Source organism: Salmonella sp. 3C (genome assembly GCF_025426275.1).
In the GTDB taxonomy this organism is placed as follows: domain Bacteria; phylum Pseudomonadota; class Gammaproteobacteria; order Enterobacterales; family Enterobacteriaceae; genus Salmonella; species Salmonella enterica.
Genome location: NZ_CP104858.1, coordinates 1,902,779 through 1,959,912 on the forward strand (window position 1 = coordinate 1,902,779; position 57,134 = coordinate 1,959,912).

55 protein-coding genes and 1 pseudogene (1 of these 56 cut by a window edge) are annotated in these 57,134 nt (G+C 51.9%); 19 read left to right on the forward strand and 37 right to left on the reverse strand.

From position 1 onward, the window contains the following. The first annotated feature begins 108 nt into the window (after positions 1 to 108). Both yihI and hemN read left to right on the forward strand, forming a co-directional pair. A complete protein-coding gene (gene yihI / locus N7E69_RS09070; protein WP_000743292.1) occupies positions 109 to 624 on the forward strand; it encodes a Der GTPase-activating protein YihI in 516 nt (171 codons plus the stop codon). Positions 625 to 812: 188 nt separating this feature from the next. Then, positions 813 to 2,186: an oxygen-independent coproporphyrinogen III oxidase gene (hemN, locus tag N7E69_RS09075; RefSeq protein ID WP_000003527.1), complete on the forward strand. Its 1,374-nt coding sequence runs from the start codon at positions 813 to 815 to the stop codon at positions 2,184 to 2,186. A gap of 89 nt (positions 2,187 to 2,275) precedes the next feature. Here hemN and N7E69_RS09080 read toward each other — a convergent pair whose 3' ends face one another. The 4 genes from N7E69_RS09080 to glnA form a co-directional block, all read right to left on the reverse strand. After that, positions 2,276 to 2,386: a YshB family small membrane protein gene (locus N7E69_RS09080; protein WP_001578131.1), complete on the reverse strand. Its 111-nt coding sequence runs from the start codon at positions 2,384 to 2,386 to the stop codon at positions 2,276 to 2,278. A gap of 112 nt (positions 2,387 to 2,498) precedes the next feature. Continuing rightward, the gene (gene glnG / locus N7E69_RS09085) at positions 2,499 to 3,908 is read right to left on the reverse strand and encodes a nitrogen regulation protein NR(I) (RefSeq protein ID WP_001188783.1); all 1,410 of its coding nucleotides are present in this window, start codon (positions 3,906 to 3,908) and stop codon (positions 2,499 to 2,501) included. An 8-nt stretch (positions 3,909 to 3,916) separates the two neighbouring features. Further along, on the reverse strand, positions 3,917 to 4,966 hold the full coding sequence (gene glnL / locus N7E69_RS09090; protein ID WP_000146192.1) for a nitrogen regulation protein NR(II): 1,050 nt from the start codon (positions 4,964 to 4,966) through the stop codon (positions 3,917 to 3,919). A 274-nt stretch (positions 4,967 to 5,240) separates the two neighbouring features. Further along, positions 5,241 to 6,650 (reverse strand): glutamate--ammonia ligase, encoded by a 1,410-nt coding sequence (gene glnA, locus N7E69_RS09095; protein ID WP_001271699.1) that lies wholly within the window; start codon positions 6,648 to 6,650, stop codon positions 5,241 to 5,243. Between the two features lie 375 nt (positions 6,651 to 7,025). Between glnA and typA the strand changes: the two genes are divergently transcribed. Next, positions 7,026 to 8,849, forward strand: a complete 1,824-nt coding sequence (gene typA, locus N7E69_RS09100) for a ribosome-dependent GTPase TypA (RefSeq protein WP_000572064.1) — start codon at positions 7,026 to 7,028, stop codon at positions 8,847 to 8,849. A 54-nt stretch (positions 8,850 to 8,903) separates the two neighbouring features. On the opposite strand, the gene N7E69_RS09105 is transcribed toward typA, so the two are convergent. From N7E69_RS09105 to yihU, 14 genes and pseudogenes are all read right to left on the reverse strand, one after another. After that, positions 8,904 to 9,638 (reverse strand): Cof-type HAD-IIB family hydrolase, encoded by a 735-nt coding sequence (locus N7E69_RS09105; protein ID WP_001270585.1) that lies wholly within the window; start codon positions 9,636 to 9,638, stop codon positions 8,904 to 8,906. Further along, positions 9,623 to 10,501: an STM4011 family radical SAM protein gene (locus N7E69_RS09110; RefSeq protein WP_001575207.1), complete on the reverse strand. Its 879-nt coding sequence runs from the start codon at positions 10,499 to 10,501 to the stop codon at positions 9,623 to 9,625. Before N7E69_RS09110 ends, N7E69_RS09105 begins: the two co-directional genes overlap by 16 nt. Next, a pseudogene (locus N7E69_RS09115) lies at positions 10,498 to 11,738 on the reverse strand (STM4012 family radical SAM protein). The gene N7E69_RS09110 and the pseudogene N7E69_RS09115 overlap by 4 nt, the downstream one beginning before the upstream one ends. A gap of 1 nt (position 11,739) precedes the next feature. Then, positions 11,740 to 12,615: an STM4013/SEN3800 family hydrolase gene (locus tag N7E69_RS09120; RefSeq protein ID WP_000282799.1), complete on the reverse strand. Its 876-nt coding sequence runs from the start codon at positions 12,613 to 12,615 to the stop codon at positions 11,740 to 11,742. After that, entirely contained in the window at positions 12,608 to 13,633 is a 1,026-nt protein-coding gene (locus N7E69_RS09125) for an STM4014 family protein (RefSeq protein WP_001751728.1), read from the reverse strand. Before N7E69_RS09125 ends, N7E69_RS09120 begins: the two co-directional genes overlap by 8 nt. Positions 13,634 to 13,645: 12 nt before the next feature. After that, positions 13,646 to 14,494, reverse strand: coding sequence for an STM4015 family protein (locus N7E69_RS09130; protein WP_001042089.1), 849 nt, complete (start codon positions 14,492 to 14,494; stop codon positions 13,646 to 13,648). A 156-nt stretch (positions 14,495 to 14,650) separates the two neighbouring features. After that, positions 14,651 to 15,343, reverse strand: a complete 693-nt coding sequence (gene ompL, locus N7E69_RS09135; RefSeq protein ID WP_000838828.1) for a porin OmpL — start codon at positions 15,341 to 15,343, stop codon at positions 14,651 to 14,653. Positions 15,344 to 15,410: 67 nt separating this feature from the next. Next, the gene (locus tag N7E69_RS09140; RefSeq protein ID WP_000064899.1) at positions 15,411 to 16,832 is read right to left on the reverse strand and encodes an MFS transporter; all 1,422 of its coding nucleotides are present in this window, start codon (positions 16,830 to 16,832) and stop codon (positions 15,411 to 15,413) included. A 45-nt stretch (positions 16,833 to 16,877) separates the two neighbouring features. Further along, the gene (locus N7E69_RS09145) at positions 16,878 to 18,260 is read right to left on the reverse strand and encodes an MFS transporter (protein ID WP_000084251.1); all 1,383 of its coding nucleotides are present in this window, start codon (positions 18,258 to 18,260) and stop codon (positions 16,878 to 16,880) included. A 45-nt stretch (positions 18,261 to 18,305) separates the two neighbouring features. Next, positions 18,306 to 20,342 carry an alpha-glucosidase gene (locus N7E69_RS09150; RefSeq protein ID WP_001087038.1) on the reverse strand — a complete coding sequence of 679 codons (2,037 nt, stop codon included), beginning with the start codon at positions 20,340 to 20,342 and terminating at the stop codon, positions 18,306 to 18,308. A 43-nt stretch (positions 20,343 to 20,385) separates the two neighbouring features. After that, the gene (locus N7E69_RS09155) at positions 20,386 to 21,243 is read right to left on the reverse strand and encodes an aldose-1-epimerase (protein ID WP_001675468.1); all 858 of its coding nucleotides are present in this window, start codon (positions 21,241 to 21,243) and stop codon (positions 20,386 to 20,388) included. Positions 21,244 to 21,246: 3 nt separating this feature from the next. Continuing rightward, a complete protein-coding gene (gene yihS / locus N7E69_RS09160; protein ID WP_000870945.1) occupies positions 21,247 to 22,488 on the reverse strand; it encodes a sulfoquinovose isomerase in 1,242 nt (413 codons plus the stop codon). A 15-nt stretch (positions 22,489 to 22,503) separates the two neighbouring features. Beyond that, a complete protein-coding gene (gene yihT / locus N7E69_RS09165) occupies positions 22,504 to 23,382 on the reverse strand; it encodes a sulfofructosephosphate aldolase (RefSeq protein WP_001067413.1) in 879 nt (292 codons plus the stop codon). Positions 23,383 to 23,404: 22 nt separating this feature from the next. Further along, positions 23,405 to 24,301, reverse strand: coding sequence for a sulfolactaldehyde 3-reductase (gene yihU, locus N7E69_RS09170; RefSeq protein WP_000268248.1), 897 nt, complete (start codon positions 24,299 to 24,301; stop codon positions 23,405 to 23,407). A 164-nt stretch (positions 24,302 to 24,465) separates the two neighbouring features. On the opposite strand from yihU, the gene N7E69_RS09175 reads away from it, so the two are divergent. From N7E69_RS09175 to fabY, 6 genes are all read left to right on the forward strand, one after another. Continuing rightward, entirely contained in the window at positions 24,466 to 25,362 is an 897-nt protein-coding gene (locus N7E69_RS09175; RefSeq protein WP_001575213.1) for a sugar kinase, read from the forward strand. 33 nt (positions 25,363 to 25,395) lie between these two features. Then, entirely contained in the window at positions 25,396 to 26,199 is an 804-nt protein-coding gene (locus N7E69_RS09180; protein ID WP_000059693.1) for a DeoR/GlpR family DNA-binding transcription regulator, read from the forward strand. Between the two features lie 190 nt (positions 26,200 to 26,389). Beyond that, positions 26,390 to 26,989: a glucose-1-phosphatase gene (gene yihX, locus N7E69_RS09185; RefSeq protein WP_000965695.1), complete on the forward strand. Its 600-nt coding sequence runs from the start codon at positions 26,390 to 26,392 to the stop codon at positions 26,987 to 26,989. Next, on the forward strand, positions 26,983 to 27,855 hold the full coding sequence (locus N7E69_RS09190) for a virulence factor BrkB family protein (protein WP_000921423.1): 873 nt from the start codon (positions 26,983 to 26,985) through the stop codon (positions 27,853 to 27,855). Before yihX ends, N7E69_RS09190 begins: the two co-directional genes overlap by 7 nt. Then, the gene (dtd, locus tag N7E69_RS09195; protein WP_000560969.1) at positions 27,852 to 28,289 is read left to right on the forward strand and encodes a D-aminoacyl-tRNA deacylase; all 438 of its coding nucleotides are present in this window, start codon (positions 27,852 to 27,854) and stop codon (positions 28,287 to 28,289) included. The genes N7E69_RS09190 and dtd overlap by 4 nt, the downstream gene beginning before the upstream one ends. Positions 28,290 to 28,333: 44 nt before the next feature. Then, on the forward strand, positions 28,334 to 29,275 hold the full coding sequence (gene fabY / locus N7E69_RS09200) for a fatty acid biosynthesis protein FabY (RefSeq protein ID WP_001518251.1): 942 nt from the start codon (positions 28,334 to 28,336) through the stop codon (positions 29,273 to 29,275). A 14-nt stretch (positions 29,276 to 29,289) separates the two neighbouring features. Here the strand turns inward: fabY and N7E69_RS09205 are convergent, their stop codons facing one another. From N7E69_RS09205 to N7E69_RS09215, 3 genes are all read right to left on the reverse strand, one after another. Continuing rightward, on the reverse strand, positions 29,290 to 29,736 hold the full coding sequence (locus tag N7E69_RS09205; RefSeq protein WP_001259012.1) for a type II toxin-antitoxin system HigA family antitoxin: 447 nt from the start codon (positions 29,734 to 29,736) through the stop codon (positions 29,290 to 29,292). After that, complete coding sequence (locus N7E69_RS09210; protein WP_000558169.1) at positions 29,733 to 30,044, reverse strand: type II toxin-antitoxin system HigB family toxin; 312 nt, start codon at positions 30,042 to 30,044, stop codon at positions 29,733 to 29,735. Before N7E69_RS09210 ends, N7E69_RS09205 begins: the two co-directional genes overlap by 4 nt. 85 nt (positions 30,045 to 30,129) lie before the next feature. Continuing rightward, the gene (locus N7E69_RS09215) at positions 30,130 to 31,059 is read right to left on the reverse strand and encodes an alpha/beta hydrolase (protein WP_001127708.1); all 930 of its coding nucleotides are present in this window, start codon (positions 31,057 to 31,059) and stop codon (positions 30,130 to 30,132) included. Positions 31,060 to 31,276: 217 nt separating this feature from the next. Here N7E69_RS09215 and N7E69_RS09220 point away from each other — a divergent pair, with 217 nt between their 5' ends. Together N7E69_RS09220 and N7E69_RS09225 are read left to right on the forward strand one after the other, a co-directional pair. Then, positions 31,277 to 31,588, forward strand: coding sequence for a cytotoxic translational repressor of toxin-antitoxin stability system (locus N7E69_RS09220; protein WP_001159635.1), 312 nt, complete (start codon positions 31,277 to 31,279; stop codon positions 31,586 to 31,588). Beyond that, entirely contained in the window at positions 31,589 to 31,879 is a 291-nt protein-coding gene (locus N7E69_RS09225; protein ID WP_000362050.1) for a helix-turn-helix domain-containing protein, read from the forward strand. It abuts the gene before it with no gap. A 46-nt stretch (positions 31,880 to 31,925) separates the two neighbouring features. Here N7E69_RS09225 and fdhE read toward each other — a convergent pair whose 3' ends face one another. The 4 genes from fdhE to fdnG are packed head-to-tail and all read right to left on the reverse strand — an operon-like array spanning position 31,926 to position 37,449. Beyond that, positions 31,926 to 32,855, reverse strand: coding sequence for a formate dehydrogenase accessory protein FdhE (fdhE, locus tag N7E69_RS09230; protein ID WP_000027737.1), 930 nt, complete (start codon positions 32,853 to 32,855; stop codon positions 31,926 to 31,928). Continuing rightward, positions 32,852 to 33,487: a formate dehydrogenase cytochrome b556 subunit gene (gene fdoI / locus N7E69_RS09235; protein ID WP_000829025.1), complete on the reverse strand. Its 636-nt coding sequence runs from the start codon at positions 33,485 to 33,487 to the stop codon at positions 32,852 to 32,854. The genes fdhE and fdoI overlap by 4 nt, the downstream gene beginning before the upstream one ends. After that, positions 33,484 to 34,386, reverse strand: coding sequence for a formate dehydrogenase subunit beta (gene fdxH / locus N7E69_RS09240; protein ID WP_000331367.1), 903 nt, complete (start codon positions 34,384 to 34,386; stop codon positions 33,484 to 33,486). The genes fdoI and fdxH overlap by 4 nt, the downstream gene beginning before the upstream one ends. Before the next feature lie 12 nt (positions 34,387 to 34,398). Then, positions 34,399 to 37,449 carry a formate dehydrogenase-N subunit alpha gene (gene fdnG, locus N7E69_RS09245; protein WP_001575215.1) on the reverse strand — a complete coding sequence of 1,017 codons (3,051 nt, stop codon included), beginning with the start codon at positions 37,447 to 37,449 and terminating at the stop codon, positions 34,399 to 34,401. A gap of 194 nt (positions 37,450 to 37,643) precedes the next feature. On the opposite strand from fdnG, the gene fdhD reads away from it, so the two are divergent. Then, the gene (fdhD, locus tag N7E69_RS09250) at positions 37,644 to 38,480 is read left to right on the forward strand and encodes a formate dehydrogenase accessory sulfurtransferase FdhD (RefSeq protein WP_001059743.1); all 837 of its coding nucleotides are present in this window, start codon (positions 37,644 to 37,646) and stop codon (positions 38,478 to 38,480) included. A gap of 267 nt (positions 38,481 to 38,747) precedes the next feature. Here the strand turns inward: fdhD and N7E69_RS09255 are convergent, their stop codons facing one another. Next, positions 38,748 to 39,779 (reverse strand): YiiG family protein, encoded by a 1,032-nt coding sequence (locus tag N7E69_RS09255; RefSeq protein ID WP_000710971.1) that lies wholly within the window; start codon positions 39,777 to 39,779, stop codon positions 38,748 to 38,750. 182 nt (positions 39,780 to 39,961) lie between these two features. Here N7E69_RS09255 and N7E69_RS09260 point away from each other — a divergent pair, with 182 nt between their 5' ends. After that, complete coding sequence (locus tag N7E69_RS09260; protein ID WP_000828038.1) at positions 39,962 to 41,062, forward strand: YiiG family protein; 1,101 nt, start codon at positions 39,962 to 39,964, stop codon at positions 41,060 to 41,062. Between the two features lie 355 nt (positions 41,063 to 41,417). Here N7E69_RS09260 and N7E69_RS09265 read toward each other — a convergent pair whose 3' ends face one another. Then, positions 41,418 to 41,741 (reverse strand): AzlD domain-containing protein, encoded by a 324-nt coding sequence (locus tag N7E69_RS09265; protein ID WP_000527677.1) that lies wholly within the window; start codon positions 41,739 to 41,741, stop codon positions 41,418 to 41,420. Further along, entirely contained in the window at positions 41,741 to 42,400 is a 660-nt protein-coding gene (locus tag N7E69_RS09270) for an AzlC family ABC transporter permease (RefSeq protein ID WP_000683594.1), read from the reverse strand. Before N7E69_RS09270 ends, N7E69_RS09265 begins: the two co-directional genes overlap by 1 nt. A gap of 100 nt (positions 42,401 to 42,500) precedes the next feature. On the opposite strand from N7E69_RS09270, the gene N7E69_RS09275 reads away from it, so the two are divergent. Continuing rightward, positions 42,501 to 43,049, forward strand: coding sequence for a helix-turn-helix domain-containing protein (locus N7E69_RS09275; protein WP_001517951.1), 549 nt, complete (start codon positions 42,501 to 42,503; stop codon positions 43,047 to 43,049). 88 nt (positions 43,050 to 43,137) lie between these two features. On the opposite strand, the gene rhaM is transcribed toward N7E69_RS09275, so the two are convergent. From rhaM to rhaB, 5 genes are all read right to left on the reverse strand, one after another. Continuing rightward, complete coding sequence (gene rhaM / locus N7E69_RS09280; protein WP_000619475.1) at positions 43,138 to 43,452, reverse strand: L-rhamnose mutarotase; 315 nt, start codon at positions 43,450 to 43,452, stop codon at positions 43,138 to 43,140. Then, the gene (gene fucO, locus N7E69_RS09285; protein ID WP_000009254.1) at positions 43,449 to 44,597 is read right to left on the reverse strand and encodes a lactaldehyde reductase; all 1,149 of its coding nucleotides are present in this window, start codon (positions 44,595 to 44,597) and stop codon (positions 43,449 to 43,451) included. The genes rhaM and fucO overlap by 4 nt, the downstream gene beginning before the upstream one ends. A gap of 126 nt (positions 44,598 to 44,723) precedes the next feature. After that, a complete protein-coding gene (gene rhaD / locus N7E69_RS09290; protein WP_001179690.1) occupies positions 44,724 to 45,551 on the reverse strand; it encodes a rhamnulose-1-phosphate aldolase in 828 nt (275 codons plus the stop codon). Between the two features lie 143 nt (positions 45,552 to 45,694). After that, the gene (gene rhaA / locus N7E69_RS09295; RefSeq protein WP_000211465.1) at positions 45,695 to 46,954 is read right to left on the reverse strand and encodes an L-rhamnose isomerase; all 1,260 of its coding nucleotides are present in this window, start codon (positions 46,952 to 46,954) and stop codon (positions 45,695 to 45,697) included. After that, positions 46,951 to 48,420 carry a rhamnulokinase gene (rhaB, locus tag N7E69_RS09300; protein ID WP_024139181.1) on the reverse strand — a complete coding sequence of 490 codons (1,470 nt, stop codon included), beginning with the start codon at positions 48,418 to 48,420 and terminating at the stop codon, positions 46,951 to 46,953. Before rhaB ends, rhaA begins: the two co-directional genes overlap by 4 nt. Before the next feature lie 287 nt (positions 48,421 to 48,707). Between rhaB and rhaS the strand changes: the two genes are divergently transcribed. Both rhaS and rhaR read left to right on the forward strand, forming a co-directional pair. Further along, a complete protein-coding gene (rhaS, locus tag N7E69_RS09305) occupies positions 48,708 to 49,544 on the forward strand; it encodes an HTH-type transcriptional activator RhaS (RefSeq protein WP_000217118.1) in 837 nt (278 codons plus the stop codon). A 152-nt stretch (positions 49,545 to 49,696) separates the two neighbouring features. Further along, entirely contained in the window at positions 49,697 to 50,545 is an 849-nt protein-coding gene (gene rhaR, locus N7E69_RS09310; RefSeq protein WP_000013293.1) for an HTH-type transcriptional activator RhaR, read from the forward strand. On the opposite strand, the gene rhaT is transcribed toward rhaR, so the two are convergent. Beyond that, the gene (gene rhaT, locus N7E69_RS09315; protein ID WP_000063533.1) at positions 50,542 to 51,576 is read right to left on the reverse strand and encodes an L-rhamnose/proton symporter RhaT; all 1,035 of its coding nucleotides are present in this window, start codon (positions 51,574 to 51,576) and stop codon (positions 50,542 to 50,544) included. The genes rhaR and rhaT overlap by 4 nt on opposite strands. A gap of 618 nt (positions 51,577 to 52,194) precedes the next feature. Between rhaT and N7E69_RS09320 the strand changes: the two genes are divergently transcribed. Continuing rightward, positions 52,195 to 52,878 carry an oligogalacturonate-specific porin KdgM family protein gene (locus tag N7E69_RS09320; RefSeq protein ID WP_000378721.1) on the forward strand — a complete coding sequence of 228 codons (684 nt, stop codon included), beginning with the start codon at positions 52,195 to 52,197 and terminating at the stop codon, positions 52,876 to 52,878. A 157-nt stretch (positions 52,879 to 53,035) separates the two neighbouring features. Here N7E69_RS09320 and N7E69_RS09325 read toward each other — a convergent pair whose 3' ends face one another. Genes N7E69_RS09325 through N7E69_RS09335 form a run of 3 tightly spaced genes read right to left on the reverse strand, consistent with a single transcriptional unit; the run spans position 53,036 to position 55,853 of the window. After that, positions 53,036 to 54,343: a TRAP transporter large permease gene (locus tag N7E69_RS09325; RefSeq protein WP_000566800.1), complete on the reverse strand. Its 1,308-nt coding sequence runs from the start codon at positions 54,341 to 54,343 to the stop codon at positions 53,036 to 53,038. Then, entirely contained in the window at positions 54,336 to 54,851 is a 516-nt protein-coding gene (locus N7E69_RS09330; RefSeq protein ID WP_001091412.1) for a TRAP transporter small permease, read from the reverse strand. Before N7E69_RS09330 ends, N7E69_RS09325 begins: the two co-directional genes overlap by 8 nt. Positions 54,852 to 54,869: 18 nt before the next feature. Next, positions 54,870 to 55,853: a TRAP transporter substrate-binding protein gene (locus N7E69_RS09335; RefSeq protein WP_000812820.1), complete on the reverse strand. Its 984-nt coding sequence runs from the start codon at positions 55,851 to 55,853 to the stop codon at positions 54,870 to 54,872. 328 nt (positions 55,854 to 56,181) lie between these two features. Between N7E69_RS09335 and sodA the strand changes: the two genes are divergently transcribed. Together sodA and yiiM are read left to right on the forward strand one after the other, a co-directional pair. Then, positions 56,182 to 56,802, forward strand: coding sequence for a superoxide dismutase [Mn] (gene sodA, locus N7E69_RS09340; RefSeq protein ID WP_000122632.1), 621 nt, complete (start codon positions 56,182 to 56,184; stop codon positions 56,800 to 56,802). A gap of 69 nt (positions 56,803 to 56,871) precedes the next feature. Beyond that, positions 56,872 to 57,134, forward strand: partial view of a 6-hydroxyaminopurine reductase gene (gene yiiM, locus N7E69_RS09345; RefSeq protein WP_000559229.1) — the start only. The gene runs 427 nt beyond the window's last position; only the first 263 of its 690 coding nucleotides appear in the window; it begins with the start codon at positions 56,872 to 56,874; its stop codon lies beyond the right edge, outside the window.

Here is a 57,134-nt window from a genome sequence, read left to right on the forward strand (position 1 = left end):
TCAAGAAAAAAGGCGGCAGATTACTCTGTCGCCTTTTTTCTTTGCTTGCTTTCTGCTAGATTCCGCCTCAATTCTATACTGAATAAAACGGCTTAAAGATCTGACATCATGAAAAAACCAACCTCTGCACCGCGCAGTAAAGCCTTTGGCAAACAGCGTCGTAAAACGCGTGAAGAGTTAAACCAGGAGGCGCGCGACCGTAAACGCCTGAAAAAACATCGCGGTCATGCGCCGGGAAGTCGCGCGGCGGGCGGCAATTCCGCTTCGGGCGGCGGCAATCAGAATCAACAAAAAGATCCACGTATTGGCAGTAAAACACCTGTTCCATTGGGCGTGACTGAAAAAGTGACCCAACAGCATAAACCGAAAAGTGAGAAACCTATGCTTTCACCGCAGGCGGAGTTGGATTTACTGGAAACGGATGAGCGCCTGGATGCGCTGTTAGAACGTCTGGAAGCGGGCGAAACCCTGAGTGCGGAAGATCAAGCCTGGGTAGATGCCAAACTGGATCGTATTGATGAACTGATGCAGAAGCTTGGTCTGTCTTACGATGACGACGAAGAAGACGACGAAGAGGACGAGAAGCAGGAAGATATGATGCGCCTGCTAAGAGGCGGCAACTAACGGGTTTACACCGTGGGCTTGCCCGTCCTGCTTATAACCCTTCCGGTTATATGTTATCTGGTGTGGTTATTCGTTAAACTACAGCGATTGTCGCGGCGACAGAAATGGCTGCGCAGCCGGCTTGCCGCCCGTCATGGCGTGAAGCCGGTACGCCGTACCCGCCAGAGACGCCATCGGAAGGAGTGAGCATGTCTGAACAGCAAATAGACTGGGATCTGGCCCTGATCCAGAAATATAACTATTCCGGGCCACGATATACCTCGTACCCAACCGCGCTGGAGTTTTCTGAAGACTTCGAGGACGCCGCATTCTTGCAGGCTGTGGCGCGTTATCCTGAGCGTCCGCTCTCGCTGTATGTGCATATCCCGTTTTGTCACAAGTTGTGTTATTTCTGCGGCTGCAACAAGATTGTCACCCGCCAACAGCATAAAGCTGACCAGTATCTTGACGCGCTTGAGCAGGAAATTCGTCATCGCGCGCCGCTGTTTGCAGACCGTCATGTCAGCCAGCTTCACTGGGGCGGCGGTACGCCTACTTACCTGAATAAAACGCAAATCAGCCGCTTAATGACGCTGTTGCGTGAAAATTTCCACTTTAATACCGATGCGGAAATCTCGATCGAAGTCGATCCTCGTGAAATTGAGCTGGATGTGCTCGATCATTTACGTGCGGAAGGTTTTAACCGCCTGAGTATGGGCGTGCAGGACTTTAATAAAGAGGTGCAGCGCCTGGTTAACCGCGAGCAGGATGAAGAATTCATCTTTGCGCTGCTTAATCACGCCCGCGATATCGGCTTTACCTCGACCAATATCGATTTGATCTACGGTCTACCGAAACAGACGCCGGAAAGCTTCGCTTTCACGCTGAAGCGTGTGACGGAACTGAACCCCGATCGTTTGAGCGTCTTTAACTATGCGCATCTGCCAACGCTTTTTGCCGCCCAGCGTAAAATTAAAGATGCTGATTTACCCAGCGCGCAGCAGAAACTGGATATTTTGCAGGAGACGATCGTATCGCTTACCCAGGCTGGTTATCAGTTTATCGGGATGGACCATTTTGCCCGTCCGGACGACGAACTGGCCGTCGCGCAGCGCGAAGGCGTGTTGCACCGTAATTTTCAGGGCTATACGACCCAGGGCGATACCGATCTGCTGGGGATGGGGGTTTCTGCTATCAGCATGATTGGCGATGGCTACATGCAGAACCAGAAAGAGCTGAAGCGTTATTACCAGCAAGTGGATGAGCGGGGCAATGCGCTATGGCGTGGTATTACGCTGACCCGTGATGATTGCATTCGTCGCGATGTTATCAAGGCGCTGATTTGTAACTTCCGCCTGGATTTTAACGCTGTCGAACAGCAGTGGGGTTTGCATTTCGCTGAGTATTTTGCCGAAGATTTGCAGTTACTGTCGCCGCTGGCGAAAGATGGGCTGGTGGATATTAGCGAGAAGGGAATTCAGGTGACGGCGAAAGGTCGTTTGCTGATCCGCAATATCTGCATGTGCTTTGACGCGTATCTGCGCCAGAAAGCGCGGATGCAGCAGTTCTCGCGCGTCATTTAGCCGGGTTGCCCGGTGGCGCTGCGCTTACCAGGCCTACACGTTGCGACAACCTGTAGGCCGGATAAGCATTAGCGCCATCCGGCACATTGTCAGCTGAACAGTCCCACCAGCGCGGCACACAACACGGCGGCTAGCGCAGTTTGTGGCGTGTGGCTGTCGACCGCTCCACTCGATACCAGATTAATAATAGATTCTAACATAATGAATCCCCCCGTTTGCCGGGCATGATCATACTGAACTCATCGGAACAGTAAAGCGCAAAATAGCAGCGTTTTGCGCTCAATTATTAATCTTTACACTCGCGGGTAATGTTTACTCCATTCCCAGCTCTTTCAACTTCCGCGTTAGGGTGTTTCGCCCCCAACCGAGCAGCCTGGCGGCTTCCTGTTTATGACCCTGCGTATGGCGTAATGCCGTGGTCAGTAGCGTTCTCTCCAGTTCTGGCTGCGCTTCAGAAAGCAGGTTTTGATGACCGGATCGCAAGGCGCGGTCCGCCCATTGTGCCAGTAATGTAGCCCAGCTATCCGGCGGCAGGTGGGACGGGCTATCCGGCGTCGAGGCTTCAAACAGTTCGCCCGGTAAATCCTGGATCAATACCTCCTGTCCGGCGGCCATGACGGTGAGCCAGCGGCAGGTATTTTCTAACTGACGCACGTTACCAGGCCATGCCAGGCGCGTTAACGCCGTTTCGGTTTCCGGATGTAATAATTTGGCTTCCACACCTAATTCACGGGCGGCGACCTGCAAAAAATGGCGCGCCAGGCGCGGAATATCCTCACGGCGCTCGCGCAACGGCGGAAGATGGATACGAATCACGTTCAGGCGGTGGAACAGGTCTTCGCGGAATTTCCCTTCCTGAACGCGTCGTTCGAGGTTCTGGTGGGTGGCGGCGATAATGCGCACATCCACTTTTACCGGCGCGTACCCGCCCACGCGGTAGAACTGTCCGTCAGCCAGCACGCGTAACAGACGAGTCTGGACATCCAGCGGCATATCGCCAATTTCGTCCAGAAACAGCGTGCCGCCGTCAGCCTGCTCGAAACGGCCCTGCCGGATGGTATTCGCCCCGGTAAAAGCGCCTTTCTCATGGCCAAACAGTTCGGATTCAATCAAATCTTTCGGGATGGCCGCCATATTGAGCGCGATAAACGGCGCTTTGGCGCGTGGGCTATGGCGGTGAAGCGCATGGGCGACCAGTTCTTTACCGGTCCCTGATTCGCCGTTAATCAGCACGCTAATCGAAGAACGCGACAGCCGACCAATAATGCGAAACACATCCTGCATGGCGGGCGCTTCGCCTATCATGTCTGTTGTCGGGCCGTTAACCTCGATATTACGCGGCTGCTGCTGCTCCTGATAGTGGCTAATCGCGCGCTCGACCAGAGCGACGGCTTCATCAATATCAAACGGTTTAGGCAGATAATCAAACGCCCCCTGCTGATAGGCGCTCACGGCGGCATCTAAATCGGAATGCGCGGTCATAATGATGACCGGAAGCATCGGGTGACGCTGTTTAATCTGCTTTAATAGCGCCAGCCCGTCCATTCCCGGCATTCGGATATCCGACAGCAAGACGTCCGGCGTTTTACTGGCCAGCGCAGCCAGTACTTCATTACCATTCTCAAAGGTGGTACAGGTCAACCCTGCCCCGGCGAGAGCACGTTCAAGCACCCAACGGATGGAACTATCATCATCGACGACCCAGACTATTCCTCGTTGCATAAACACCTCTATTTCCGAATCGGCAGGTAAACCGAAAACTCGGTATGCCCCGGCCAACTGGTAAATTCAATTTTGCCGGCGTGTTGATCGATAAGATTGCGGGCGATAGATAACCCAAGCCCGGTGCCGCCTTCGCGACCGCTGACCATCGGGTAGAACAGCGTATCCTGTAAATGGGGAGGAATGCCCGGCCCATTGTCTTCAACGTCTATACGCGCCGCCAGGCGATAGCGTTCGCCATGCAGCGTTAACTGGAAGGCGGTACGGGTACGCAGCGTAATTTCGCCGCCATCCGGCCCCAGCGCCTGCAAGGCATTGCGGACAATATTCAGCAGTACTTGCTCAATTTGTTCCGGGTCATGCGGCAGTTCTGGCAGACTGGGGTCGTAATCGCGGATAAGCCGGACATTATCCGGCAGTTCCATCGACACCAGCGCCACCACGCGCTCCGCGACTTTATGTATGCTCTCGGTAATGTGCATTCCCGGGTGCTGCGGCCCCAGCAAACGATCGACAAGGTTGCGTAGCCTGTCGGCCTGTTCAATGATGACTTTGGTATATTCCGTTAGCGCCGGGTCGGGCAGCGCCTTGCTGAGTAGCTGCGCCGCGCCGCGCAGGCCGCCGAGCGGATTTTTGATTTCGTGTGCCAGACCGCGCACCAGATCGCGGGCGGCGATTTGCTGCGCGTGCTGCAACTGCTCCTGACTCAGACGACGCTGGTTATCCATCGGCGCCATTTCGAGCAGTATAAAATCGTCGGGCAGACGTTGGGCGGTCAAAGAGAGAATATGCGAGCGACTATCAATCACCAGCGTCACTTCGTTATCGGTAAAGCCTTGCCCTGCCGCTAAACTTTCGCGCATCAGGTCAATGTTTAACGAAAAATAGCTCAACAGTTCAGGTAACGGCGTCCCGAACAGTTTGCGTGAGCTTTGCGCGAGCAACTGCTGCGCGGCAGGGTTGGCGTAATGGATTGCCAGCGCGTCGTCGACCACCAGCACGCTGTTGATTAACGAATTGAGGATCTGCCCAGCATCGGGCTGTATGCCGCTTGCCATTCAGCAGTCTCCTGGAAAAGGTTGCACCATTTTAGTGCATTATAGCTTTTTACCACTAAAAAGCGCGTGAGATCAGATTGTTGGTGGAGAAAAAAGCCCATCCTGGGATGGGCTGAAAGTTTCCACGGCAACTCAAAAACTCCTGACGCCTTTCACGCTGCTGCTGCGTTGGCTGCCTTCGCTTACCCCGGTCACATCGCTATCTATGCTCCTGGGGATGTGCTCAGTTGCCGCCTTGCAGCAACGCGAAATTCGTCGGATTTTTAATATACGATTAAACGCTGTAGTACAGCTCAAACTCTACCGGGTGCGGGGTCATACGCACGCGGTCATCTTCTTCGCGACGCAGCGCAATATACGCATCGATCGCTTCATCCGTGAACACGCCGCCTGCTTTCAGGAACTCGCGGTCCAGATCCAGCGCGTTCAGCGCTTCTTCCAGAGAACCCGCTACCTGTGGGATCTCTTTCGCTTCTTCCGGCGGCAGGTCATACAGGTTTTTGTCCATGGCTTCGCCCGGGTGAATCTTATTCTTAATCCCGTCCAGACCGGCCATCAGCAGGGCGGCAAAGCACAGATACGGGTTAGCCGCCGGGTCCGGGAAACGCACTTCGATACGGCGCGCTTTCGGAGACGCCACCACCGGAATACGGATGGAGGCGGAACGGTTACGGGCGGAGTAGGCCAGCATCACCGGCGCTTCGTAACCCGGGACCAGACGCTTGTAGGAGTTGGTGGTCGGGTTCGCCAGGGCGTTGATGGCTTTGGCGTGTTTGATGACGCCGCCGATGTAGTACAGCGCCTGCTCAGACAGACCGGCATATTTGTCGCCAGAGAACAGGTTGGTGCCGTTCTTCGCCAGCGACATGTGGCAGTGCATACCAGAACCGTTATCGCCGAACATCGGTTTTGGCATAAAGGTCGCGGTCTTACCGAAGCGGTGAGCCACGTTATGTACGACATATTTGTAAATCTGAATTTCGTCGGCTTTTTTGGTCATGGTGTTAAAGCGGGTCGCCACTTCGTTCTGACCTGCGGTCGCTACTTCGTGGTGGTGCGCTTCAACGACCAGGCCCATCTGCTCCATGACCAGACACATTTCAGAACGGATATCCTGCGCGGAGTCAACTGGCGGAACCGGGAAATAACCGCCTTTCACGCCCGGACGATGGCCTTTGTTGCCGCCTTCATATTTGGTAGAGGAGTTCCAGGCGCCTTCAATATCGTCAATCGCCACATGTGAGCCGGAGATAGATGCGCCGAAGCGGATGTCATCGAACAGGAAGAATTCAGGTTCCGGCCCAAACAGGACGGTATCGGCGATACCGGTCGCGCGCAGGTAGTCTTCCGCACGTTTTGCGATGGAACGTGGGTCACGGTCATAACCTTGCAGAGTGCCAGGCTCCAGGATGTCGCAACGGATAATCAGGGTAGAGTCCGCGAAGAACGGGTCAATCACTGCGGTGGATGCGTCTGGCATCAGCACCATGTCGGATTCGTTAATGCCTTTCCAGCCGCCGATAGAGGAGCCGTCAAACATTTTGCCTTCTTCAAAGAATTCGGCATTTACCTGATGAGCAGGAATAGTGACGTGCTGTTCTTTGCCTTTGGTATCGGTGAAGCGCAGATCGACAAACTTCACTTCGTGCTCGTTCAGCATCGTCAAAACGTGTTCAGCGGACATACTTGTACTCTCCCGGATTGGTCATGGTCGGTCGTCGTGGTAACGAGATCTTCAATTCTGCTGGCCGTGTCGCCGTAAAAATATAAAGCGAAATCTGTGCCAACTTTCACATTGCCCCCAAAAGGCGTTATCATGCGTACCATCGTGCAAAAGGGCTGCACCACGGTGACTATGTTGCACCAAAATAGTGCTTTAATGTGAACATTGAGCACCACATTGGTGCAATAGAACGCAAGCCACCCTTTTAACGCTCCGTGAAAGCGATCACAAAGAGACTCTGCAATACTTGTTTGCGGAGGATGTTTGTGATCCTGTTTTGTAGTGCGATTAATCCGTGTACAATAACGCGCTATTTCTAATGCCTGAGGCAAAGTTGTGATCGAAAATTTGCGTAACATCGCCATCATCGCGCACGTTGACCATGGTAAAACTACCCTGGTTGATAAGCTGCTCCAGCAATCCGGTACGTTCGACGCGCGTGCCGAAACTCAAGAGCGAGTGATGGACTCCAACGATTTGGAGAAAGAGCGTGGTATTACTATCCTCGCTAAAAACACCGCTATTAAATGGAATGATTACCGTATCAACATCGTTGATACTCCCGGGCACGCTGACTTCGGTGGTGAAGTAGAGCGCGTCATGTCCATGGTTGACTCTGTGCTGCTGGTGGTTGACGCATTTGACGGCCCGATGCCGCAAACGCGCTTCGTGACCAAAAAAGCCTTTGCTCATGGCCTGAAACCCATTGTGGTTATCAACAAAGTTGACCGTCCTGGCGCGCGCCCTGACTGGGTTGTTGACCAGGTATTCGACCTGTTTGTTAACCTCGACGCGACCGACGAACAGCTGGACTTCCCGATCATCTACGCTTCGGCGCTGAACGGTATCGCGGGTCTGGACCACGAAGATATGGCGGAAGACATGACCCCGCTATATCAGGCGATCGTTGATCATGTTCCGGCGCCGGACGTTGACCTCGATGGTCCGTTGCAGATGCAGATCTCCCAGCTGGACTACAACAACTATGTTGGCGTTATCGGCATTGGCCGTATCAAACGCGGCAAAGTGAAGCCGAACCAGCAGGTCACTATCATCGATAGTGAAGGGAAAACCCGTAACGCGAAAGTAGGTAAAGTGCTGACGCATCTGGGTCTGGAGCGTATCGACAGCGATATCGCCGAAGCGGGCGATATCATTGCGATCACCGGTCTGGGCGAGCTGAACATTTCCGACACCATCTGCGACCCGCAGAACGTTGAAGCGCTGCCGGCGCTGTCCGTTGATGAGCCGACCGTGTCTATGTTCTTCTGCGTTAACACCTCGCCGTTCTGCGGTAAAGAAGGTAAGTTTGTGACTTCTCGTCAGATTCTTGACCGTCTGAACAAAGAGCTGGTGCATAACGTGGCGCTGCGCGTTGAAGAAACCGAAGATGCGGATGCGTTCCGTGTATCCGGTCGTGGCGAACTGCACCTGTCCGTGCTGATTGAAAACATGCGTCGTGAAGGTTTCGAACTGGCGGTTTCCCGTCCGAAAGTTATCTTCCGTGAAATCGACGGTCGTAAACAAGAGCCGTACGAAAACGTGACGCTGGACGTCGAAGAGCAGCACCAGGGGTCTGTCATGCAGGCGCTGGGCGAGCGTAAAGGCGATCTGAAAAACATGAATCCGGACGGTAAAGGCCGCGTACGTCTCGACTACGTGATCCCAAGCCGCGGGCTGATTGGTTTCCGTTCAGAATTCATGACCATGACTTCCGGTACGGGTCTGCTGTACTCCACCTTCAGCCATTACGACGATATTCGTCCGGGTGAAGTGGGCCAGCGTCAGAACGGCGTACTGATCTCCAACGGTCAGGGTAAAGCGGTGGCGTTTGCGCTGTTCGGTTTGCAGGATCGCGGTAAGCTGTTCCTGGGTCACGGCGCGGAAGTTTATGAAGGCCAGATTATTGGTATTCACAGTCGCTCCAACGACCTGACGGTAAACTGCCTGACCGGTAAGAAACTGACCAACATGCGTGCGTCCGGTACGGATGAAGCGGTGATTCTGGTTCCGCCAATTAAAATGAGCCTTGAGCAAGCGCTGGAGTTCATTGATGACGACGAACTGGTAGAAGTCACCCCAACCTCTATCCGTATCCGTAAACGTCACCTGACGGAAAACGATCGCCGCCGTGCGAACCGTGGTCAGAAAGAAGAGTAATTAACGCTCTTACGGATAAAAACCCTGCCGAAATGAAAGCTCGGCGGGTTTTTTTTATTCACGTTGAGAAAGGGATAAGGTTACCAAAAAATCAGCAATCGCTGGCGTATTATGCCGACCAATGACGCTATCCGCATACACCTTTGCCCGAGCGCTGGCATTCCCCATCGCGACGCCCAATCCGGCTAAACGTAGCATTTCCGCATCGTTATCATTATCGCCAAACGCCATCACTTCGCGCATTGCGATATGCTGTTGCTGTGCATATCTGGCGAGGCTTTGTCCTTTGCTACACCCCTTCTGGAGAATATCCAGTTGATGATGCCAGGACCAGGTACAGCTTAGCTGTAATTCATGCTGTATAAACTCAGCAATATTTTGTAGTTGTTTTATGTGCCGATGAACGACGCTGATTTGCCAAATATTCTCCCTACTGCTTAGCTCATCAGCCTGAAAGATTATTTTATCATCAGCACGAATTGTCGGTTTAAGCGGATATACCCGCGCCAGTATTTTTTCCGTTTGTAAGTGCGTCAGCGGCAGCGGATCAAGGATCTGCTGTTGAGCCGGTTGATAAATATAGCTTCCGTTACAACAGATCATCGGTTCGGTGAGCGCCAGCGTTTGATAATACGCATAGGCTTCACGATGAGAGCGACCAGTAACAAGCATTATTCGGCAGCCCATGTCCTGAATCTGACGGATAGCGGTTAGCGACTCTGGCAGAATTTGTTTATTACGGTTTAGCAGCGTTCCATCAAGATCAAAAGCGATTAAACGATATCGCATGAGCGTCCGATCCTAAAACAGCGTGAGGCATCCAGGTGATTCAGCAATGGAATATCGAGACGGTGCTGATAAGCGAGAAAACAGTGGCATTGTTTTGCCTGGCAGGCGGGAGAATTAAGCCGTTGCTGATATAAATTACCCATTTTAATTTTGCTGATATGACAAGCAAAAAGATCGCCTTCTGCATTCATAAAAATACTTTTTCTTCCTGCGGTACAGATATCCAGCTGCGCTGGCCACTGCTGTGTTTCAATCACATACAGCGGATCGAGTTCGCCGAAGGCGATGGTTTCCTCAACGGTATGCCAGGTATTGGCACACTCGTTGGCGTTAAACCAAAAATAATTCTGGTCAGGCAACCGCTGGCGTAGCCAACGAAACTGGTCGATATCTTTCATACTGGCGACAGCCCCCGCGCACCAGGTTATTCCGGCGGCAGAGAGCGCTAAACACTGCTGGAGAAAGCGCTCAGCGGTAATTTGTGAGGGATGAAAAGAACACCATAACCGAAGCTTTGAGATATCTCCGCCGCCAGCACGAAATGCCTCCAGCAATGACATTAACGAAAAAGAGGCGTTAGTTTGTATGCCGACCGCCTGAACATGAGGATAGCGGCTAATTTCTGCCAGCGCCGCCATGTAATAACGCAAGCGTAGCGCCTCGCCATAGGGCGTAATCATCACATTCAACGGCGTACCTAAAAGAGGCAAATGGTCAACCATGCGCCATAGCGCGGCTTCGTCCCGTTTTTTATCGTTACGGGCGTGTTTATGGAACGGGCAATAGCCGCAATGATAATTACACGATTTAAGATAGCCGCGATAAAACAGCGTGTGAATATCGCGCAGGGCGGGGGTACTCATCTCTGCCGATTCTCCCGTAGCATCACCTCAGGCGAAACGAACACAGGAGCAAGGCAATCGGATAATGCCATACCGGTCTCCGTTAGCCGGAGGCGACTGCCATTCTGGTAACAGTAGCCCTGCTGTATAAAGCGTTCCAGGTTGGGGAAATCCCTTAGCGCATCGCTGGCAAAATATTGCTGATAATCGCTAAGAGAAAGTCCCTGCCAGAAAATAGATTTTTAATGATAAAGCGGCGTTTCATTTCATCAGGGGGAAGCAGATAACCGTGATTAATGACGGTTTTATCCGGGCTGTCGATAAACGCCTGAATGATTTTTCGTGATGTCTGCAGGTTCGACGACCACGGCGAACAGTAATGCAGATTGCCAAGATAACTTCTGCCGCCCGCGCCGAGCGCCAGTGAGTTTTCAAATCCGCAGCTTTCCGCCGCGGCGGATGGCGCTGGATTAAGGACGAAACGGCGCATGGACGTTTGGGTATAGCCCGCGTTGTGTAAAAGATCGCGGGCTAAAACATAGTAGCTATGCATATTTTCCTGGCGAGGCATATTATAAAGCGGATAAAGAAAAAGCTCTTCCGGTTGATAAACGAGCGCCTGATGTAACGATTCCGTCAGGCTTGCGTGAGTCTGGCCGGGAATGCCGTAAATAATATCAATATTGAGTGATGGAAAATGACCCGCCTTTAGCCATTCCAGCGCCTGGTGCGCGCTGGCGGCATTGTGGCGGCGGTGCAGCGTATGTAACTCGCTATCATGAAAACTTTGTACGCCAATACTGACGCGATTAACGGAAAAGGCGTTTAATAGCGCTACTTTTTCTGCTGTGGTATCCGTAGGGGAAGTTTCAATTGTTTTATAAATATTCCAGTCAACATTGAGCACATCAAAGACGGAAAAAAATAACTTCTCTAATTGCGCAATGTTTAATAGCAGAGGTGTGCCGCCGCCTACGGTAAAGCTTGCCCAGTGGACGGGCGCCAGCGCCATTTGTCGGCCCTGGGTAATAATCGCGTCGATATAGCTATCAATGAACGTATTATCTGCGCCTGTACAGGTAAATAAATTACAGAACCCGCAGCGACTTTGACAAAACGGCATATGAACATACAGATGTGTGTCGTGCTCGTAAATGCGCTGTTTTACTTCGCTAAAACTGACGTTCTCCAGCTCCCGATAAGCCGTCTTATGCGGATAACTGTACATATACTGACGATAAATATCATTGTTATTCATATTAATGATTACAGCTCAGCAAGAAATGCATATAGGGAACGGTATTAACGATCGGATGATTAAAACTATGGAAATATTTCCCGTCTTCGCCATAGCAGGTACCGTGATCGGAGCAGACAATAACGAACGTTTCGCCGCCGGTTTGGCGGAAAATGTTTAGTAATCCGTCGATGCGGGCGTCGATATAGCGTAGCGCGGCGGCATGAGTCTCAACGGTATCGCCAGGGGCCGCGCCCTCCACGTAAAAATGGTTAGGGTAATGAATCGTGTCGATATTGATATACATCATGACCGGTTGGCTGCCAGCACGTTCGGCCATGATTTTCTGGATATAATGGATCTGGTTATCCATACTCTCTTTAACCGTACAGGCAAAGCGTGGATGCCAGTAACTCTCTTTAAACATCGACGGGAACACTTTTCCCATGCCGGAGCGGTTATTAAAGAAAGAGACGCCGCCAATACAGATGGTCTGGTAGCCTTTATTTTCCAGACTTTTTATCCATGTTGCGTCATCAAAGGCAAATGCATTTTTCGGCCCTTTACGACCAAGTCCGATATCTTTTGGGAAAAACAGCATGGTCTGATTAACGGTATCATCAATAGGTTTTGGCATAAAACCTGAAAACATGGCGTGATGCGAAGGCCAGGTAAAATTACCGGCCGCCTCGCATTTCGTCCATTGTCCATAATGATTAAGGTTGGGCGTATTTCCGGCGGTTTGTTCCTGAAGCGCAATATCGTAGCGTAACGAGTCCAGCACAATAAAAAGAATATGAGCGTTATTACTAATTAGCGTATTCATATCGAATTCGCCATCGCCTGTGTCAATCGACGCGTGTAGCGAGACGGGGACTTCATCCATTGAATTATACATTTTGCTTCCTCATGGCCCGGATTTGCGCCTGATAAATTAGATTATTCTGCTGCGCATCCTGATAAATCAAATCACCCTGGCCATTAATTTCAATAATATACGGCGTCAGGCTGGTAGTAAGTAAAACATCAATACCCGCTAAGCGAATGCCAGGAAAAAGCCGCATGGCATTTTGACAGAGCGTATCGATCTCAGTCGCTTTTGCGGCAGATAACTCCAGACTTTCGAAGCAGTAAGCCTGGTTTTGCAGATGTAAGTTAGTAATGGGCTGCGAGGAGGTTCTGACCACTCGCCAGATAATTTCGCCATCCAGGCAGACGATGCGTAAATCATAGGTTTTATGCTTTACGCTGGCTTTGGGCAGCCACTGTTCGACGAGGTTTTCCTGCTGAAGAACGCCATCAATAATGAGCTGGATATCTTCTTTCTGACGATACTGTTGGATTTTTTTGCTGTTAAATAGCTGTTGTCCTGATATGGCAATCGCGCTGTAAAGCACCTGCTTTATGCCATCAGGGTGGCGGCGCAAAGCGATAACGCCCGCCGCGCCAGAACCCAGCGAGGGCTTAATGAACACGCTGGCGACCCTTTTTTCCTCCATGATGGCGGTGAGCTGTACAAAACTTTTTACGTCTTCCGCTACCAACGGCGGCGTGGGGATGCCGTGTTCCAGTAAGCGCCGCTTGCAGAGTTTTTTATCCAACAGGTGAATGAGGCCCGCCGGATGGTTAAGCCAGGTGACGCCAGGACGCGCCGCCATGTTCTGCAAAAAATGGATATAGTCCAGACCGATCGCGTTTATTTTGCGGATGTCTGTTTCACTGTGTACTGGCGGGTCGATTTTAACGATGCCAGAGGTCAGCGAAGCGTCCAGCGCTTGCGGATGAGTCAGCGCCGTGACGGGTTCCCCAAGTACGGCGGCAGCCTGCATAAAATAATGCGTGCGCTTGCTCTGACGGGGGCCAATGAGCGTAATCACAATAAATCCCTTTATCGTTGTGTAGGGGAATGTGCACATTCCCCTACACAATCACTCGGTGTACATCGCATTCATATAAATATCGCCATCGTAATCATCAGGCTCCAGAGCTTCTGAAAGATTCAGGTTTATCGGCAGTGTGGCTTTTAGCTTTTCCTGCATCTCCGGCGTCAAATAGTGGTGGTGGAGATCGAGTGTTTCCAGATGCGCAATTCGGTCTTTATGCTCCAGCAGCGCCTCTGCGCCGTTGTCCGTTAAGGTACCGCATGAGAGTTCCAGCACGTTAAGCTGCGGCAGGATATTACTTTCCAGCACCCGGCGGGCGATATCATCCTGCTCTTCGCTGTTCATCAACCCCAGATGGGTGAGCTGAGGGAAAAGGTCTTTCGATGCCAGTGCCATCACGTCATCCAGCGAACCGTCAAAACCGTATTCCTCTACGCCCAGGAAGAGCTTCAGCGTTTTTAATGCAGGGAGCTGCGCATTTTGTAGTTCGGCAAGTACGTTAGAAGGGATGCCGCCGGAAATGATTTCCAGGTGCTCCAGTTTCTCATGATGTATAGCGCCCAGTCGCAGATCCGACGCGCCTTTAATAATCAGTTCTTTCAGATTGGGTAACGCCGCATAGAGCCTGGAATAGTCACCTTGTTTAATCCAGGAGATCTCGCAGTCTTCGCTCTCCATATCACCGATAAACAGTGATTCCAGGTGAGTAAAGCGGGAGGCGTTCTCCACAATCATATCAATAATAGGCTGGCAGGTTTCGTCTTCCCAACAATCACCCCAGTTACCAATGGTCAGTGAGCGAAGCTTTGGCAGATCTTCATCGGTTAAAATCAAATTAATGAGCTGTTCCTGGGTTAATTCATTGTCCCAATCAATATTAAATCGCTTATTCATTTGTTTCCCTTCTCTATAAGCATGAATATGGTAAAACGCTTTGCGAATATTATCATGGCGCTTAGAGACGGGATATCGGGAGTCTGATTCAGGATGAATGAGCGGGCAGAACAACTACCCGCTGTGATGCAGATTCGAAAAATAGAGGCGATAATATCAGAAGAAATACTTCGCCCCGATACGAATCTGGTTTTGCTCTCTATGGTAGGGACCCACGTTACGATCTAACCAGCGTAATTCAAAGTAGGGCAACCAGTGTTCATTGATACGATAACGGAAGGTATTAGTGATTTCCCAATGATGCTTCGTACCATTACTACTATTAAAATCATTAACGTTATAAAAATAGTGTGGTTCAAAGGTATAAGAAAATTTATCGGTAATGATAAAATTCCAATAGTTACCGATTTCATAGCTGTCATTATTATCCAGTTCGCCATTCAAATCGGTTGAACTATAATTATTGTGATTATATCGGTTACGTACCGTAAGATTAAACCACGGGGTAAATTTATAGTTAACATCCAGATAGACGGCGCCGCCGGAACCAATGCTTTTGTCGTTTATTAACCCCCCAGGCTGGATGGTTAATTTATCTGTAGGTTTAAATAATGGATACCAGCCCTCAATCTCATTATAACCGTGCTTTAATTCATCATCACGCTGTAGCGTATAGGTATTGGTCAACATAATTCCGGCCCCCATATCGGAGTTATAGCCGACGCGCAGCATAAACTCCATTTGGTCAGACGCCAGGTTATAGGCCTCACGGTTTTCTACATAAGCGCCAGCAAAAACAGAGGTGGATATTACTGAAGTTAATATCACTAGAGTATTCAGAGATTTCATAATAAATCCATTTTTCAAATATAGGGAAGCCGCCATCCATCGGGATGGATAAAGCGGCAAGCGTCGTTTAATTATTTACAGTAGAAATACTTTGTTTATTATTAGTCGCGACAATTTGATTACCTGTTTTCTTTCGTTGGGCAATTTCCTCGATAATAAAAGCGAAACGTTGTTCATTGAGCTTATAAAAAAAGCCCATCGTTAGTGCTGCGATAATGGCAAGACCGCAAGGCCATAAAAAAATGAGCTGACGCAAACCAAGCAACGTGGTGTCACTTTGAGCTATGTTGGGGATATAACCGATTTGCGTCAGCATAATACCTGGCAAAAAGCCAGCAAGCGCAGCGGAAATTTTGCGGGAAAAGGTATAACCCGTATACACCGAGCCTTCAGCGCGAATACCCGTTTTCCATTCACCGTAGTCAACCGTATCCGGAACCAGTGCCCAGTTCAGGCTGTTGACGAAAGCGGTACCGAAGAAGGCGATACAAGAGAAAATAACAAACAGGAATGACGTTCCACCCCAGATAAAATTCAGGATATCGCCAACGGCCCACAATATCAGACTACCAAGATAAACCTGTTTTTTCCCGAAGCGTTTTACCGCAGCAGGTACTAATAAAACACCAATCAGGATACAGCCCATGCTGAAAAAACCCATCCATGACAACAAATGAATATCGTTCAGCACGTACTGAGTGTAATAAACCTGAATGGCCAGCTTGATATTAAAGGCGGCCAGCGTGCACAAATTGGCAACGCAGAGCACCAGCAGCGGCGGATTACGAAAAATCGCGCAGAAGGACTTCAATATGCTGGGTTTATGCGTGTCAGGTACGGTTTCGATATACCGTTCTTTCACCCCGCTAAAGCACCACCACATGCTGAACAGCCCGCAGACCGAAAAGATGACTGCTGCAATCAGATAACCCAGCGAAGGGGAACGGGTAAACAGCGCCTGAATGGGCATAAAACCTACGGTACAAAGAAGAAGGCCAATGGTAGCGCCGCCTTGTCGCCATGCGGCGAGCTGGGCCCGCTCATGCGGATTTTTGGTAATAGCGGGTACCATCGCGCCGTATGAGCAGTTCATCAGGCTGTAGAACAGACCGAACAACATAAACAGCACCGTCGCGAAGGCTGTTTTAACGGGTAAAGTAAAGTGAGTGGCAAAGAATTGCGCAGTAGCAACCAGAGCGACTGGAAATGACGCATACAGAATAAAAGGCCGAAACTTTCCTTTTGTGCCAATATTACGGCGTGAGTCCAGCAATACGCCGGTGAGCATATCGGTAAAAGCGGTGAAGAATTTCGCCACCAGAAAGATAATTCCACCGTAATATGCAGGCATCCCGAGTTCATCGGTATAAAACTTCAGTAGATACAGCGTACCGATACACAGCATCAGATTTGAGCCGAAATCGCCCACGCCATAGGCGCATTTTTCCCGCAGGCTCAACTTTAGCGTTAGCGGATCATGATTAGACATAATCGCCTCTCAAAACGCCCCGCAGGGCGTTATATTTTATTGTTGTTAAACCGTATGTTTCCGGGCCTCAATCTCTTCCACAATTCGCACGTACATCTTCTCGTTGAGGTTGTAGAAACAGCCCATCGCAATAATGGTGATGACCGCCAGCACGCAAGGATAAATAAAGATCAACTGGCGTAGGCCTTCGACGGTGCCTGCTGATTGCACCACATTCGGGATATAACCGATTTGCGTCAGCATCCAGCCGGGGAAGAACCCTGCCAGCGCCTGGGAGACCTTACGGAAGAACGTGAAGCCGGTGTAAACCGTCCCTTCCGAGCGGACGCCGGTGCGCCATTCACCGTACTCCACCGTGTCGGAAACCAGCGCCCAGTTCAGGCTGTTGACGAAGGCGGAACCGAAGAACGCCAGGCAGGAGAAGGCGACAAAACTGACCGAGCCGCCGCCAAAGAAGTAGTTGAGCAGATCGCCTGCCACCCATATTAACAGCCCGCCGATATAGACTTTCTTCTTGCCAAAACGCCTGACTGCGCCGGGCATCAAAAAGACGCCGATAAAAATACAGCCCATGCTAAAGAAGCCCATCCAGGAGAGGAGGATCGGGTCGTTAAGAACGTACTGGGTGTAATAAACCTGAATCGCCAGTTTGACGTTGAAGGCGCCGAGAGTACAAAGGTTGGCGATACACAGAATAAACAGCGGACGGTTACCGGCGATGGCGCGGAACGACTGCAATAATCCAGGCTTTTGCGCGCTATCGACAGGTTTCACTTCAACGTAGCGCTCTTTAACGCCGGCGTAGCACAGCCACATAAATAGCAGGCCAAACAATGAAAATAGCGTGGCGGCGAAAATATAGCTGAGTTGGGCATTGCCTTCGATCAGGTTCATGACCGGCACAAAGCCAACGGTACACAGCAGCAGGCCGAGAGTGGCGCCGCCCTGACGCCAGGCGGCAAGCGAGGCGCGTTCATCCGGGTTCTTGGTAATCGCGGGTACCATCGCGCCATACGAGCAGTTCATCATGCTGAAAACCAGCCCGTACAGCATAAACAGCATCGTTGCGACGACGGTTTTTCCCGTCACCTCAAACGGTGTGCCGACAAAGTTAGCAATCGCCAGTAGCGTTACCGGAAATGCCGCGTAAAGCACGAACGGGCGGAATTTGCCCTTCGGACCAATTTTACGCCGCGAGTCGAGCATAATGCCGGTACCCATATCGGTAAATGCGGTAAAAAATTTGGCGATCAGGAAAATGATCCCGCCGTAAGTCCCTGGTAAACCCAGCACATCGGTATAAAATTTGAGTAAATAGAGGGTTCCGATATCTAACAGGATATTAGAACCTAAATCCCCCAGTCCATAGGCAAGTTTTTCTTTAAACGGCAAGCGTAGGGTTGCCGGATTCGATGATGTTTGACTCATTATTCTTCTCCATCTGCCCGCAGGTTTCCCTGCGGGCGAGCCGTATTAGATATTCCGTAAAGAAGCAAAAAGTGAAGCCCACTCGCTCTTCGCGCGATAGAAGACCGGCGGCTTGCCAATGGGCGCATCCACGGTAATTTCACCGCCGTGGTGAGCTTCGCCGGTCCAGATATTCACCCAGTGATCTTCCGGCAGGTACAGCGTCCAGTCGCAACGCCCCTGCTCGTGAACCGGCGCGACCAGCAGATCCTGACCGAGCAGATATTGATATTTCAGGGTGTAGGTTGCGGCATCGTTCTCGTAATGCAGGAATAGCGGACGCATGACCGGCAGACCGGTAGCCGCGTTTTGCGCCACCGCCTGCTTGAGATACGGTTTCAGCGTGGTAAAGACGGTGGTCATGCGGGCAAAGTGGGCAATAGTTTCCGCGTCGCCGTCGAACTGCCAGTTATCGCCGGGGCGGTTGCCTTCATGGGTGCGCATCATCGGCGTAAAGGCGCTGAAATCGCACCAGCGCAGCAGCAACTCTTTGCTGCGTTTCATGTCAAACAGGGTGGTGTAGCCGCCGATATCGCTGTGATGCAGACCATGGCCGGTCATTGCCAGCGACAATGCCGCAGGCACGACAGAGGCCAGACCATCATCAAGGCTCCAGTCAACGTTCTGGTCACCTGCCCACATCATGGTGGAATATTTCTGACTGCCGGTGTAACCCGCACGCATAAAGAACAGGATCTCGCCGAGCTTGCCGGTCTCCTGTAGCGCTTCGTAGTTACATTTCGCCCACAGCGCAGGCCAGGCGTTATGCATGATCTCGGCGCTGACGCCGTTGTGCAGATACGTGTCGGTCGGCAGATATTCGCCGAAATCCGCCATCCAGCCGCTGCAGCCGAGCGCGATCATGTTCTTTTTGATGACGTCTTTGAACCAGTCGTAAGCTTCAGGATTGGTCAGATCGACCACGCCGCCATAGAATTCGCCAAACTCGACCAGATAGTCGCCGCCCGTGGCGTCTTTCGCCAGATAGCCGTGTTTCGCCGCCTCGGCGCAGAGGTCTTTATCACTGGCGACGTATGGGTTGATATAAGAGAGGAACTGGACGCCTTCTTCTTTCCACTGTTTGATACGGCTATCCAGCTGTGGATAGTTGTCGCTATTCCACTTCCAGTTCCACATCACGCGCTTGCCAAAGGAGGTCATGCGGATACCGGACCAGTCCTGCGCCCAAATACCGTTCACTTTTACGCCTGCGTTGCGCATGGTATCCAGTTTTTGCTGGCAAACTTCCGTACCGCCCTGAATGCCTAGCGTGACGCCGTCATAAACCCAGTCCGGCAGCTCCGGCTGGCGGCCTAACAGCGCAGTCAGTTTTTCCAGCAGGGCGATGTAGGTGTCGGCACACTCAAAACGCAGCGTAGTTTTATCTTCCCACAGCGCCAGTTCGTGATACTCCGGCGCGCTGAAGTCGAAATTCATATAGCAGCTATTATCGACGTGGCAGTAATACTTCTGCGTGCTGACAAAGGTTGGCTGGGGGAAGAAGGTCCAGTAATAGTCGCCGCCGGCGTTCTCTTTACAGTCTGCCTGCCAGGTGACATAGCTGGTTTTATTACGGCCAACGCCCTGTTCGCTGGTCCACAGCGGGAACGGCTTGCCGCGCAAATCGAAATAAGAGAACTGTTCGCCGCAGCCGTAGATATGGTCGTCTGGATTAGCTGCGAGGCGTAACCAGATACGGTTATGGTGCAGGTCGTCGTTTTGCAGATCCAGCTGCAGGCGTCCCGCCTCATCGGTGGAGATGCGAAGGGTGGCGCTAATTGTTGCGCCACGGCTGAATTGTACCAGCCAGCCGTCAGGTAGCTCGCTGACGGCGGCCTCCGTTAATGCAATCTTTTCGTTAAGTTTGTCTTTGATGCTAAAGTTGCCGCGAAACATGTCAATGTCGGCAACGCCCGCGCCAATCCACAGACAGGGATTTTCGGTGCTGTGACGTAAAATCAGGCGCTGTTGCCAGCTAAGCGCAAAACCATCCTGTGATGTTGTCAGTTCAAAATCGGTTGACCGTTGTGGTAGAGAATTCATTGTAATCTCCGTGAATGTAGGGTAATTCGGTAATCCATTTGGGCTAGTCGCAGCCGATGGAAAAATGCAGTTGATGGATCGCTTTTGGGGCAAGATGAATCAGTGCGATCCCGGAATTAAATGCATCGGGCGGGCAGCTCATAGGCTCTACCGCGAGACCTTTTCGGCTGAGTTTTTCGCCGGTATAGATCTGCAACCAGGGCTGGGTGCTGCGTAAAAATGTGGACATGTTCTGCGTTGGGCTGGTAAGTCTGACCTCCCACTCAGCCGGGGTAGTCGCGGTCTTAACCGCATGATCAAGGCGCGTTTCGCCGAGCAGGCATGATGCGGAAAAATCTCTGCCTGCGGGCAATTCTTCGCTTGCCGGCAGTGTTAATACACAGCTATCGATGCTTTGCAGGTTACAAGTCAAATAAGGATGTGCGCCCGCGCCATAAGGGGCTGATTCATCGCCAATGTTTTGCGTACGAATCAATACGTGCAGCCCACTGGCGGCATCTAACCGATAAATCACTTCCGATATCAACGCAAAGGGATAGCCGTAAGAGGGCGGCAGAAAAATCGTTAGCGACGCTTCCGTCGCCGACTGATAATTAATCTGCCAGTCTCGCCAGGCTAACAGACCGTGAATGGCGGTCTGCGAAACCGGGTCGTTAACGGCAAGCTGGAAAACTTTGCCGTTATAGGAGTAGCAGCCATTTGTCACGCGATTTGGCCAGGGAATCAATACCTTCCCCAGATGCGCCATGGGTATTTCTTCCGGTTTATGCGGGATGACCACATGACGTCCATGATGAGTCAGTTCCGCCAGACCTGCGCCAACCGTGACGATTTTCGCCTGGTAATGGCCCGCATTAAGCTGAATAGTTTTTCCACCGCTATGCATGGCTGCCATCCTCATGACCTATTTCGCGTTGATATCCAGGAGACCCGCCGCGACCGCCGGAGCCAGGCCCGGCGCCAGTGGCAGACGAGGAATGACCAGACAGTGCAGCAGATGGTAAATATCTTGCTTGCCGTCCCACACTTTGGTGGTCACTTTGTTATCGGCGTCCAGCTCTTGCCACCAAGAACCATTTTCATAGTCCATCAGGTACTTAATGCAGTAGTCCCACCATTTCTGATACCACTCTTCATACTGGCTATCGCCCGTCAGGGTGTGGAGGGCGTAGGCCGTACCCATCGCTTCCACAATCGGCCAGCGCACGCGTTCACGTACGATAGGTTTACCGTCCCAGTCGACTGAGTAGACAAAACCGTCTGCGCCATCTGGCGCCCAGGCGTCGCGGATAGTGGCATGGAACAGACCTTTCGCGTCTTCCAGCAGCCAGGCGGGTGGCGTTTCGAAGCGGGCCTCCAGCGCAGCATGGAGATGGAGCATCAGACGGCCCCACTCAATCCAGTGACCTGGCGTACCGCCGTAGGCGCGGAAACGGTGGGCAGGATTATCTTTGTTGTAGTCGCGGATAGGGTTCCACTGTGAATCGAAGTGCTCATTGACGCGGTAATCACCGTTGCGCGCCACATCATGAATAATTACCGACGCGATACGCAGCGCGCGATCCAGCCATTTTTTGTCATGGGTAACGTCATAAACAATCAGGAACGCTTCGACGGCGTGCATATTGGCGTTACCGCCACGGTAATCTTCCGTCTGGCTGAAGGCTTCGTCCCAGGACTCCAGGCACATCTGCTCTTCTTCACTCCAGAAGTATTTCTCAATCACTTCTATGGTGTAATCCAGCAATTTCCTGGCTTCAGGATGCCCGGTCGTGACGGCGCTGGCCGCGCCCAGCAAGGCGAAGAAGTGTTGATAACCCTGTTTAGAGGCATCCACCACGCCCTGATCGTTAACGCAGGCATACCAGCCGCCGTATTTTTTATCGCGCAGCGCGCCGTTCATGGCTTTGATGCCGTGATCGACCAGATCATAAGCGCCCGGTCGGCCCATCGACGCCGCCACGGAATAAACGTGCAGCATACGCGCCGTGATCCAAAGATGGGTGCCCATCTCTTCTTTGATTTGCCCTTTATTTCCCAGCCAGCCGAAGCCTGTCGGCACCACGGCGTTTTTACCGAAATTAAAGATGCGGTCGGTTTCCTGCTCCAGCCAGCGGTTGTGGCTCAACGTGTTAAACCATTTCATTCTTTCATCCTCGTATTAACGACGTTTCGCCATCATTTCATCGACGATCTCGCCCAGACGTTGCAATTTAGGCGCGGAAACATCACGTAGCATCAGCTCGGTATCCGGTAGACCAATCACTGATGACCAGACCGCGCGTCCCGCCAGGAACCCGGATGCGCCAGCTTCCATGGCGACCCTGACTGCGCGAGGGAACAGTTTTTCGTCCACACCGGAAGAGAGGATGACCCACGGCATATTGATATGCCCATTCAGGCGTTGTGAGGCGGTAAGAAGATCGGAACGCGCGCCTTTGCCGTAGAGCGGCATTTCAACTTTGTAAAGATCGGCGCCGCTGTCGCCCAGCTCTTTGGCCGCATCGATAATCGCCTGCTCGCGATCGAACTTGTCGCCGCAGCGCGGCGGACGTACAACCGGTTCGATAATGCTCAGCAAACCATTGGAGTGACATAATTCATTGAATTCTTTGACCATATCCAGACGCTGCTGCGCGTCTTCGTCGCTGCGCCACAGCACCAACAGTTTTAAGGCTTTCGCGCCATCCCGTTTTACCGCCTGCGCATTAATTTTTTTATCAATGACCACGTTATCAACGGGAATACCGTTGCCCGGGATGAAATCATCCGCCGCGACGATCATGGCGCAGCTTTTAGCGACCGCGTTTTGTTCTACGGCCTGGCGATAACAGAACTGCTGATCCAGCAGAACGGCAGAGGCATACGGGGAAAGAATTTTCGCCGCATTCACTTTGAAATCCGTCAGCACGCTATCGGCAACGGGTGTTTTCGCACCAGCAGCAGCAAACATTAAACGCATCGCCTCGCGCTGATCGACAGCCAGCATGGCAAACCCGCCGGACGCTCGCGTAATGTCTTTGATGGTGTAGTTGTTCATTCAATTTTCCTTTATACAGTCGTTACTTTTTTACGTTGGCGGTCAGCCCGGCGCTGATGCGCACCTGTTCCAGGATGGCGCTCCAGTCTTCCCGACCGCGGCCTGCGGCCCGCGCCAGGTTATAAACTTCACGGGAGGCGGCGCCGAGCGGCATCGGGACGTGCAGTTGATTGGCGACATCCAACGCGATGCCAAGATCTTTGTGCGCCAGATCGATCATGAAGGCGGGAGACAGATCCCCTTTCATCACTTTATTCGGCCAGGTGGTGGTGAAATGCCCTTTGCCTGCGGCAGTGCCGCTCATCACTTTTAAAGCCACGTCGAAGGAAAGCCCCAGCGCTTCACACAGCACGGCGGCTTCGGCGGAGAGCGCATTTAGCGCAATACTCATGTAGTTGTTGATCAGTTTTACGCGAATACCCATTCCCGGGCCGCCGGTGTTGACCAGCTCATTACCCATCGCCATCAGAACAGGGGTAGCACGCTCTACTTGCTCCGCCGTACCGCCTGCCAGCAGCAACAATGTGCCGGTAATCGCGTTGTCGGATGTCCGGCCTACCGGCACATCCATCATGCTGAACCCTTTGCTCTGCATGTCGGCAATCAGCTTATCGGTTTGCAACGGATGAATAGTGGACATATCAATGACCAGCGCTTCACGGGAAAGAGTTTCACAAACGCCTTGCTCGCCAAACAAAACGGAACGAACCAGATCGCCGTTCGGGAGCATGGTGATAACAAATTCAGCGCCGATGGTTGCCTGAGCCGGGCTGCTTGCAGGTTGCGCGCCTTTGTCTACCAGACGCTGTACGGCGTCGGGATTAACATCGAAGACGCTGAGTTGATGGCCCTGCTTTAGCAGATTGCTCGCCATAGGGGAGCCCATCTGTCCCAACCCGATAAATGCTATAACTGCCATATCGTTCTCCTGAACACGGTGGTGTCATTTTTTGTCATTAATGAGCCTTTTTCTGTCTGTTTGTGATCGTATTTGTAATTTATAGTCAAAAAATTGACAGCCGTCACTTTTTAAACATTTCGTGAAATTAAAATGAGCACATCGAAAATGCTTGAGGAATGACCATGGTTCGTATTGCTTGTGTAGGTATTACCGTGATGGATCGCATCTATTACGTGGAAGGATTACCGACAGAAGGGGGTAAATATGTGGCGAAGCGCTATACGGAAGTGGGCGGCGGGCCTGCGGCGACCGCTGCCGTGGCTGCGGCGAAATTGGGCGCACAGGTGGACTTTATTGGCCGTGTGGGCGATGACGACACCGGAAACAGCCTGCTGGCGGAACTGGAATCCCTGGGGGTAAATACCCGTTATACCCGCCGCTACACGCAGGCCATGTCGTCGCAGTCAGCGATTATGGTGGATGCCAAAGGAGAGCGGATTATCGTTAATTATCCCAGCCCGGATTTATTACCTGACGCCGACTGGCTTAACGACATCGATTTTTCGCAGTGGGATGTGGTGTTGGCGGATGTGCGCTGGCATGACGGCGCAAAACAGGCGTTTACGCTGGCGCGTCAGGCTGGCGTCATGACTGTTCTTGATGGCGATATTACGCCGCAGGATATTAGCGAGCTGGTGGCGTTAAGCGACCACGCCGCCTTCTCCGAGCCAGGGCTGGCACGCCTGACGGGGATGAGCGAAGCCATTGATGCGCTAAAAAAAGCACAAATGCTCACAAATGGATATGTCTATGTCACGCGAGGCAGCGAAGGCTGCAACTGGTTGGAAAAAGCGGCGGTACGCCACCAACCGGGTTTTACCGTGGAGGTGGTGGATACTACTGGCGCGGGCGATGTTTTTCATGGCGCACTGGCATTTGGCCTGGCAAGCGGATACGCCATCGAAGAGGCTGTCAGATTCGCCAGCGGCGTTGCCGCGCTGAAGTGTACGCGCCCGGGTGGCCGGGCGGGTATCCCTGATTGTGAGCAAACCCGATCTTTCTTGTCACTTTTTGTATAATATGAGCAGTAGGAAGCTTTTAGAGGAATGCTCATGAGTCTTACCGAACTGACCGGTAATCCGCGACACGATCGGCTGTTAATGCTAATTGATGAACGCGGCTATATGAATATCGATGAGTTAGCCAGTTTGTTGGAGGTCTCTACCCAGACGGTTCGCCGCGATATTCGTAAATTAAGCGAGCAGGGGCTGATTACGCGTCATCACGGCGGCGCTGGCAGAGCGTCCAGTGTGGTCAATACCGCCTTTGAGCAGCGAGAGGTCTCCTGGACGCAAGAGAAAAAAGCCATTGCGGAAGCCGTGGCTGACTATATTCCGGATGGCTCCACGATATTTATCACGATTGGAACGACGGTTGAGCAGGTGGCGCGCGCGCTGCTCAACCATAATCATCTGCGCATTATCACCAATAGCCTGCGCGTCGCGCACATTCTTTATAATAACCCTCGCTTTGAAGTGATGGTGCCTGGCGGCACGCTGCGCCCGCATAATAGCGGCATTATCGGGCCATCCGCGGCGGCGTTTGTGGCGGGGTTCCGGGCGGACTATCTCGTCACCAGCGTAGGCGCGATAGAGAGCGATGGCGCGTTACTGGAGTTTGATGTCAACGAAGCCAGCGTAGTGAAAACCATGATGGCCCACTCGCGACATATTCTGCTGGCCGCCGATCATACGAAATACCATGCTTCTGCGGCGGTTGAGATCGGCAATGTGTCACAGATTACCGCTCTGTTTACGGACGAGTATCCCGGTCCGGCATTACAGAATTTACTTCAATCCCAGCAAATCGAAGTGGTTCAGGTGAGTCCTTCGCTGGACGACGCCGTTTCAGCGTGACAAGCGCCCTTGCGCCGGATGGTCGCGTCAGCGCTTTATCCAGCCAATAAAACGGCGCTGTGATGCAGGCGATATTGAACATCGTCTGCGTTTCTATTGTCTTTTTGTTAATTGATTTATAAAGGGATACATAGTCAAATTTCTCCTTTCCCGCTACAGTTATTCATCCCCGGTTAGCAAGGAGAATGACATGCTCTACATCTTTGATTTAGGTAATGTGATTGTCGACATCGACTTTAACCGCGTATTAGGTGTGTGGAGCGACCTGAGTCGAGTACCGCTGGCTTCGCTGAAGCAAAAATTTACGATGGGCGAGACTTTTCACCAACATGAACGCGGTGAGATAACGGACGAAGCGTTTGCTGAAGCTTTCTGTCATGAAATGGCGTTATCGCTCAGTTATGAACAATTTGCGCACGGCTGGCAGGCGGTATTTGTCGGATTACGGCCCGAAGTGATTGCTATCATGCATAAACTGCGCGAGCAGGGGCATCGCGTGGTGGTGCTATCCAATACTAACCGACTGCATACCCACTTCTGGCCGGAAGAATATCCGGAGGTGCGCGCTGCCGCCGACCATATTTATTTATCCCAGGATTTGGGAATGCGTAAGCCGGAAGCGCGTATTTATCAGCACGTCCTGCAGAAAGAAGGTTTTTCTGCTGCCGATGCGGTCTTTTTCGACGACAATGCCGATAATATAGAAGGGGCCAACCAGTTGGGGATCACCAGCATTCTGGTGAAGGATAAAGCCACCATCCCTGACTATTTCGCGAAGCTGTTATGCTAAAAACCGTTCACCAAAAAGCTGGACGCCATACACGCCCTGTTCGGGCCTGGCTCAAGCTATTATGGCAGCGTATCGATGAGGATAATATGACGACTCTGGCGGGAAACCTCGCCTATGTCTCATTACTCTCCTTAGTACCGCTTATTGCCGTCGTTTTTGCCCTTTTCGCTGCTTTTCCGATGTTTTCTGATGTCAGCATTCAGTTACGCCATTTTATTTTTGCTAACTTTATGCCAGCCACCGGAGACGTGATTCAGCGCTATATTGAGCAGTTTGTCGCTAACTCCAACAAAATGACGGCGGTGGGCGCCTGTGGACTGATTGTGACGGCATTGCTGTTGATGTACGCCATTGATAGCGCCCTAAACACTATCTGGCGCAGCAAACGCACACGGCCAAAAGTGTACTCTTTTGCGGTGTACTGGATGATCCTCACGCTCGGCCCGCTTCTCGCCGGCGCCAGCCTGGCAATCAGCTCCTACCTGCTTTCTTTACGCTGGGCCAGCGATCTGAATACGGTCATCGACAATGTATTGCGCATCCTTCCGCTGCTGCTCTCGTGGATCTCATTCTGGTTACTTTACAGTATTGTCCCAACAACTCGCGTACCGAACCGTGACGCCCTTGTCGGCGCGTTTGTCGCAGCGTTGCTGTTCGAGGCCGGAAAGAAGGGTTTCGCGCTTTATATCACCATGTTCCCGTCATATCAGCTCATTTATGGCGTACTGGCAGTGATCCCTATCCTGTTTGTCTGGGTATACTGGACCTGGTGTATAGTGTTGCTTGGCGCAGAAATAACTGTCACTCTCGGGGAATACCGAAAACTCAAACAAGCCGCAGAACAAGAAGAAGCTGACCAACCATGATTGCATTAATTCAACGCGTAACCCGTGCCAGCGTCACCGTGGAGGACGAGGTGACGGGTGAAATCGGCCCAGGACTTTTGGTGTTATTGGGTGTCGAAAAAGAAGATGACGAACAAAAAGCGAATCGTCTGTGCGAACGCGTGCTGGGATACCGTATCTTCAGCGATGCTGACGGCAAGATGAATCTGAATGTACAACAGGCTGGCGGCAGCGTGCTGGTGGTGTCGCAGTTTACGCTGGCGGCAGATACCGAGCGCGGTATGCGACCAAGCTTTTCCGGCGGGGCTGCGCCGGATCGCGCGCAGGCGCTTTATGAATATTTTGTCGAACGCTGCCGCCAGCAGGCGATAAACACGCAAACCGGACGCTTCGCTGCCGATATGCAGGTTGAGCTGGTTAATGACGGTCCCGTGACATTCTGGCTCCAGGTATGAGTCAGCTTCCGGCGTGGCCGCGGATAACAAGAGAGAGTACGGCTATGTATCACCTTCGAGTTCCGCAAACAGAAGAAGAATTAGAACGTTACTACCAGTTTCGCTGGGAGATGCTGCGTAAACCGCTGCACCAGCCGAAAGGGTCGGAACGGGATGGCTGGGATGCGTTGGCGCACCATCAAATGGTGGTGGACGAAGAAGGAAATTTAGTAGCAGTGGGCCGCCTGTATATCAATGCAGATAACGAGGCGTCTATCCGTTTTATGGCTGTACATCCCTCGGTACAGGATAAAGGGCTGGGGACATTAATGGCGATGACCCTGGAGTCTGTCGCCCGACAGGAAGGCGTTAAGCGCGTCACCTGCAGCGCGCGCGAAGATGCGGTTGAGTTCTTTGCCAAACTCGGGTTTGTCAATCAGGGGGAGATTACTACGCCCACAACCACGCCAATCCGCCATTTTCTGATGATTAAACCGGTAGCATCGCTGGATGATATCCTGCATCGCGGCGACTGGTGCGGGCAGCTTCAGCAGGCCTGGTATGAGCACATTCCATTGAGTGAAAAGATGGGGGTGCGCATTCAGCAGTACACCGGGCAAAAATTTATCACCACGATGCCGGAAACCGGTAATCAAAATCCGCATCACACGGTGTTTGCCGGCAGCCTGTTCTCCCTGGCGACGCTGACCGGATGGGGACTTATCTGGCTGATGCTCCGTGAACGCCACCTGGGCGGGACGATTATTCTTGCTGACGCCCATATTCGCTACAGTAAACCCATTAGCGGAAAGCCAAACGCCGTGGCTGATTTGGGGTCGCTAAGCGGTGATTTGGACAGGCTGGCGCGGGGTAAAAAAGCGCGTGTCCAGTTGCAGGTTGAACTGTTGGGCGGCGAGACCGCCGGAGCAATTTTCGAAGGCATTTATATCGTACTACCTGCGAAACCGTTCGGCCCGTATGAAGAGGGCGGGAATGAGGAGGAGTAGCTGGACATCTCCAACTACTCGATGAAGGCATCCGCTGGTAGTTTAAAGCGTTGTGTAAGCGCTTTGATATGATTAACCGTTAGTGCTCTGCGGCCATTTAAGATGTTGCTGACGTTCGATTTAGAACCAAGTTCGTTGGCAAGATCTGCTGCTTTGAGACCGTATTGATCCATGAGCGTTCGCAATACTGAAACGCCAGGGGGTGTTTTCTCCAGGTGTTGGTTGAGTGATTTGAATTCCGGCGCATGTTTTTCGTATTCACTGATTCGGGCACAGAGCAATTCAAATAGTGGGTTTTCAAGATCGTCGTGGTCGACCAGAAACTCCACTAGCGCTAGTGCCCTGCGATACTCATTGTCATTTCGGTCTTCCCCCATCAGTGGGACGGTTTTTACCGCATCGCTGAAGGTATCAACGATCTTTTTTGCGCTGGTTGCATCCATCTGACGATGAGTTCTCATTCTTTATTACCCCGATAGTATGCGGTCAGTTTGTCATATTCGGCATGGGAAACGATATGTTTCACAAATATCTTATGTAACCTGAAATCTATGTAGGAAATGAGTCTCAGGCTGTTACCAGAAACATCAATCACCCACCATTTATCTCTGTGCTTAAAATTATCCAGTGAAGGAATATACCGCTTCATCTCTTCAGGCTGAGTGAATGTTTTTTTCTCCAGAACATTCAGCAACTCAGTGAGATCAAGCTCATGGTTTGGATACATGAGCATCGCTTCATTGAACGGTTTTCGGCTGATAACATGCACAATGTAGTTCCATTACAAAGTTTTCAACCTGAAAACAATTTAGCGCAACGTTATCCAGTTTTCAAGTTGAAAACAAAATTGAATTTTAGGTCATTTTGCCTGTTGATGGGCTTACAACACGCCAGGCCACATCTCGCATGGCGCTTCGTGCCGCCTGGCTCACGCCTCCGAGCTGGAAAAAGCCATGGATGACACCGAGATAGCGCTGGCAAGTACATTCCACACCCTGTTCCTGGAACCGTTGATACAGGGCCTCGCCCTCATCGCGCAGTGGGTCGAATTCGGCAGTAATGATGTGCGTGGATGGCAGTCCGGCGAAGTCCTCACGCCAGAGCGGACTGGCTTCAGGATGCAGTGGATCGGTTCGCGGCATATACATCTCGTAGCCTGAAAGCAGCGTGTCACGCGTGATAATGTAATCCAGCCCATTACAGGTGTAGCTCGCAAACCTGGCGGTTGCGTCCAGCATGGGGTAGATCAGAATCAGCTGTGCAGGTTGCCATTGACGGGCGGCTTTCAGGCGTAGCGCGGTGACCAGCGCCAGATGCCCACCCGCGCTGTCACCGGCAAGCGTAATGTTCTCGCGATCTATCCCCAGTTTCTGGGCATATTTCCAGATAGTATTAGCTCCGGTTTCGGCATCGTTATGTGCGGCCGGGAAGGTGTGCTCTGGTGCAAGTCGGTACTGTGCCGCAATCACGCGACAACGGCTGTAAAAAGCTAACTGCCTTAACTGGTTATCGTGAGTGGCAAAACCGCCGCTGACAAAGCAGCCACCATGATAATAAATGATGCAGGGTAATTTCCCTGTGGCATTGAGCGGCGAAACCACGCGAAACGTCATGGCATTGAGTTTAATATCTTCAACCTGGACTCGGGTTTCAGTTTCTCCTGCCAGTGTCGTGCTGGCGATGTAGCCCGCCCTCCGGTCATCAATATTCTGTTCGCGAGAAGAGGGGCGTCCCGCGGCGATAAACCCAGCGACCAGTTCGGCAATTCCTTTTTCCAGTGGCATATAACGCTCCTTTGACTGTATGTATGTACAGTTTATAACCTGGTTCGTTGGGGATGGAAAGTGGTGAAACGAGGGGATGATGATTCTGGATAGAGGTTCGCAAAAAATGGAATGCGGTTGGCGCTGGGTTTTTAATTTTTGTACTGTGAAATGATGATGCTATACGCCATTGACGTATAGATTATTTTCACTACTATAAGCCAATGGCGTATGGAATATGCAATTTATAGAAACGGAACTCTTTACTGAAGATGTTAAAAAACTGCTCGATGAGGATGAATACCATAAGCTTCAGGTTTTTATGGCTCAGCATCCAGATTGTGGTGATGTCATTCAGGAAACGGGCGGCCTGAGAAAAATGCGCTGGGGAGCGCGAGGCAAAGGAAAGCGTAGTGGCGTGCGAATTATCTATTTTCACCGTAGTCAACGGTATGAGATTCGCTTGCTTCTGATTTATCAAAAAGGCATTAAAGATGATCTCACGCCGCAGGAAAAAGCGGTGCTTCGTATGCTGAATGAGAGGTGGTAGATGGATAAAGTGTTATTTGAGCGATTAACTCAAAGTATGTCTCAAATGAATGAAATCATTGAAGGGACCCGTGAGCCTTCTCGTACCTTTCATATTGATGCAATGAAGATTAAAGAAATACGGCAGGCATCTGGGTTGTCGCAATCTAAGTTTGCAGAACTGATTTCGGTCAACGTGGATACGCTGCGCAACTGGGAGCAAGGAAGACGTTCACCGACAGGGCCAGCCAAAGCGTTACTTCGCGCCATTGCCAACGACCCGAGAAACGTTATACAAGCATTGCGTTATTGAGCAATGATCCGGCTAACGTAGATTGCTAGCCGGTATACCAGAGAACTTATTCCCCTTCCCCCGGGAACAGGAACGGGTTGATGGAACTGCGGGCGAACCCTTCCTGCTCCATGCGCGCGTCCAGCACCAGCGAGGCGAGGTCGTCGGCCACGGCTTCCACTTTCGGGTCTTTTTCCTGATAGAGAATCTTCAGGTAAGTCCCGCAATCGCCGCAGCTTTCGGCTTTCACCGCAGCCTGCTCATTTTCCAGCGACCAGTAGTGTAAGTCGCGGCTCTGTTCGCAGTTACTGCATTTTACGCGCACGACATGCCATTCGGTTTCGCACAGGTTACAGTGCAGATAACGCAGCCCCTGCGTGGTGCCGATCTGCACCATGCTGGAGACCGGCATCGAACCGCACACCGGGCAATACTGGCGCGCTTCACCGTATTCCGCGCGGGCTTTGCCTGGAATCAAGCTGGCCATTTGCGCCCAGTAAAGGGAGAGCGCGGCCCAGATAAGCGGGGCTTTATCGCTGCTGACGGAGGCAAAATCCGAGGCAAACAGCGCGCTGGCCATCTGCTCCAGCTCCTGCTCGGAGGCTTTCTCCAGGTTTTCGATAACCGCCAGCGCCGGGCCGCTCATTTCCGGCTTCAGTTCAGCAATCATCGAGTGCAGCAGCGTATGCCAGTGCTTGTCGCGCGGCAGAACGTGAATATCCAGCGGCGGTTTGCCCTGATCGTTCGCGTCTTTAATGCGCGCGGTGAGGTCCATCCGCAGCGGATGATCGTACAGCACCACTTCCTGCGCGTGCGCGATAAGCGCGGCAAAGCGCAGGTAATCGCCCAGCGGGTTATTTTCAGCCAGCTCGCGCAGACGTTCGGCGCGGCGGTTGTAGACGTTTTTGAGTCGGGGGAACAATAACGGCGGAATCATATCCGCCGTACGTTTCTCGCTCGACCCCAGCTCATCTTGCGGGATTATGCGAATACTCATTCAGTTTCTTTTTCCGTTGTCTTGCGGACTTCTCGGTACCAGCGTGGGTGATGTTTCTTCGCCCACGACCGGGTTACCCAGCCTTCCACCATCGCGGTAATGGTGCCTTTCACCCAAAGGGCGGCGTAGATATGCACCATGATAACCACAATTAACGCTACTGCGGCAAAAGAATGCAACATTAACGCGAATCGGATCACCGGGATTGAGAAAGCAGGCGCAAAGTACGGACGCCAGATAATTACCCCGCTCACCAGCAGCAGCACTAGGAAGATAATCGCCGCCCAGAATACGCATTTCTGGCCGAAGTTATAACGCCCGGTGTCACCCACTTCCTCGTTGACGACGATCTTACGAATATTCTTCGCCCAAAAGATATCATCCCGATTGATTAGATTGTGGTGCCAATAACGGAAAAACATGATGATGAACGAGGCAAACATAACCACGCCCACAAACGGGTGCAGAATTCGCGCCAGTTGTGGGGTGCCCAGGATATGCATCAACCAGTTGAAGGATGGGAATAAAAAGCCCAGCCCGCTCACCGCCGCCAGCACGAAGCAGAAGGCGACGATCCAGTGGTTGATGCGTTCCGGCGCCGTATAGCGCACGATGGTGTCACGTCGTTTCATTTGCGCACCTCGTCTTTCTCTTCATGCAGGTTGTCATCTTCCTCTTCCGCACGGTTCGGGCCGACGCCGACATAGTGGAAGACGCTGGCGGCAAAGGTCGCGGCAAAACCGAACGCGGCGAGCGGTTTCCAGACGCCTTTCCAGAACTTAACGGTTTCGCTGATTTCCGGGTTCTCCGGCAGACCGTGATACAGATTCGGCTTGTCGGCATGATGCAGCACGTACATGACATGCGTACCGCCTACGCCCGCCGGATCGTACAGACCCGCGTTGTCATAACCACGGGTTTTTAGTTCCGCCACCCGCTCGCCCGCCAGCGTTTTCATATCCTCTTTCGAGCCAAAATGAATGGCGCCGGTTGGACAGGTCTTCACGCAGGCCGGTTCCTGGCCGACCACCAAACGGTCAACGCACAGCGTACATTTATAGACGCGGTTGTCTTCCGGGTTGAGGCGCGGCACGTTGAACGGGCAGCCAGCGATACAGTAGCCGCAGCCGATACACTGCTCGGACTGGAAGTCGACAATACCGTTAGCGTACTGAATGATCGCCCCTTCCGCCGGACAGGCCTTCAGGCAGCCAGGATCGGCGCAGTGCATACAGCCATCCTTACGGAGCAGCCACTCCAGTTTGTCGTTCTGTTCCACTTCCGAGAAGCGCATCACCGTCCAGGATTTCGCAGTTAAGTCCGCCGGGTTGTCATACACCCCGACGTTATTGCCCACTTCATCACGGATGTCGTTCCACTCGGAGCACGCCACCTGACACGCTTTACAGCCGATACAGGTGGTGACGTCGATGAGTTTCGCCACCTCTTCCTGGTGGTCCCGCGCCTGGGGCGCGGGGGTGAAACCGTTAGTGGCGGAACGACGAATGATGTCTTGCGATTGATAAGCCATAGGTCGTCTCCGTTACACCTTTTCCACGTTCACAAGGAAGGATTTAAACTCCGGCGTTTGCGTGTTCGCATCGCCGACGAAAGGCGTTAACGTATTGGCGATAAAGCCTTTTTTTGCCACGCCTTCGTAGCCCCAGTGAATAGGAATACCGATGGTATCGATATCCTTGCCGTCCGCTTTCAGCGTGCGAATACGCTTGGTCACCACTGCTTTGGCTTTGATATAGCCGCGGTTCGAGGAGACCTTCACGGTATCGCCATGCGCGATGCCGAGCTTATTCGCCAGCTTCTCGCCAATTTCCACAAACTGTTCCGGCTGGGCGATAGCGTTAAGCAACGCGTGCTTGGTCCAGTAGTGGAAGTGCTCGGTCAGACGGTAAGTGGTTCCGACATACGGGAACTTATCCGCTTTACCCAGCGCGTCGGCATCGTCTTTAAAGATACGGGCGGCAGGGTTAGAGATAACGTTCGGGTGCAGCGGGTTAGTGCCCAGCGGCGTTTCAAACGGCTCGTAGTGTTCCGGGAACGGCCCTTCCGCCATCTTATCGATAGCAAACAGGCGACCCATCCCTTCCGGCTGCATGATAAACGGTCCGACGTCACTGCCGGGCGCGGCGGCGCTGTAGTCCGGAATATCCCATCCGGCCCATTTGCCGCCTTCCCATTTCAGTAGCTGACGTTTCGGGTCCCAGGGATTACCCTGCGGATCGGCGGAGGCGCGGTTATAGAGGATGCGGCGGTTAAGCGGCCATGCCCATGCCCAGCCCAGCGTGTTGCCGAGACCAGACGGGTCGGCATTATCACGACGCGCCATCATGTTGCCTTCCGGCGTCCAGCTACCGGCGAAAATCCAGCAGCCGCTGGACGTCGTACCGTCATCGCGCAGTTGCGCGAACGAACTGAGCTGTTGACCTTTCTTCACCACCACCGCGCCGGTTGCCGGGTCGATAAGATCGGCCAGCGCTTTACCGTTACTTTCCATCGCCACTTCTTCAGAGGCGGGTTCGTATGGTTTGGTGTAGTTCCAGGTCATATTCAGCACCTGTTCCGGGTTGGCGCCGCCCTGTTCAGAGTACATCTTACGCAGGCGTAAGAAGATACCGGCGAGGATTTCGCCGTCGGTCATGGCAATTCCCGGGGCGTCCGCGCCCTTCCAGTGCCACTGTAACCAGCGACCGGAGTTAACGATGGAACCATTTTCCTCGGCAAAACAGGTGGAAGGCAGACGGAACACTTCGGTCTGGATTTTTGCGGGATCAACGTCGTTCGACTCACCGTGGTTTTGCCAGAAGGTGGACGTTTCGGTGTTGAGCGGATCGATAGTCACCAGGTACTTCAGTTTGGAAAGCGACGCGACCACTTTGTTTTTGTTCGGGAATGAGGCCACCGGGTTAAAGCCCTGGCAGATATAGCCGTTGACCTTGCCCTGTTTCATCATCTCGAAGTACTGCAGTACATCGTACCCTTTGTCCCACTTCGGTAGCCAGTCAAAGCCCCAGCTATTTTCCGCTGTCGCTTTATCACCAAAGAAGGCCTTCATCATCGAGACGAAGAATTTCGGATAGTTGCCCCAGTAGTTGACCTGATCCTTCAACAATGGCTTCGGCGTATTGGCAGCCAGATAGGTTTGCAGGTCGGTCTGTTTTTCGCTCGGCAGCGTCAGGTAGCCCGGCAGACTTTGCGACAGCAGTCCTAAGTCGGTCAGTCCCTGAATATTGGAGTGACCGCGCAGGGCGTTAACGCCGCCGCCGGCCATCCCCATGTTACCGAGCAGAAGCTGGATCATTGCCATAGTACGGATGTTCTGCGCGCCGATGGAATGCTGCGTCCAGCCCAGCGCGTACAGGAACGACGCGGTTTTATCTTTTGCGCTGGTTTCTGCAATGTACTCGCACACTTTCAGGAAGTCCGCTTTCGGCGTACCGCAGATATTTTCTACCACGTCCGGCGTATAGCGCGAGACATGCTGTTTCAACAGATTCCAGACACAGCGCGGGTGTTGCAGTGTCATATCGCGTTTGGCAAAACCGTTTTCGTCCAGCTCATAGTGCCAACTGGTTTTATCGTACTGCCGCTTGTCTGCGTCATAGCCGGTGAACAGACCATCATCGAAGCCAAAATCTTCACGCACGATCAGGCTGGCATTGGTATAGGCCTCGGTGTATTCGCGGTTGTATTTTTCGTTGGTCAGCAGATACAGCATCACGCCTGACAAGAAGGCAATGTCAGTACCAGAGCGTATTGGCGCATAGAAATCGGCCACCGACGCGGTACGCGTGAAGCGCGGATCGATCACAATCAGCTTCGCGCCGTTGTGAATTTTGGCTTCCATCGCCCAGCGGAACCCGACCGGGTGAGCTTCTGCGGCGTTACCGCCCATCACCACGACGAGGTTGGCGTTCTTGATGTCGACCCAGTGGTTGGTCATCGCACCGCGACCAAATGTTGGAGCAAGACTTGCTACCGTTGGTCCGTGTCAGACACGCGCCTGGTTGTCGACCGCGAGCATACCCAGCGCGCGGGAGAATTTTTGCGTTAAATAACCCGTCTCGTTACTGGATGCGGAAGCGCACAGCATCCCGGTGGTGAGCCAGCGGTTAACGGTAACGCCTTCGGCGTTCTGCGCCTGATAGTTGGCGTCGCGATCTTCCTTCATCAGTTTAGCGATGCGGTCAAACGCTTCTTCCCAACTGATCTGTTGCCACTTATCTGAACCCGGCGCGCGGTATTGCGGGAATTTCAGGCGGCTTTCAGAGTGGATAAAGTCCACCAGACCGGCCCCTTTCGGGCACAGCGCGCCACGGCTTACCGGATGATCCGGGTCCCCTTCGATATGGAAAATAGATGCTTTGGCGTTTTTCGCACCGTCGCCGAGGCTGTACATCAACAGCCCGCAGCCAACGGAACAGTAGGTGCAGGTGTTACGGGTTTCGCGGGTGCGCAGCAGTTTATATTGCCGTGTTTCCGCTAGCGCTACGCCGGGCGCGAAGCCCAGTGCCGCCGCCGTGGTGCCTGCCATACCGCCAGCGCAGATCTTAAAGAACTGCCTTCTGCTGACCTGCATGGTTTGCTCCTTGTTTCGACATTGTCACTTCTCTTTCACATTTCTCTATCTGAAACGCTCAGGGAGTGGTTGTTATTTTTCTTTGCGGACGGGCCCGCAAAGGTTCAGAATTGGATAAATTTTCCTCCATCCGGGAGGAGTTGTAACAGAATACCATAATGTTGGTGTGTGTGTTCTTATATGGTTAAAAGAAAGTGAACAATATACTGTCTGAAGAAGTCCTAAATGTGACTGATTTCACAACCTCACGCCAGTTGACTCTCTGGAAACGCGAGGATTTGCAGTCCCCCCAACTTGATGATGTTGCCGAGGAAGTGCCTGTGGCACTGGTGTATAACGGCATTTCGCATGTTGTTATGATGGCCTCTCCGAAAGATCTGACGCATTTCGCAATGGGGTTTTCTCTGTCGGAAGGGATCATTGACAGCCCGCGTGAAATCTATGGCATGGACGTTGTACCGTCCTGTAACGGACTTGAAGTGCAGATTGATCTTTCCAGCCGTCGATTTATGGGGCTGAAAGCGCGTCGTCGCGCGCTGGCCGGACGCACCGGTTGCGGCGTGTGTGGCGTGGAACAGCTCAATGACATCGGTAAGCCGGTGCAACCGCTGCCGTTTAGCCAAACGTTTAATCTCGGTAACCTTGATCGCGCGTTAAAACATCTGAATGATTTTCAACCGACGGGTAAGCTGACGGGTTGTACGCACGCTGCGGCGTGGGTCATGCCGTCGGGTGAACTGGCGGGGGGCCATGAAGATGTCGGACGCCACGTTGCGCTGGATAAACTGCTCGGCCGCCGCGCTACGGAAGGTGAGGAATGGCGGCAAGGCGCGGCGCTGGTTTCCAGTCGTGCGAGTTACGAAATGGTGCAGAAGTCGGCGATGTGCGGTGTGGAAATTTTGTTTGCGGTTTCTGCTGCTACCACGCTCGCGGTTGACGTCGCTGAACGGTGTAATCTTACGCTGGTGGGGTTCTGTAAGCCGGGTCGGGCGACGATTTATACCCATCCGCAGCGGTTAATCGCAGACTAAAATAGTACCCTCTACATTTGCGTAAAATATATATTTTCTCAATTTTACAGCCTCTCTTGATAACGGAATCACGTATAGTGGCGAGGCCATACAGGTTTTAATCGTTTTTATGCTGGGCCGCAGCTTATTCCAGCCATTCACGAGGCGCTTGCTACCCGGTAATACTTCGAACGAAAAAAGCGCCCCTGGGGCGCTCTTTCGACAGTCGCTAACGACTTATTTGTTCAGTTTAGCGGTCATATGCACGCGATTTGCAGCGTGAAAAGCTTAGAACTCACGCTCAAGATGATAGCCATTATAGGTATCGATGAGCTCGTTATAAGCTTTAACCACAGCCTCATAAGAACCATCTACCATATCACCGCTGCCGCTATTGAGGTAGTCCTGCTCATGCGAGGTATACGCCACGTTATCGCGCACGCGCCGAATGCGTTTTTTCACCTTGCCCTGGAATTTTTCCAGCTCAGAAATAAAACCAGGGAAGCTACGATGTTTATCTATATCAACGTTGATCTTCTCGTTTAGCTTCTGAGTATGCTCTTCAAAATCAGCGAGCTGTTTGCTTACTGCCGCCACATCAAAAGAATCATCAGCTACAGCGTCATTAAGCGTCTCGGCTTCCTGCATCGTCAAAAGCGTATAGTACTTAATGGATTTACCTTCTTTCTTCTCGGTCGCCTTAATTTCATTAGCCGCATGCTGCCCACTCATAATGGTAATCTCGGCGATATATTTCTTCGCAATGGGATCAAACTCATCGAACTGTTTTATAAACGTTTTATGGAACGCTTTAGCGCCAGCAAAGGCATCATCCTTGAAGTTATCTTGATCATAGTATTTATTCATACTATTGATTGTTTCAGCTAGTGGTCCAGCCGCATTAATAAATGCCAGAGCAGCACTATCCAGAGAGGCAAACGCCGGCTTTAATTCAGCCGCCGCCTTGATGTCTTTCCGGCAGTCCTGGATAAGTGCAGGATACACAGGAACCAGCGGAGAGGGATCGTCTTCCTTACCGGTAGGACCGGTGCGGAAATCGTCGAATGTGTTAGCATAACGATTTACAGCGCGGTAAATACCTGCCTGGAGATTATTATAACAATCAATGTAAACATTTAGCTTTTGGTTAAGAACATCGTTCGCATCTGCGCTTTCCGCTGATGTGGATTGTGTATTGCTCGCTGATGAGTCCGCACTCTGAGCTACAGGTTGTTCGTCCGCTTTTTTTTCATCACAAGCGCTTAGCCCGGCAGTCATCAGCATAGCGATAATAATTGATGATAACAAATCCTTTTTCATTAGAATAACCTATAAATAATATCATTGAAATTTACAGATTCATTTTAATGAAAAAAAACAGGTATGTGATTTATTCAACACAAAAAATACTTAATCCATATTTCATTATAATTAACATTATCAATATCAATGTGTTCGTTAAAATAAGAGAACCCCAACGTAAATATACAAAAGGCAATTAAATGAAAAGGAATTTATTATCCTCAGCGATAATCATTGCGCTAATGACCCTGGGCGCAACAGGATGTGATGACAATAATGTTAAAACCGAGGCGACGCCGGCCGCCAGCAGTCAGCCTGCGACGCCAGCGCCTTCTCAGACGCCGGAAACGCAATCTGACGAAAGTCCAGCGCAGCCCTCAGCAGCGAAGCCAGAAACGGCAACTCAGCCCCCGGCGGCGAAGCCAGAAACGCCAGCTCAGCCGGAGGTTGACGCTGAAGAAGTTTATAGTGAAAAAATGGATGTCTATATCGATTGTTTTAATAAACTTCAATTGCCCGTTCAGCACAGTCTGGCGCGTTACGCGGATTGGGTGAAAGACTTTAAAAAAGGTCCGACAGGGAAAGAGAGCCTGGTTTATGGCATTTATGGTATTACGGAGTCTTACATAACGAATTGCCAGAAAGAGATGAAACAGGTGGCCGCCTTAACGCCATTACTTGAGCCTATTGATGGCGTTGCCGTTAGCTATATTGATAGCGCCGCCGCGCTGGGTAATACCATTAACGAAATGGAAAAATATTATACCCAGGAAAACTATAAAGATGATGCCTTTGCTAAAGGTAAGGCGCTGCATCAGACATTACTGAAGAATATCGAGGATTTTAAACCCGTCTCGGAAAAATATCATGAGGCTATTCAGGAAATAAATGACAGGCGGCAATTGACACAGTTGAAGAGAATAGAAGAAGCGGAAGGTAAAACATTTAACTATTATTCTCTGGCTGTCATGATTTCGGCAAAGCAGATCAACAAGGTTATTTCTGCCGATACCTTTGATGCCGAAGCGATGATGAAAAAAGTCGCGGAACTGGAAACAATGATTGCACAATTGAAAGAAGTGAATACTGATGGCCGTAATTCTTCTTTCATCAGCTCTGCGGCTGATTATCAGCTACAAGCTAAAAAATATATTCGTCGCATCAGAGACAATGTTGAGTATTCTGATTTTGAAAAGAAACGGGTGCAGGACCCTGCAACAGGATGGATGGTTGCGGATTCTTATCCGGCGTCGTTGAGAAGTTATAACGAGATGGTGGATGATTATAACCGCCTGCGTTGAGTGACGGCACATTAACTGCGCACAGGCTGGCGCAAGTGCCTATAAAATTACGCTATAACGCCAATAAAAAGCGCCGATCAGGCGCTTTTTTCGTTCATGTATTCTTCATCAGGCAATATCCGTAAAAATAGCTGACGTAAACATTAACTAAAGAGAGCTATTAGAAAAACCAGTAATCTGAAGCTATCACAAGATGTTGACGTCACGCTGGAAGGTACTGGTAGTGTCATTGAGGATCGGCATTTATATGGAAAGCATTTATCCCGTCTGATGCGAAAATTCTGAGCCACTTCAGCATAGGGCGGCCCAGCCTTCATCACTTATAGGGTGTCACGTCCAACTGTTCGGTAAGACGTTAATTAATACCCGCCATTCGTAATAACGCGGTCACCACCGCAGCGGCGATAATCACCACAATAAGCGGCATTTTACGCCAGGCTAAAAATACGGCGAAGCCAACCCCAAGAACGCGCGCCATTCCGGCAAAATGTTCGCCTTCGTAAAAGGTGGTCGCCAGCGCGACGGAGAATAGTAGCACCGTTGCCGCATCCGAGAGCAGCGCCTGTGAACGCTCAGACAGCGCCAGACGGCTGCCAAGTTTAGCGCCGCCGAGGCGCATCAAATAGGTTCCCGCAGACAAAAGAGCAATACCGATAATAAATAGCGTCATATTGCCCATTATTTTTTCCTCGCCAGTAGGCCAAGCAGCGAAAGCAACACCGGCAATCCGGCAGCTACAAAGGGAACGGCGGCAAGCGACAGCGCGGCGCCGCTGCAACCACGAATCAATGTGGTGCGGTTTTTAAACGCCGGGATCACCAGCGCCAGTAAGATTGCCGGGAATACGGCATCCAGACCGATGGTTTCTGGGGCCGGAAGCAGTTTGCCGACACCAGCGCCAATCAGTGTGCCAATCGGCCAGAATAGGGCGACGCCCAGACCGCATAGCCAGTAGGCGGCTTTACGTTGTTCGGGTGTTTTTTGCGACAGGCCGAACACCACGCTCTCATCATTCATAATATGGCAGCCGAAAAAGCTGGCGGCGCGGGTGCCAACCAAATCGCGCACCGTTACGCCAAACGGCACGTGGCGCGCATTCACCAGCAGTCCTGCCGCCGCCGCCGCTAACGGATTGCCGCCGCTGGCAACAATGCCGATAAACATAAATTCGGACGCGCCCGCCAGCACAAAAATAGAGAGGACAAACGGCACCCACAGTGGGAAACCGTAGGCCATCGCCAGTGAGCCATAGGACATGCCGACGACGCCCACGGCCAGGCACACTAAAAATACCGCTTTTATCGTGTCTCCCTTGAGACAGGAAAAATAGTGTTTCATCTTCTTTAGTCATATCGAACGAATTTTCATTATAATGAACGGAACAGATTTGCTTTACAAGACGAACATTTCGTTCGTTATAGTGAACGTTGGATGCTTTATGACACAACCTATTAGCGTCATTGCCAGAAGTCTGGTACGCGAACGCCAGCGAACCGGACTGTCGCTGGCGGAGATTGCGCGGCGCGCAGGCATCGCTAAATCTACGCTTTCACAACTGGAAGCAGGGAACGGCAACCCCAGCCTGGAGACGTTATGGTCGCTATGCGTCGCGCTCGACATTCCCTTTGCCAGGCTGCTGGAGCCGCAGGTACAAAAAACGCAGGTGATTCGCCGCGGAGAAGGCACCAAAGTGGTGGCGGAGCAGGCGCATTATCAGGCGATATTACTGGCGGCGTGTCCGCCCGGCGCGCGGCGTGATATCTATCTGCTGTTGACGCAGCCGGGGGCCGACCGGATCTCTCACCCGCATCCGCCGGGGTCGGTGGAACATATTATTGTGACGCAGGGAAAAGCCCTCGTCGGCTTAACCGAGGCGCCGGAAGAGCTGGCGGAGGGCGATTACATTTGTTATCCCGGCGACCAGGCGCATATCTTTAAAGCGCTGGAACCGGATACTCAGGCTATCCTGGTAGCGGAGCAGAATTGAAATTGCCGGATGGCGGCGTAACCGCCTTATCCGGCCGACAAAAAATAAAACCGTAGGCCCGGTAAGCTTGCGCCACCGGGCACACGACTTACTGCAGATAGAACACCTCTTTTAGCTCTGCGCTGATCGGGCTGTTATCCGGATTCGCGGGCATAACGTCACGCATATGTTTCCACCAACGCTGGCAAACGTCGGTGCTGGCAACGGCGTTCCAGCGCTCCTCGGATTCAATCTCAACGGTGGCGAACAGCAGATTGCGCTCCTGATCGAGATAAATCGCGTAGTGATGCGCGCCGTGAGATTTTAATACGGCTTCCAGCTCCGGCCAGATTGGGTTATGACGACGCTGATACTCCTCGTGCGCGTCGGCATTTACCTGCATCACAAAGGCTTTGCGGATCATAACGCCTCCAGGTACAGCTCGCGAACTTCATCGCGGCTGGCGGTGCGCGGGTTACACGGCGCGCACGGGTCGGCGAGGGCTTTATCCAGCCAGCCTTCGATATCTTCTTTTGTGACGCCCAACGTGCTGAAACCTTCTGGAATGCCGACGCGTTTGCTCAGCGTACGGATAGCGTTAATCGCTTCCTGACTTGCGGCTTCGTCAGACATACCGCGCGTCTCCACGCCCATCGCCTGTGCGATGCGGGCAAAACGCGCGACGGCGTTCGGACGGTTAAAGTTCTCGACAATTGGCAGCAGGATAGCGTTGCAGACGCCGTGCGGCAGGTTGTGAGTTGCGCCCGGCTGGTGCGCCAGCGCGTGAACCAGCCCCAAACCGGCGCTGTTGAACGCCATACCCGCCAGGTACTGGCCGAATGCCATTTGCTCACGGGCTTCGAGGTTATGACCATCGTCAACCGCTTTCGGTAGCCACACATTGATTAAGCGAATCGCTTCCAGCGCGTTAGCGTCGGTGAGCGGATGCGCGCCAACGGAGACATAGGCTTCCACCGCATGGGTCAGGGCATCCATGCCGGTTGCGGCGGTCACAGAAGCGGGGATTTCCAGCATGACGCTGGCGTCATCCACGGCAATATCCGGGATGATATTCGGGTCGATGATCACCTCTTTGACCTTACGGGCAGAGTCGATAATCACCGCGTTGCTGGTCATCTCTGCCGCGGTACCTGCCGTAGTATTAATCGCTACCAGCGGTACGCCGGCGTTTTTCACTTTGCCGACGCCGGAGTAGGCGGTAGATGGACCTGGGTTGGCGGTCAGAATTTTCACCGCTTTTGCGGTATCGATCGGGCTGCCGCCGCCGAAGGCGATAATGTAGTCACATTCTGCGCTCTGATACGCCGCAAAACCTTTCTGCACCAGCTCTTCTGTCGGGTTTGGGAACACCTCATCAAACAGGTGGTAAGACATTTGATGTTCATCCAGTGCGCTAAACAGGCTATCCAGCAGGCCCAGCTTTACCAGTTGACCATCGGTAACGATCAGCGCTTTGCCCCATTGCTTATTCGCCACGAGGTTCACCATATCGGCAATCGCTCCAGCGCCATGCAGGCTAATTTTTGGCAGTGCCAACATAAAGCTCATCACTATTCTCCTTAAAAAAATTCCCTGTTGCCCGATGGCGCTACGCTTATCGGGCCTACGGTAAAATGCGCACCGACCTGTAGGCCGGATAAGGCAAAGCCGCATCCGGCGTTGAGTTGGGAGGTATCAGTACAGCGCTACGGCGCTGGCCAGCGGCGTCACACCAAAACGTTTGCCGAGTGCGACCAGTTCTTCGCGCGTGATGGTCTGCTTCATACCGCCCATCGAATAGATTTTGACTAATACCTCAGCGGATTTCTCTGCGGTATCTATCAAACCGAAGGTTTCATCCAGCGTAGGTCCGCTTCCGAACACGCCGTGGAACGGCCACAGTACCAGCGAATGTTTCTGCATTTCTTGCGCGGTAGCCTGGCCGATTTCATCGGTGCCTGGCACCATCCACGGCAGAATGCCGACACCGTCCGGGAATACCACCAGGCATTCGGTGCTGCCTTCCCACAGTTTGCGGGTGATCAGCGCAGTGTTGTTTTCCAGTACGTAGGTGAGGGCGATCAGGTTAGTCGCATGGCAATGCATAATGACGCGGTCTTTGCCGTGGGTGGCTTTGATGCGTTCGCAGTGGGAGAGGAAATGCGCCGGGAGTTCAGAGGTGGGTACCGCGTCGTGGGTTAAGCCCCACAGAATGTGGTAGCCTGCGCCGTCGCTGTCGATTTTGACCACGCCTAAATTGGCTGCCGGATCGAGCTGCACGTTGCGGAAGAATTTGCCGGAACCGGTAACGATAAACGGCGTATTCGCCAGCAGCGGCATGGGTTGACTTAGCGCGATATAGCGTGGTTTTTCGTGGAAATTAGTCGCAAAAGGCGCGATATCGGCTTCATCCAGACGCAGCGTCAGGTTACCGCCATTACGTTCGTCCCACCCTTTCAGCCACGCATCAGATGTGGCTTTAATCATGCCCTGGACAAACCAGGAATCGGTAATATTTTGCATGTTCGTGTTCCCATTCATTGCCCGAAGGTTATTCGGGTCTTACGTAGGCCGGATAAGCGCAGCGCCATCCGGCAATCGTGTCTCATTTATTGCCGGATGGCGACGCGAGGCGTCTTATCCGGCCTACAGATCAGGTGTCGCAATCATCTACGTTTGCTCAGGATCTCTTTTTCGTAGGCGCGAACACTGTCCAGCCACTGGCTGCCAACTGGCGTGTCGTGACGCTGGCAATACATTTCCCAGACGGCCTGCCACGGCAGAGATTTTTGCTCTTCCAGCAGCGCCAGACGCGCGGTGTAATCACCGCTGGCCTCAAGCTGACGCAGTTGATCTGTGGGTTCCAGCAGAGCGCGCAGCAGCGCTTTTTTCATGTTGCGGGTACCGATAACCCACGCGGCGACACGGTTGATAGAGACGTCGAAGAAATCCAGGCCGATATGCACACGGTCGAACAGGTTATGACGGACGATTTCGCTGGCAATTGCCTGGGTTTCATCGTCCAGGAGTACCACGTGGTCGCTATCCCAGCGTACCGGGCGGCTGACGTGCAGCAGCAGCCGTGGTACGTAGAGCATGGCGGCGGAAATTTTGTCGGAAATCACTTCGGTGGGATGGAAGTGGCCCGCATCCAGGCACAGCGCGGTCTGACGGCTGGTGGCGTAGCCCATGTAGAACTCATTGGAGCCGACGGTGTAGCTTTCCGCGCCGATGCCAAACAGTTTGCTCTCAACGGCGTCGATGTGGTGCGCCGGGTCGAATTTCTCGCTAATGACCTCATCCAGCGCTTCCAGCAGGCGCTGGCGCGGGGCTAAATGGTCGACGGTAATGTCTTTCATGCCGTCCGGAATCCAGATGTTCATCACCGACGGCGTACCGAGCTGCTCACCAAAGTATGCCGAGACGCGGCGGCTGGCTTTGCAGTGATCGATCCAGAACTGGCGAATTTTCGCGTCTGGATGAGAGAGGGTAAAACCGTCAGCGCTCAGTGGATGAGAAAAACAGGTGGGGTTGAAATCCAGCCCCAGCCGGTTCGCTTTCGCCCACTCCACCCAGTTTTTAAAATGCTCCGGTTTGATCTGGTCGCGAGCAACCGGCGTATCCGACTCAAGGTAAATGGCGTGCAGGTTCAGCCGTTTTGGTCCTGGGATCAGACGCAGCGCCTGTTCCAGATCGGCGCGCAGTTCGGTGGCGTTACGCGCTTTGCCCGGATAGTTGCCGGTCGACTGAATTCCGCCCGTCAACGAACCTTCCGGGTTCTCGAATCCGGCAACATCGTCGCCCTGCCAGCAGTGCATGGAAACCGGCAGGCGATCGAGCTGGCGCAGCGCCTCCTCGACATCAATACCTACTGCGGCGAAACGTTGTTTTGCCAGTTCCCAGGCTTGTTCCAGTTGAGTGGTCATGCGCAAAGCTCCTTTGTCTGTCGTTTGGGTTGAAACTGCGCAACGTGGCGGGCAATTTCACTATCAGGATTAGGGATATAGGTTGTCAGGTCGTAGTTAGCGCTAACGACCTGACGGAAGTCATCGACGTTGTTTAATTCGTCGAGGGTCATAAGCTGAATACCAATATTGCCAAGGGTGGAGGCTTCAACTGGCTCGGCCATCACGCGAATGCCACATGCATCGGCGCACAACTGGTTGAGTAGCGCGTTTTGGCATCCGCCGCCGACAATATGCAGTTGGGTAAATTTTTCGCCGCGCAGATTTGCCAGTTCGTGCAGAATGTCGGCATACAACAGCGCCAGACTGTCGAAAATGCAGCGCGCCAGTTCGGCATCGCTGACGGGAACGGGCTGGTCGGTCTCGCGACAGGCGGCCTGGATTTCAGCGCGCATATCGTCAGGATTGATAAAGCGATCGTCATTCGGGTTAATCAGGAAACGGCAGGCCGGCAACGCTTCTGTTTGGGCGATAAGCGCAGGCAGATCGGTAATGCGCCGTTCTTTCAGCACACGCTGGAGCAGCCACAAACCCATAATGTTTTTCAGTACCCGATAACGCCCTTCCGCGCCGCCTTCGTTGGTGATATTGGCGGCCAGCGCCTCGTCAGTGGTGTAGGGTTTTTTGCTTTCAAAACCCATCAATGACCAGGTGCCTGAAGACAGGTAAGCGCTATGTTTATTTGCCAGCGGAGAGGCAATAACGGCGCTGGCGGTATCGTGGCTGGCGACGGCTACCACCGGAATACGGTTGCCCTGCGGGCAAATCCAGTCGCCGATAACATTGCCAGGGTGCGAGGGGCGACCGAACCAGCTCTTTTTCGCGCCAGTCCACGCCAGCAGGGTATCGTCCCAGTCATCGGTATTGATATTGACCAACTGGGTGGTCGTGGCGTTGGTGTATTCCCAGTTCATTTCACCGGTCAGGCGGTAACTGAAATAATCGGGCATCAGCAGCGCATGAGCGACCTGCGCCGTTAACTCAGGCTGTTGTTTCGTCAGCGCGTGTAGCTGATAGATGGTGTTAAACGGCAGAAACTGAATCCCGCTGCGGCGATAGATTTCGCTTTTGCCGATCTGGACCAGCGCTTGCGGCATGATGCCCGTGGTACGGTTATCGCGGTAGGAGACCGGCAGGCCGACACGCTGACCTTGTTTATCCAGCAGGACATAATCGACGCCCCAGGTGTCGATGCTGATGCTGTCGATAAGAATGCCTTCATTGCAGACTTTCTTCAGACCAAGACGGATATCCTTTTCCAGACTGTCGATGTCCCAGGTGTCAAACCCGTCTGTTTTTTGTAGGCAGTTCACAAAACGGTGAATTTCACGTAGCGTCAGGGTACGGTGTTTGCTGTCGTAACGCGCCAGCATCACGCGCCCGCTGGATGCGCCGAGATCAACCGCGACACAATGGCGAAAAGTCATAATCAGGTCCTTCTTAGAGTCATTGCGCACAGTCTAAAAAAGCCCTCAAAGACCTACCTTCTCGTTACTGACAGGAAAATGAGCCGCTGGCAACAAGGCAAAGATGAACGTGATAGCGTTCACAGTTTCTACTAATAGGCCGGTGTGATGTCGTCCGCATTTCCCGCTTTTTCCCGCCTTTTCTTGAAAAAAAGACCATGTTTGCGCGCTTTAGCGTCAAAAATTTAAGGTGAGGCCGATAACCCTTAATTACTATTCGGACATGTTGAATTCAGGAGGAAGCAACCATGACCGTACTGCATAGCGTGGATTTTTTTCCATCAGGTAAAGCGCCCGTGGCGATTGAACCTCGTCTGCCGCAAGCCGCTTTCCCTGAACATCATCATGATTTTCATGAAATCGTGATTGTGGAACACGGTACGGGCATTCATGTATTCAACGGGCAGCCGTATACCATCAGCGGCGGTACCGTGTGTTTTGTTCGCGATCACGACCGGCATTTATATGAACATACCGACAACTTATGCCTGACGAATGTACTGTGGCGTTCACCGGACGCCTTTCAGTTCCTGGCGGGGCTGGAGCAATTACTGCCGCAGGAGCAGGATGGTTACTACCCTTCGCACTGGCGGGTGAATCAGAGCGCGTTGCAGCAGGTGCGCCAGTTGGTCGGTCTGATGGAGCGCGCCGGAGACGGCATGGATGCGCCTGCCGTGGCGAATCGCGAAATTTTGTTTATGCAACTACTGGTGTTGTTACGCCGCAGTAGCCTGATGGAAGGCGCGACCAATAACGACGCCAAACTCAACCAACTGATGGCATGGCTGGAAGACCATTTTGCGGAGGAGGTCTGCTGGGAGGCGGTAGCTGAACAGTTTTCGCTGTCGCTACGCACGCTGCATCGTCAGCTTAAACAGCATACCGGGCTGACGCCGCAACGTTACCTTAATCGCCTGCGTTTGATCAAAGCCCGGCATTTATTGCGCCATAGCGATCATAGCGTGACAGAAATCGCGTACCGCTGCGGTTTTGGCGACAGTAACCACTTTTCGACTCTGTTTCGCCGAGAATTTAACTGGTCGCCGCGGGATATCCGTCAGGGACGCGATGCGATAATCCAGTAACGCGAACGCTATCAACGTTTTCGTCGCCAATATGCTGATAATTATACCCTTTAATACCGGATGGCGGCTGCGCCTTACCTGGCCTACGGCGGCGAGCGGTAGACAGAATAAGCGTAGCGCCATCCGGCAAGCATTCAACATGAGGTGCTGCGGTGGCAAATCAGTTAATCCTTTTGAAAAAAGATTTTTTTACTGATGAGCAGCAGGCCGTTACGGTTGCCGATCGCTATCCACAGGATGTTTTTGCGGAACATACGCATGAGTTTTGTGAACTGGTGATGGTCTGGCGGGGCAATGGCCTACACGTTCTTAATGAGCGCCCATACAGAATTACCCGCGGCGATCTGTTTTACATTCGTGCTGAAGACAAACATTCCTATACCTCCGTTAACGATCTGGTGCTGCAAAATATTATTTACTGCCCGGAGCGTTTGAAACTCAATGTAAACTGGCAGGCGATGATTCCCGGCTTTCAGGGAGCGCAGTGGCATCCTCACTGGCGGCTGGGCAGTATGGGAATGAATCAGGCGCGGCAGGTCATTAACCAGCTTGAACATGAGAGTAATGGACGCGATCCGCTGGCGAATGAGATGGCGGAATTGCTGTTTGGTCAACTGGTGATGACGTTAAAACGGCATCGCTACGCGACCGACGATCTTCCGGCAACCTCCCGAGAAACCCTGTTGGATAAATTAATTACCGCTTTGGCTAATAGCCTTGAGAGCTCCTTTGCGCTGGATGCGTTTTGTCAGCAGGAACAATGCAGCGAACGGGTGCTGCGGCAGCAGTTTCGCGCCCAAACCGGGATGACGATTAATCAATATTTACGCCAGGTCCGTATTTGCCACGCGCAGTATCTGCTTCAGCATAGCCCGCTGATGATTAGCGAGATTTCGATGCAGTGTGGCTTTGAAGATAGTAATTATTTTTCAGTGGTGTTCACGCGGGAAACCGGGATGACGCCGAGCCAATGGCGTCATCTCAGTAATCAAAGCGATTAACTGGCCATGCCTAAACCGACAATATTCGCCGCGATAATAATTACCACGCAGCCGAGGCTTAATACAGCAACGGGACGGCGGCCAGCATTTTTCCACTCTTTTAGCACCAGACCGACAAGCCCCCCGCACAGCACATAGAAGCTCATGTGCAGCATCCAGCTCATGTAGTCATATTGCGCTGGAATGCGCGCGTGACCCCAGGCGTAGAAAAAGAACTGTAAATACCACATCAGACCGCCAAGCGCGGACAGCAGAATATTGCTGATAATCAACGGTCTTGCCAGCGAGAAGTCGGCTTTTATCGACAGATTTTGCACTTTTGCCAGGCGGATAAAACAGAAACCGAGGTTCACCAGCGCGCCGCCGCCCATAATCACCACGTAACTCGGCAGCGCGACATAGAGCGGGTCAACGCCAAGCGCGGCAGCAGCTTCATGCATCGGTTTCGCGGCGTTCATGGCAAAAGACATCCCCGCCGAGAAAATACCGCACATCACTGCCAGCAGAAGCCCTTTCTTCAGATTGAACTCCTCCGCTTTAATGCCCATTTTGCGTTCTTTTAACTGTCCGGCGCGCGTCACAATCCCGACGCCGATCAGCGCGACAAAAACGCCAAGTAGCGTCATGCGCCCCCCTTCGGTATGGATTAACACATCGAAGTTACCGTTGATGATAGGCGTCATCAGCGTGCCGACGATAAGCGTAATGCCGATAGCGATGCCGATACCCATCGACATCCCGAGATAACGCATGGTCAGGCCGTAGTTAATATTGCCGATGCCCCACATGGCGCCGAACAGAAAAACCGGTAAAAGGGTGGAGAGGTTAAACTGCCCATAATAGGCCCAGAAATCAGGCAGTAACAGAGCGCTAATTGCCCACGGCAGAATAAGCCATGAGACGATGCCGCCCACTGACCACATGGTTTCCCATGACCACTGTTTCACTTGCTTGAACGGGGCATAGAAGCAGGCTGCACTGGCCGCCCCTATCAAATGCCAGAAAATACCCATCGTAATCGCGTTACTCATGACATGTTCCTCATTATTTTTTATGGACGGGATACCCCTTCCGTTTGCATGAGTTTAAAAATTACGCAGCCTGGTAACCTTATAACGATTGCCGCCGTTGGGTGTATTCTGGCAATCAGCACGTTAATGAAGTGATTAACTTCACGTTTTAAAAAAGTCGGAGCGCATCGTGACCGTCTGGATGTTATTTAAATCAGTGGGTAATATTTGTTTTCTAAAATACCTTCATCATAACGACACGAAACGACTTAGCTGGCAACAATGCAAAGAAAACGCTGCGTGAGATCACATAATGGGAATAGTCTGACTTACCGTTTGATAAAAGGGTAGTTATACAGTAATTATTTAGTTGTTTTATTTGTATTTGCAATTTAAATATATTGAAATTAACGTTAGGAATCAATGAAATATAAATATAAGGAAATCCCTATATTGGCGTTGTTGATGGAGTTTTGATTTTTATTTTATATGACGAATATGAATTTCATTTATTTTATTTTGCTTTTTGAACATTATCCCAATTTTAAATTAAAGATCTTTGTCTATATTATCGCCATTCACATTGCGTATTATGGTTGTAACGGTCTGACATGAAACAACGTTTTAATTTTAAATTAAATGGATTCTGTTATGAGAAAATCTCTTTTCTTACTATTACCTCTTGTTGTAACAAATGCGCATGCAGTATATGTCGATGTTCGTCATGAATATCTTGATGACAGTAAAGCTAACTATGACCGTGCGTATATTTCTCATCGGTTTGCGAATGGTGTTGGTTTTGCGATAGAAGCTATCTCAAAATCAGGCGGGGATGACACCAATAAAGCGTTTAATGACCTGGAAACACAGGGCAACGAATATACGATAAGCTACCAATTTAAAACCGGTGATGTCGCCTGGCAACCGGGTTTTGTGCTGGAAACAGGCAACGGTTACTCTACCTATAAGCCTTACTTCCGCGCGACGTGGACATTAAATGAAAGCTGGTGGGTTGGTGCGCGCTATCGTTTTGAATATGTACGCCGTTCTTCTGATATCCGTGATGATGATACCATCAATCGTATGGATGTCTGGGCGGGTTATAAATGGAACAACTTTGACTGGACAATCGAAGGAATTTATAAGAAAGCCGATAAATATGATCTTTACGATGGCGGCAAAGATAACTATGAATATAACTTCAGAACTGCCTATATTATTGATCAATGGTCGCCATTCGTTGAGGTAGGTAATGTTTCCGTCAATAGCAACAGCGATGAAAGACAAACCCGTTTCCGCGTGGGTATAGGCTACACATTCTAATCATTATCCCTGTTTATTATTTATTCCCTTTTCCGGCTACTTTATAGGTAGCCGGTTTTTTTTACCTGGTGATGACCTGCGGATAATTATTATCGTGCGTTGGCCGGATAAGACGCGAATCGCCATCCGGCAACGAGATGTGCAGGAAACTATGCGCTTACATGATGCCCAGTAGACGGGGTAAGAACAGTGTGATTTCCGGAATGTAGGTAATTAATAACAGAACGCCGATAATCGCGCCGTAAAAAGGCAGCAACGGTTTAATCACTTCCTCAACTTTGACCTTACCGACGCTCGCCCCGACATATAAACCACTGCCAACTGGCGGCGTAATGGTGCCAATCGCCAGGTTATAGATCATGATAATGCCGAAATGCACCGGATCGACGCCCAGTTTAGCCATGATCGGCAGCAGAATCGGGGTAAAAATCAGAATGGCCGGACCGATATCCATAAATGCGCCGATAATCAACAAAAAGACGGTAATGACTAACAGGATAACCAGTTTATTGGCGGAAATACCGAGGATCATATCGCTCAGCGCCGCAGGAATATTGGTGATCGACATCGAGAAGGACATCGCCGAAGAGGTTGCCAGCAGGAACATGATGACCCCGGTCATTACCACTGTCTGGAGCAAAATCGAAGGCAAATCCTTAATTTTCAGCGTGCGGTAAAACACCATCGTCAGCAATAACGTATACACCACGGCAATCGCGGAGGCTTCAATGGCGGTGAAAATCCCCTGCACAATGCCGCCGACGATAATCACGATCAGTAACAGGCTGGGAATGGCCTCAACGGCAACTTTTAGCGCCATGCCTTTTTGGACGGTGAAGAAAACCCGATAATTTCGACGCTTAGCGACTACCAGCGTGACCAGCATACAGCCAACGCCCCACAGCACTCCCGCGACCAGACCGCCGGCGAACAGAGCGGCAATCGATGTTCCCCCGCTAGCCAGCGCATAAAGGATAAAAGCCGTGGTGGGCGGAATTAACATTCCCGTCGGCGCGGAGGCGATATTCACCGCGGCCGCAAAGCCGCGATCGTAACCTTCGCGCGCGCTCATCGGCACCATCACGCCGCCGATGGAGGTTGAGGCGGCAATTGCCGATCCGGAAATTGCACCGAACATCATATTGCCGACGATGTTGGTATAAGAGAGCGAGCCGGGCAGTTTGCCAGTAAACAGTTTGGCAAAATTGACCAGCCGGGCGGCAATTCCCCCGCTATTCATGATCACCCCGGACAAAACGAAGAACGGCACGGCCAGCAAGGCAAAACTGTCCAGGCTGGAGAACATTTTTTGCGCAGTGGCGAACATCGAAATATCGAAAGGCAGTACCAGCATCATGGTGCTGAAAGAGGCGATAACGATGCAGATCCCGATAGGCGCGCCCATGGCCAGTAAAACAACAAAGACGGCAATTAGCGTACAGGACGCAAAAATAGGGTCAATCATGTGATTTCTCCAGAGTGTGCTCAGTGGTATCCGTGGCGGAATGGATAGCTTTCAGGGCGTCAACGATATTCAGCAGCCCATAGAGGATGATCAGTACGCCCGCGCAGGGGAGCGCGTAATAAATTTTTCCCATCGGAATGCCCAGCGCAGGGGAGATTTGCAGCATAGAAATCGCAGAAATCTTTAAGCCGCCGATAATCAATACCCAAATGGAAAACGCGATAAAAATGACCTGCAGGATGATATTCCACCAGCCGCGAATCGTCGGCGACACCTTATCCAGTAAGATAGTCAGACTGATATGCTGTTTCTGACCGGCGACAAAAGCCATGCCCAGCATTGATACCCACACCAGGAGAAATCGCAGCATCTCTTCGGTAAGGGTGCTGGGAACGCCCAGAATGTAGCGGCTCACCACCTGCCAACAGGCGATGCCCACCATTATCGCCAGCACCAGGCAACAGATAGCGCCCAGCAATAAATCAAGTCCTTTTCTGAATGTGTTCATCTTAATTTCCTGATTAGATTAATTTTTTGCTGTCTGGATACGTTGATACAGGCCGTAAAGCCGCGGTTTGTTTTTCAGACCGTCGTAAATAGGCTGTACTGCCTTCTGGAAGGGTTTTTTGTCGATCTCGTAGAATTCAACGTTGAAATCTTTTACCGCCGCCAGCCTGGTTTTCTCTATTTCCTTGTCCCATGCGGCTTTCTCAAATTCGATCGACGCCTTGATGGCGGCTTCGACGATGCGCTGCTGTTCCGGCGTCAGCTTTTCCAGCGTGAGGGTACTCATTAACAGGATATCGGGAATGCGGGTGTGCATATCGTAGGTGTAATAGCGGGCGACTTCGCCGTGGCGGGCGATGGTGAGAGCGAACTCATTGTTTTCCGCGCCGTCGAGAATGCCTTGTTGTAACGAGGTATAGACCTCCGCCTGGCTCATGGCGATAGGCGAAGCGCCCAGCAGTTTGAGGGTTTGGATCGCCGTCTCACTCTGCATGACGCGGATCTTTTTCCCGCGTAAATCCTCAATGCGTTTAACCGGCGCTTTGCTCATATAAAAATTACGCGCACCGGAATCATACCAGCCTACGCCGATAAACCCCTGCGCGGCGGTGGACTGATAAACAGGCTCCATCACCTGTGGGTTATCCATTACGCGGTAGTATTCCTCGACGGTGGCAAACAGGTAGGGAAGTGAGAACACGCCGTACTCAGGCGAAAAACTCTCCATCAGCCCGGACGACACTTTAGTGATGTCGACGACGCCGACCTGCGTCAACTCCACCAGTTCGCGCTCGCCGCCAAGCTGTCCGTCCGGGAAGTACTGTACTTTGATATCGCCGCCCGTTTTCTCTTCAACTTGCTGCCCCAGGAAGTGCAACGCATCTTTTACCGGCTGGCTATTTTCAGCGTAGGCCAGGCGCAAAATGGTTTCGCCGTGGGAGAAGAAAGAGAGTGTGGAGAGTAAGGCCAACGTAGCCAGACGTATAAAACCAGGTTGCTTCATAATTCCCTAGCAATTGTAATAATTTACCGGGAATGTAATTGCATGGTGAAATTATAACCTTCTTGATTTTGCCACCGCTGACAAAAATTGGCACCAAAAGAAAGATTTTGAAACCCTGTTTCACATTTCATGATTTCCAGGAATTCATCAACAGGCGGTTTCGGTTGGAGGCGTAAAAATCGGTTTTTTTCAGCGGATGCCGTAACGTTTATAACCCTGGAAAAAGTACGGCATTGATAATCATTTTCAATATCATTTAATTAACTATAATGAACCAACTGCTTACGCGGCGTTAACACTGTGCCGCTCGACAATAATGGAGATGATTATGAGTTATACACTGCCATCCCTGCCGTACGCTTATGATGCACTGGAACCGCACTTCGATAAGCAGACGATGGAGATTCACCACACCAAACACCATCAAACCTATGTCAACAACGCTAACGCGGCGCTGGAAAACCTGCCTGAGTTTGCTGACCTGCCGGTTGAAGAACTGATTACTAAACTGGACCAGGTGCCAGCGGACAAAAAAACCGTGCTGCGTAACAACGCCGGCGGTCACGCTAACCACAGCCTGTTCTGGAAAGGACTGAAAAAAGGCACCACTCTGCAGGGCGATCTGAAAGCGGCTATCGAGCGTGACTTCGGTTCCGTTGACAACTTCAAAGCTGAATTCGAAAAAGCAGCAGCAACCCGTTTCGGCTCCGGCTGGGCGTGGCTGGTGCTGAAAGGCGACAAACTGGCTGTGGTTTCTACCGCAAACCAGGATTCCCCGCTGATGGGTGAAGCCATTTCCGGCGCTTCCGGCTTCCCGATCCTGGGTCTGGACGTGTGGGAACACGCTTACTATCTGAAATTCCAGAACCGCCGCCCGGACTACATCAAAGAGTTCTGGAACGTGGTGAACTGGGACGAAGCAGCAGCGCGTTTCGCCGCTAAAAAATAATTTGCATTGCACGTCTGTAGAAGCGAGTCTGATGACTCGCTTTTTTTGTATCCGCGTAAGGAGCAGCAGATGCATTATCCGGTTGACGTGTTTATTGGCAAAATTCGTGACTATGACGGCAGCCGCCCGAGCGCTATCGCCAAGGTGCAAATCGACGGCGAACTCATGCTGACCGAGCTCGGTCTGGCAGGCGATCAGCAGGCCGAAAAGAAAATCCACGGCGGCCCCGACCGCGCGCTATGCCATTACCCCCGCGAACACTATGCTGATTGGATTCGCCAGTTCCCCGAGCAGGCGACGCTGTTTTGCGCCCCGGCGTTTGGCGAGAATCT

Excerpts from the sequence above, each read along its gene's own strand:
- yihI (WP_000743292.1), top strand. The coding sequence starts at position 109 with ATGAAAAAACCAACCTCTGCACCGCGCAGTAAAGCCTTTGGCAAACAG.
- hemN (WP_000003527.1), top strand. The coding sequence starts at position 813 with ATGTCTGAACAGCAAATAGACTGGGATCTGGCCCTGATCCAGAAATAT.
- N7E69_RS09080 (WP_001578131.1), bottom strand. The coding sequence starts at position 2,386 with ATGTTAGAATCTATTATTAATCTGGTATCGAGTGGAGCGGTCGACAGC.
- glnG (WP_001188783.1), bottom strand. The coding sequence starts at position 3,908 with ATGCAACGAGGAATAGTCTGGGTCGTCGATGATGATAGTTCCATCCGT.
- glnL (WP_000146192.1), bottom strand. The coding sequence starts at position 4,966 with ATGGCAAGCGGCATACAGCCCGATGCTGGGCAGATCCTCAATTCGTTA.
- glnA (WP_001271699.1), bottom strand. The coding sequence starts at position 6,650 with ATGTCCGCTGAACACGTTTTGACGATGCTGAACGAGCACGAAGTGAAG.
- N7E69_RS09105 (WP_001270585.1), bottom strand. The coding sequence starts at position 9,638 with ATGCGATATCGTTTAATCGCTTTTGATCTTGATGGAACGCTGCTAAAC.
- N7E69_RS09110 (WP_001575207.1), bottom strand. The coding sequence starts at position 10,501 with ATGAGTACCCCCGCCCTGCGCGATATTCACACGCTGTTTTATCGCGGC.
- N7E69_RS09120 (WP_000282799.1), bottom strand. The coding sequence starts at position 12,615 with ATGTATAATTCAATGGATGAAGTCCCCGTCTCGCTACACGCGTCGATT.
- N7E69_RS09125 (WP_001751728.1), bottom strand. The coding sequence starts at position 13,633 with ATGTGCACATTCCCCTACACAACGATAAAGGGATTTATTGTGATTACG.
- N7E69_RS09130 (WP_001042089.1), bottom strand. The coding sequence starts at position 14,494 with ATGAATAAGCGATTTAATATTGATTGGGACAATGAATTAACCCAGGAA.
- ompL (WP_000838828.1), bottom strand. The coding sequence starts at position 15,343 with ATGAAATCTCTGAATACTCTAGTGATATTAACTTCAGTAATATCCACC.
- N7E69_RS09140 (WP_000064899.1), bottom strand. The coding sequence starts at position 16,832 with ATGTCTAATCATGATCCGCTAACGCTAAAGTTGAGCCTGCGGGAAAAA.
- N7E69_RS09145 (WP_000084251.1), bottom strand. The coding sequence starts at position 18,260 with ATGAGTCAAACATCATCGAATCCGGCAACCCTACGCTTGCCGTTTAAA.
- N7E69_RS09150 (WP_001087038.1), bottom strand. The coding sequence starts at position 20,342 with ATGAATTCTCTACCACAACGGTCAACCGATTTTGAACTGACAACATCA.
- N7E69_RS09155 (WP_001675468.1), bottom strand. The coding sequence starts at position 21,243 with ATGAGGATGGCAGCCATGCATAGCGGTGGAAAAACTATTCAGCTTAAT.
- yihS (WP_000870945.1), bottom strand. The coding sequence starts at position 22,488 with ATGAAATGGTTTAACACGTTGAGCCACAACCGCTGGCTGGAGCAGGAA.
- yihT (WP_001067413.1), bottom strand. The coding sequence starts at position 23,382 with ATGAACAACTACACCATCAAAGACATTACGCGAGCGTCCGGCGGGTTT.
- yihU (WP_000268248.1), bottom strand. The coding sequence starts at position 24,301 with ATGGCAGTTATAGCATTTATCGGGTTGGGACAGATGGGCTCCCCTATG.
- N7E69_RS09175 (WP_001575213.1), top strand. The coding sequence starts at position 24,466 with ATGGTTCGTATTGCTTGTGTAGGTATTACCGTGATGGATCGCATCTAT.
- N7E69_RS09180 (WP_000059693.1), top strand. The coding sequence starts at position 25,396 with ATGAGTCTTACCGAACTGACCGGTAATCCGCGACACGATCGGCTGTTA.
- yihX (WP_000965695.1), top strand. The coding sequence starts at position 26,390 with ATGCTCTACATCTTTGATTTAGGTAATGTGATTGTCGACATCGACTTT.
- N7E69_RS09190 (WP_000921423.1), top strand. The coding sequence starts at position 26,983 with ATGCTAAAAACCGTTCACCAAAAAGCTGGACGCCATACACGCCCTGTT.
- dtd (WP_000560969.1), top strand. The coding sequence starts at position 27,852 with ATGATTGCATTAATTCAACGCGTAACCCGTGCCAGCGTCACCGTGGAG.
- fabY (WP_001518251.1), top strand. The coding sequence starts at position 28,334 with ATGTATCACCTTCGAGTTCCGCAAACAGAAGAAGAATTAGAACGTTAC.
- N7E69_RS09205 (WP_001259012.1), bottom strand. The coding sequence starts at position 29,736 with ATGAGAACTCATCGTCAGATGGATGCAACCAGCGCAAAAAAGATCGTT.
- N7E69_RS09215 (WP_001127708.1), bottom strand. The coding sequence starts at position 31,059 with ATGCCACTGGAAAAAGGAATTGCCGAACTGGTCGCTGGGTTTATCGCC.
- N7E69_RS09220 (WP_001159635.1), top strand. The coding sequence starts at position 31,277 with ATGCAATTTATAGAAACGGAACTCTTTACTGAAGATGTTAAAAAACTG.
- N7E69_RS09225 (WP_000362050.1), top strand. The coding sequence starts at position 31,589 with ATGGATAAAGTGTTATTTGAGCGATTAACTCAAAGTATGTCTCAAATG.
- fdhE (WP_000027737.1), bottom strand. The coding sequence starts at position 32,855 with ATGAGTATTCGCATAATCCCGCAAGATGAGCTGGGGTCGAGCGAGAAA.
- fdoI (WP_000829025.1), bottom strand. The coding sequence starts at position 33,487 with ATGAAACGACGTGACACCATCGTGCGCTATACGGCGCCGGAACGCATC.
- fdxH (WP_000331367.1), bottom strand. The coding sequence starts at position 34,386 with ATGGCTTATCAATCGCAAGACATCATTCGTCGTTCCGCCACTAACGGT.
- N7E69_RS09255 (WP_000710971.1), bottom strand. The coding sequence starts at position 39,779 with ATGAAAAAGGATTTGTTATCATCAATTATTATCGCTATGCTGATGACT.
- N7E69_RS09260 (WP_000828038.1), top strand. The coding sequence starts at position 39,962 with ATGAAAAGGAATTTATTATCCTCAGCGATAATCATTGCGCTAATGACC.
- N7E69_RS09265 (WP_000527677.1), bottom strand. The coding sequence starts at position 41,741 with ATGGGCAATATGACGCTATTTATTATCGGTATTGCTCTTTTGTCTGCG.
- N7E69_RS09270 (WP_000683594.1), bottom strand. The coding sequence starts at position 42,400 with ATGAAACACTATTTTTCCTGTCTCAAGGGAGACACGATAAAAGCGGTA.
- N7E69_RS09275 (WP_001517951.1), top strand. The coding sequence starts at position 42,501 with ATGACACAACCTATTAGCGTCATTGCCAGAAGTCTGGTACGCGAACGC.
- rhaM (WP_000619475.1), bottom strand. The coding sequence starts at position 43,452 with ATGATCCGCAAAGCCTTTGTGATGCAGGTAAATGCCGACGCGCACGAG.
- fucO (WP_000009254.1), bottom strand. The coding sequence starts at position 44,597 with ATGAGCTTTATGTTGGCACTGCCAAAAATTAGCCTGCATGGCGCTGGA.
- rhaD (WP_001179690.1), bottom strand. The coding sequence starts at position 45,551 with ATGCAAAATATTACCGATTCCTGGTTTGTCCAGGGCATGATTAAAGCC.
- rhaA (WP_000211465.1), bottom strand. The coding sequence starts at position 46,954 with ATGACCACTCAACTGGAACAAGCCTGGGAACTGGCAAAACAACGTTTC.
- rhaB (WP_024139181.1), bottom strand. The coding sequence starts at position 48,420 with ATGACTTTTCGCCATTGTGTCGCGGTTGATCTCGGCGCATCCAGCGGG.
- rhaS (WP_000217118.1), top strand. The coding sequence starts at position 48,708 with ATGACCGTACTGCATAGCGTGGATTTTTTTCCATCAGGTAAAGCGCCC.
- rhaT (WP_000063533.1), bottom strand. The coding sequence starts at position 51,576 with ATGAGTAACGCGATTACGATGGGTATTTTCTGGCATTTGATAGGGGCG.
- N7E69_RS09320 (WP_000378721.1), top strand. The coding sequence starts at position 52,195 with ATGGATTCTGTTATGAGAAAATCTCTTTTCTTACTATTACCTCTTGTT.
- N7E69_RS09325 (WP_000566800.1), bottom strand. The coding sequence starts at position 54,343 with ATGATTGACCCTATTTTTGCGTCCTGTACGCTAATTGCCGTCTTTGTT.
- N7E69_RS09330 (WP_001091412.1), bottom strand. The coding sequence starts at position 54,851 with ATGAACACATTCAGAAAAGGACTTGATTTATTGCTGGGCGCTATCTGT.
- N7E69_RS09335 (WP_000812820.1), bottom strand. The coding sequence starts at position 55,853 with ATGAAGCAACCTGGTTTTATACGTCTGGCTACGTTGGCCTTACTCTCC.
- sodA (WP_000122632.1), top strand. The coding sequence starts at position 56,182 with ATGAGTTATACACTGCCATCCCTGCCGTACGCTTATGATGCACTGGAA.